This window comes from Comamonas sp. UBA7528 (genome assembly GCF_002479375.1).
Classification (GTDB): Bacteria; Pseudomonadota; Gammaproteobacteria; order Burkholderiales; family Burkholderiaceae_C; genus Comamonas.
In genome coordinates this window covers 300407-356983 of the sequence record NZ_DLMU01000005.1, presented here as the reverse complement: position 1 = coordinate 356983, position 56577 = coordinate 300407, and the positions used below count along the sequence as shown (strand labels likewise).

At 66.9% G+C, this 56577-nt stretch carries 51 protein-coding genes (2 of these 51 only partly in view); 27 read left to right on the top strand and 24 right to left on the bottom strand.

Annotation, left to right across the window (positions count from 1 at the left end):
* From B3349_RS07500 to B3349_RS07430, 15 genes are all read right to left on the bottom strand, one after another.
* Positions 1-1265, bottom strand: the 5' portion of a protein-coding gene (locus B3349_RS07500; RefSeq protein WP_291587994.1) for a TadA family conjugal transfer-associated ATPase. The gene continues 154 nt to the left of window position 1, outside the view; the window shows 1265 of its 1419 coding nt (coding positions 1-1265); it begins with the start codon at positions 1263-1265; its stop codon lies off the left edge, out of view.
* Between the two features lie 28 nt (positions 1266-1293).
* On the bottom strand, positions 1294-2454 hold the full coding sequence (locus B3349_RS07495; protein ID WP_291587739.1) for a CpaE/TadZ family protein: 1161 nt from the start codon (positions 2452-2454) through the stop codon (positions 1294-1296).
* Between the two features lie 18 nt (positions 2455-2472).
* Complete coding sequence (locus B3349_RS07490) at positions 2473-2922, bottom strand: TadE/TadG family type IV pilus assembly protein (protein WP_291587737.1); 450 nt, start codon at positions 2920-2922, stop codon at positions 2473-2475.
* Positions 2919-3362 carry a TadE/TadG family type IV pilus assembly protein gene (locus B3349_RS07485; RefSeq protein ID WP_066540121.1) on the bottom strand — a complete coding sequence of 148 codons (444 nt, stop codon included), beginning with the start codon at positions 3360-3362 and terminating at the stop codon, positions 2919-2921. The genes B3349_RS07490 and B3349_RS07485 overlap by 4 nt, the downstream gene beginning before the upstream one ends.
* Positions 3363-3366: 4 nt before the next feature.
* On the bottom strand, positions 3367-4623 hold the full coding sequence (locus B3349_RS07480) for a pilus assembly protein TadG-related protein (protein ID WP_291587736.1): 1257 nt from the start codon (positions 4621-4623) through the stop codon (positions 3367-3369).
* Positions 4624-4722: 99 nt separating this feature from the next.
* A complete protein-coding gene (locus tag B3349_RS07475; protein WP_066540125.1) occupies positions 4723-4920 on the bottom strand; it encodes a Flp family type IVb pilin in 198 nt (65 codons plus the stop codon).
* A gap of 47 nt (positions 4921-4967) precedes the next feature.
* Positions 4968-5177 carry a Flp family type IVb pilin gene (locus tag B3349_RS07470; protein ID WP_066540127.1) on the bottom strand — a complete coding sequence of 70 codons (210 nt, stop codon included), beginning with the start codon at positions 5175-5177 and terminating at the stop codon, positions 4968-4970.
* A 158-nt stretch (positions 5178-5335) separates the two neighbouring features.
* Positions 5336-5668: a hypothetical protein gene (locus tag B3349_RS07465; protein ID WP_066540129.1), complete on the bottom strand. Its 333-nt coding sequence runs from the start codon at positions 5666-5668 to the stop codon at positions 5336-5338.
* A gap of 13 nt (positions 5669-5681) precedes the next feature.
* On the bottom strand, positions 5682-7181 hold the full coding sequence (locus B3349_RS07460; RefSeq protein ID WP_414646862.1) for a type II and III secretion system protein family protein: 1500 nt from the start codon (positions 7179-7181) through the stop codon (positions 5682-5684).
* 139 nt (positions 7182-7320) lie between these two features.
* Positions 7321-8169: a Flp pilus assembly protein CpaB gene (cpaB, locus tag B3349_RS07455; RefSeq protein ID WP_291587733.1), complete on the bottom strand. Its 849-nt coding sequence runs from the start codon at positions 8167-8169 to the stop codon at positions 7321-7323.
* 29 nt (positions 8170-8198) lie between these two features.
* Positions 8199-8789 carry an A24 family peptidase gene (locus tag B3349_RS07450; protein WP_066540142.1) on the bottom strand — a complete coding sequence of 197 codons (591 nt, stop codon included), beginning with the start codon at positions 8787-8789 and terminating at the stop codon, positions 8199-8201.
* 1020 nt (positions 8790-9809) lie between these two features.
* A complete protein-coding gene (locus B3349_RS07445; protein ID WP_291587732.1) occupies positions 9810-11105 on the bottom strand; it encodes a TRAP transporter large permease in 1296 nt (431 codons plus the stop codon).
* On the bottom strand, positions 11098-11604 hold the full coding sequence (locus B3349_RS07440) for a TRAP transporter small permease (RefSeq protein ID WP_066540148.1): 507 nt from the start codon (positions 11602-11604) through the stop codon (positions 11098-11100). The genes B3349_RS07445 and B3349_RS07440 overlap by 8 nt, the downstream gene beginning before the upstream one ends.
* 97 nt (positions 11605-11701) lie before the next feature.
* A complete protein-coding gene (locus B3349_RS07435; RefSeq protein ID WP_291587730.1) occupies positions 11702-12685 on the bottom strand; it encodes a TRAP transporter substrate-binding protein in 984 nt (327 codons plus the stop codon).
* A 217-nt stretch (positions 12686-12902) separates the two neighbouring features.
* Positions 12903-13574, bottom strand: coding sequence for a GntR family transcriptional regulator (locus tag B3349_RS07430; RefSeq protein WP_066540152.1), 672 nt, complete (start codon positions 13572-13574; stop codon positions 12903-12905).
* Positions 13575-13645: 71 nt separating this feature from the next.
* On the opposite strand from B3349_RS07430, the gene B3349_RS07425 reads away from it, so the two are divergent.
* The 4 genes from B3349_RS07425 to B3349_RS07410 all read left to right on the top strand — a co-directional run bounded on the left by B3349_RS07425 (position 13646) and on the right by B3349_RS07410 (position 20375).
* Complete coding sequence (locus B3349_RS07425; protein ID WP_291587726.1) at positions 13646-14398, top strand: LamB/YcsF family protein; 753 nt, start codon at positions 13646-13648, stop codon at positions 14396-14398.
* Between the two features lie 5 nt (positions 14399-14403).
* On the top strand, positions 14404-16020 hold the full coding sequence (locus B3349_RS07420; protein ID WP_291587724.1) for a 5-oxoprolinase subunit B/C family protein: 1617 nt from the start codon (positions 14404-14406) through the stop codon (positions 16018-16020).
* 9 nt (positions 16021-16029) lie between these two features.
* Entirely contained in the window at positions 16030-17775 is a 1746-nt protein-coding gene (locus B3349_RS07415; protein ID WP_291587723.1) for an acetyl/propionyl/methylcrotonyl-CoA carboxylase subunit alpha, read from the top strand.
* Between the two features lie 110 nt (positions 17776-17885).
* Positions 17886-20375: a heavy metal translocating P-type ATPase gene (locus tag B3349_RS07410; RefSeq protein WP_291587722.1), complete on the top strand. Its 2490-nt coding sequence runs from the start codon at positions 17886-17888 to the stop codon at positions 20373-20375.
* 86 nt (positions 20376-20461) lie between these two features.
* Here the strand turns inward: B3349_RS07410 and B3349_RS07405 are convergent, their stop codons facing one another.
* The gene (locus B3349_RS07405; RefSeq protein WP_291587720.1) at positions 20462-21166 is read right to left on the bottom strand and encodes a riboflavin synthase subunit alpha; all 705 of its coding nucleotides are present in this window, start codon (positions 21164-21166) and stop codon (positions 20462-20464) included.
* A gap of 122 nt (positions 21167-21288) precedes the next feature.
* The gene (locus B3349_RS07400) at positions 21289-22158 is read right to left on the bottom strand and encodes a hypothetical protein (RefSeq protein WP_291587718.1); all 870 of its coding nucleotides are present in this window, start codon (positions 22156-22158) and stop codon (positions 21289-21291) included.
* Between the two features lie 647 nt (positions 22159-22805).
* Here B3349_RS07400 and B3349_RS07395 point away from each other — a divergent pair.
* The 8 genes from B3349_RS07395 to B3349_RS07360 all read left to right on the top strand — a co-directional run bounded on the left by B3349_RS07395 (position 22806) and on the right by B3349_RS07360 (position 31758).
* Positions 22806-23483, top strand: coding sequence for a DUF2760 domain-containing protein (locus B3349_RS07395; protein ID WP_291587716.1), 678 nt, complete (start codon positions 22806-22808; stop codon positions 23481-23483).
* A 3-nt stretch (positions 23484-23486) separates the two neighbouring features.
* The gene (locus tag B3349_RS07390) at positions 23487-25463 is read left to right on the top strand and encodes an Hsp70 family protein (protein WP_291587714.1); all 1977 of its coding nucleotides are present in this window, start codon (positions 23487-23489) and stop codon (positions 25461-25463) included.
* Between the two features lie 166 nt (positions 25464-25629).
* On the top strand, positions 25630-26814 hold the full coding sequence (locus B3349_RS07385) for an acetyltransferase domain-containing protein (protein ID WP_291587712.1): 1185 nt from the start codon (positions 25630-25632) through the stop codon (positions 26812-26814).
* A gap of 70 nt (positions 26815-26884) precedes the next feature.
* The gene (locus tag B3349_RS07380) at positions 26885-27265 is read left to right on the top strand and encodes a Fur family transcriptional regulator (protein ID WP_291587710.1); all 381 of its coding nucleotides are present in this window, start codon (positions 26885-26887) and stop codon (positions 27263-27265) included.
* Between the two features lie 11 nt (positions 27266-27276).
* Positions 27277-30174, top strand: a complete 2898-nt coding sequence (locus tag B3349_RS07375; protein ID WP_291587708.1) for an Hsp70 family protein — start codon at positions 27277-27279, stop codon at positions 30172-30174.
* 136 nt (positions 30175-30310) lie between these two features.
* A complete protein-coding gene (locus tag B3349_RS07370; protein WP_291587706.1) occupies positions 30311-30760 on the top strand; it encodes a ribosomal maturation YjgA family protein in 450 nt (149 codons plus the stop codon).
* Positions 30744-31136: a DUF4087 domain-containing protein gene (locus B3349_RS07365; RefSeq protein WP_291587704.1), complete on the top strand. Its 393-nt coding sequence runs from the start codon at positions 30744-30746 to the stop codon at positions 31134-31136. The genes B3349_RS07370 and B3349_RS07365 overlap by 17 nt, the downstream gene beginning before the upstream one ends.
* A 217-nt stretch (positions 31137-31353) precedes the next feature.
* Positions 31354-31758 (top strand): bleomycin resistance protein, encoded by a 405-nt coding sequence (locus B3349_RS07360; protein ID WP_291587702.1) that lies wholly within the window; start codon positions 31354-31356, stop codon positions 31756-31758.
* Positions 31759-31765: 7 nt separating this feature from the next.
* Here B3349_RS07360 and B3349_RS07355 read toward each other — a convergent pair whose 3' ends face one another.
* On the bottom strand, positions 31766-33130 hold the full coding sequence (locus tag B3349_RS07355; RefSeq protein ID WP_291587699.1) for an aminotransferase-like domain-containing protein: 1365 nt from the start codon (positions 33128-33130) through the stop codon (positions 31766-31768).
* Positions 33131-33254: 124 nt separating this feature from the next.
* On the opposite strand from B3349_RS07355, the gene B3349_RS07350 reads away from it, so the two are divergent.
* Positions 33255-34163, top strand: coding sequence for a DMT family transporter (locus B3349_RS07350; RefSeq protein ID WP_291587697.1), 909 nt, complete (start codon positions 33255-33257; stop codon positions 34161-34163).
* 18 nt (positions 34164-34181) lie between these two features.
* Here B3349_RS07350 and B3349_RS07345 read toward each other — a convergent pair whose 3' ends face one another.
* Positions 34182-35006, bottom strand: a complete 825-nt coding sequence (locus tag B3349_RS07345; protein WP_291587695.1) for a GntR family transcriptional regulator — start codon at positions 35004-35006, stop codon at positions 34182-34184.
* Positions 35007-35136: 130 nt separating this feature from the next.
* Here B3349_RS07345 and B3349_RS07340 point away from each other — a divergent pair, with 130 nt between their 5' ends.
* The 8 genes from B3349_RS07340 (at position 35137) to B3349_RS07305 (ending at position 44715) form a co-directional block, all read left to right on the top strand.
* Entirely contained in the window at positions 35137-36306 is a 1170-nt protein-coding gene (locus B3349_RS07340) for a CaiB/BaiF CoA transferase family protein (protein ID WP_291587693.1), read from the top strand.
* The gene (locus tag B3349_RS07335) at positions 36303-37124 is read left to right on the top strand and encodes an enoyl-CoA hydratase/isomerase family protein (RefSeq protein WP_291587692.1); all 822 of its coding nucleotides are present in this window, start codon (positions 36303-36305) and stop codon (positions 37122-37124) included. The genes B3349_RS07340 and B3349_RS07335 overlap by 4 nt, the downstream gene beginning before the upstream one ends.
* A 51-nt stretch (positions 37125-37175) precedes the next feature.
* Entirely contained in the window at positions 37176-38357 is a 1182-nt protein-coding gene (locus B3349_RS07330) for an acyl-CoA dehydrogenase family protein (RefSeq protein ID WP_291587691.1), read from the top strand.
* Between the two features lie 146 nt (positions 38358-38503).
* A complete protein-coding gene (locus B3349_RS07325) occupies positions 38504-39922 on the top strand; it encodes an MmgE/PrpD family protein (RefSeq protein ID WP_291587689.1) in 1419 nt (472 codons plus the stop codon).
* A gap of 212 nt (positions 39923-40134) precedes the next feature.
* Positions 40135-41163 (top strand): Bug family tripartite tricarboxylate transporter substrate binding protein, encoded by a 1029-nt coding sequence (locus B3349_RS07320; protein ID WP_066540197.1) that lies wholly within the window; start codon positions 40135-40137, stop codon positions 41161-41163.
* 630 nt (positions 41164-41793) lie between these two features.
* Positions 41794-42609 (top strand): HpcH/HpaI aldolase family protein, encoded by an 816-nt coding sequence (locus tag B3349_RS07315; RefSeq protein WP_291587978.1) that lies wholly within the window; start codon positions 41794-41796, stop codon positions 42607-42609.
* A gap of 218 nt (positions 42610-42827) precedes the next feature.
* Positions 42828-44270, top strand: coding sequence for an NAD-dependent succinate-semialdehyde dehydrogenase (locus tag B3349_RS07310; protein WP_291587972.1), 1443 nt, complete (start codon positions 42828-42830; stop codon positions 44268-44270).
* 184 nt (positions 44271-44454) lie between these two features.
* Positions 44455-44715: a DUF2789 family protein gene (locus tag B3349_RS07305; RefSeq protein WP_291587687.1), complete on the top strand. Its 261-nt coding sequence runs from the start codon at positions 44455-44457 to the stop codon at positions 44713-44715.
* 73 nt (positions 44716-44788) lie between these two features.
* Here B3349_RS07305 and B3349_RS07300 read toward each other — a convergent pair whose 3' ends face one another.
* A complete protein-coding gene (locus B3349_RS07300) occupies positions 44789-45898 on the bottom strand; it encodes a YeiH family protein (protein ID WP_291587685.1) in 1110 nt (369 codons plus the stop codon).
* A 173-nt stretch (positions 45899-46071) separates the two neighbouring features.
* Here B3349_RS07300 and B3349_RS07295 point away from each other — a divergent pair, with 173 nt between their 5' ends.
* From B3349_RS07295 to B3349_RS07285, 3 genes are all read left to right on the top strand, one after another.
* On the top strand, positions 46072-46986 hold the full coding sequence (locus B3349_RS07295; RefSeq protein WP_291587683.1) for a LysR family transcriptional regulator: 915 nt from the start codon (positions 46072-46074) through the stop codon (positions 46984-46986).
* 140 nt (positions 46987-47126) lie between these two features.
* Positions 47127-47345: a hypothetical protein gene (locus B3349_RS07290; protein ID WP_066540824.1), complete on the top strand. Its 219-nt coding sequence runs from the start codon at positions 47127-47129 to the stop codon at positions 47343-47345.
* 64 nt (positions 47346-47409) lie between these two features.
* Positions 47410-47871: a GNAT family N-acetyltransferase gene (locus tag B3349_RS07285; protein WP_291587680.1), complete on the top strand. Its 462-nt coding sequence runs from the start codon at positions 47410-47412 to the stop codon at positions 47869-47871.
* A 128-nt stretch (positions 47872-47999) separates the two neighbouring features.
* Here the strand turns inward: B3349_RS07285 and B3349_RS07280 are convergent, their stop codons facing one another.
* Entirely contained in the window at positions 48000-48503 is a 504-nt protein-coding gene (locus B3349_RS07280; protein WP_291587678.1) for a CreA family protein, read from the bottom strand.
* 484 nt (positions 48504-48987) lie between these two features.
* Between B3349_RS07280 and B3349_RS07275 the strand changes: the two genes are divergently transcribed.
* Together B3349_RS07275 and B3349_RS07270 are read left to right on the top strand one after the other, a co-directional pair.
* On the top strand, positions 48988-50190 hold the full coding sequence (locus B3349_RS07275) for an MFS transporter (protein WP_291587676.1): 1203 nt from the start codon (positions 48988-48990) through the stop codon (positions 50188-50190).
* Positions 50191-50294: 104 nt separating this feature from the next.
* Positions 50295-50924, top strand: a complete 630-nt coding sequence (locus B3349_RS07270) for a LysE family transporter (protein ID WP_291587673.1) — start codon at positions 50295-50297, stop codon at positions 50922-50924.
* A 153-nt stretch (positions 50925-51077) separates the two neighbouring features.
* Here B3349_RS07270 and B3349_RS07265 read toward each other — a convergent pair whose 3' ends face one another.
* On the bottom strand, positions 51078-51575 hold the full coding sequence (locus tag B3349_RS07265) for an Lrp/AsnC family transcriptional regulator (RefSeq protein ID WP_291587671.1): 498 nt from the start codon (positions 51573-51575) through the stop codon (positions 51078-51080).
* A gap of 74 nt (positions 51576-51649) precedes the next feature.
* Here B3349_RS07265 and B3349_RS07260 point away from each other — a divergent pair, with 74 nt between their 5' ends.
* Positions 51650-52546: an EamA family transporter gene (locus tag B3349_RS07260; protein ID WP_291587669.1), complete on the top strand. Its 897-nt coding sequence runs from the start codon at positions 51650-51652 to the stop codon at positions 52544-52546.
* Positions 52547-52753: 207 nt separating this feature from the next.
* Here the strand turns inward: B3349_RS07260 and cphA are convergent, their stop codons facing one another.
* A complete protein-coding gene (gene cphA, locus B3349_RS07255; protein ID WP_291587667.1) occupies positions 52754-55324 on the bottom strand; it encodes a cyanophycin synthetase in 2571 nt (856 codons plus the stop codon).
* A 78-nt stretch (positions 55325-55402) separates the two neighbouring features.
* On the bottom strand, positions 55403-56577 hold the 3' portion of the coding sequence (locus B3349_RS07250) for a cyanophycin synthetase (RefSeq protein ID WP_291587665.1). Its footprint extends 997 nt past the window's final position; 1175 of the gene's 2172 nt are visible here — the last part of the coding sequence; its start codon lies off the right edge, out of view — the gene reads right to left on this strand; the stop codon is at positions 55403-55405.

Sequence of the window (56577 nt, the reverse complement as noted above, 5' to 3'; positions counted from 1 at the left end):
ATTTCCTGCATGGTGACCACATCGCCTTCCATGCCGGTGATCTCCTGGATGCTGGTGATCTTGCGCTTGCCGTCGGTGAGGCGCAGCGCCTGCACGATCACGGTGATGGCAGAGGCGATCTGCTGGCGGGCCGCCTGGTGCGGCAGGTTCAGGCCGGCCATGCCGATCATGTTCTCCAGCCGGGACAGCGAGTCGCGCGGGGTGTTGGCGTGGATGGTTGTCAGCGATCCCTCGTGGCCCGTGTTCATGGCCTGGAGCATGTCCACGGCCTCGGCGCCGCGCACTTCGCCAATGATGATGCGGTCCGGCCGCATGCGCAGTGCATTGCGCACCAAGGAGCGCTGCGTGATTTCGCCCCGGCCTTCGATGTTGGGCGGGCGTGTTTCCATGCGCACCACATGGGGCTGCTGCAGCTGCAGTTCGGCGGCATCTTCGATGGTGACCACCCGTTCTGCTTCGGGGATGTAGCCCGAGAGGATGTTGAGCAGGGTGGTCTTGCCGGCACCGGTACCGCCCGAGATGATCATGTTCACCTTGGCCTTGGCCAGGGCTTCCAGCACCAGGGCCATATTTGGTGTCAGGCTCTTGAGGTCCTGGATCAGGTTCTCCATGCGCAGCGGGGTGTGGGCAAAGCGCCGGATGGACATCATCGGCCCATCCAGTGCGACGGGGGAGATGACCGCATTCACACGCGAACCATCGGGCAGCCGGGCGTCCACCATGGGGCTGGATTCGTCGATGCGCCGCCCGATGCGCGAGACAATCTTGTCGATGATGCGCAGCAGGTGCTTTTCATCGGTGAAGACCACCGGCGTCAGTTCCAGGCGCCCCAGGCGCTCCACATAGATCTGGTCGTGCCGGTTGACCAGGATGTCGGATACCGCCGGGTCCGCCATCAGCAGCTCCAGGGGGCCAAAGCCCAGCATCTCGTGCTGGATGTCGCGGATCAGCAGCTTGCGTTCCAGATCGTTGACCGCCGCCGAGTCTTCTGACAGCAGCCGCTCGGTCATGCCGGCGATTTCCTGGAGCAGTGTGGGCTTGGGAAGGGTTTCCAGTGCCGCCAGGTCGAAGCGCTCCACCATCTTGGCGTGGATCCGGCCCCGGAGCGCCAGGTAGGCCGCAGACTGTCCGTAGAGCGGTGGTGCAGGAGGCTGGACGGCCTCTGCCGCCGGTGCATCCGGCGTGTCTGCATTGTCGGCCACGAGCTGAAGCGACGGCTTGGGGTTCCGGGCGGCGGAGGTGGCAAGAAAGTCTCGTAGCGACATGGCGGTCTCCTGGTAGGCGGTGGGGTGTTCATGCACGGCGGAAGAGGCGGTTGAGCAGGCCGCTGTGGCCTTCATGCAGCGTGGGTGACAGCGTCTCGGCCCAGGCCGCCAGCTCCCGCACCACCGCGCAGTTGCGGCTGGAATCGGCCAGTGCGACACCGGCGTTGATGGCGGCCTGGACTTCCTGGGGGGCATCGGAGATGGTCTGCCACTGCAGCGTCTGGCCCAGGGTTCGCCGGACTTCGTTCAGGCCGATGTCGCTGCGCTTGTCCACCCGGTTCAGCACCGGGTGCAGCCGGTCTTCTGCATAGCCCAGGTCCTGGAGCATGTGCAGCAGCTTCTGCGCATTGCGTACCGCAGGCACATTGGGCAGCAGCACGGGGGCAATGGTCTGCGCCCGGTCGAGCACGCGCAGGGCCAGGGGGTCCAGCACACGGCCCATGTCCAGCAGCACGAAGTCATAGTGGGCGGTGGCCAGCGCCACGATGGCGTCCACATGTTCGGGCGTGACGCCCATGGCCTGGATGGCGTTGTCCGGTGCCGCCAGCACATGCAGGTTGGGGTTCACCTTGACGGCGCAGGCGGTGAGGAACGAGGCATCGAGACGGTGGATGTCGGTCGCGATGTCGCCCAATGTCAGGCTGGGCCTGCCTTCGTGCAGATAGGACAGCGCATCGCCGTATTGCAGATTCAGGTCGATCAGCAGCACGGAATGCCTGCGTGCCAGCGCCCACCCCAGGTTGGTGGCCAGAAAAGTGGCTCCGGCACCGCCCTTGCAAGGCAGGAGTGCCACGGTCCGTCCCTGGGCCACGTGGGGCGTGGCATCCTGCAGCTTGGCTGCAATGCGTTGCACGGCATCCAGCAAGGTCTGGGGCGCGGCGGTGGAGGGCAGGACTTCCCGCACCCCGGCACGCATGGATTGCAGCAGGAACTCGGGCGACTGCTGGGCGCACAGCAGCAGCACGGCAGTGCGTGGGTAGCGCGTGGTCACCTGCTCCACCGGTGCCAGGTCGGCCGGGTCGCAGCACATGCCGTCCACCATCATCAGGTCGGGGCGCTCGTGTTCGGCAATCGCCGGCATGCGGGTCTTGCCGCCCTCGAAGACATGCACCTGGTGAGAGTGGGTCTGCAGCACCTGCACCATCTCTTGCAGATGGGCAGGGCGGGGGGAGATGATGACGATCTTCATGGTGTGGGGACTCGCGGTTTAGTTGGTGCAAGCGGTGTTGCTGTTGGGGTCCTGCCGCATGATTTCCCGTGGGAGCGCGGTGGCAAAGCTGGGGGTCGGAATCGCAGCCTGCATGCCGGAGCCCACGAGGGGCGAAATCCACTGAAACTGCAGGCCGGTGACCGCCACGGTGACGCTCTGGCAGGTGGCTGCCGTGCAGCCGGTCGGAGTCCAGCTGGTGCTGATGCTCTGGATCTGGGGCAGCAGCGCCTGCATGCGGGCCAGCACCTGGGCCTGTTTGGTGGTGTCGTCGCAGACCGCGGCATAGCGTGCACCGGCACGCGCCGTCTCGTTGGCGGCCACCCAGGTGAAGAGCATGCGGCTGAAGTCCAGGATGCCCAGCAGGAACATCAGGAAGACCAGCAGCGCCAGGGCGAATTCGATGATGGTGGCGCCGCGCTCTGTACGGCGGTGGTGTGAGGCTCTCATGTCTGGGTCCTCATGGTGGCGGCGATGTTGCTGAGGGTCAGTCCGTCGTTGGCATCGCCGAGCTTCAGGCCGAAGACACTGGCCGTCATGAACTGGAAGCGGTAGCTGTTGACGGTGACAGTGACGGTATTGATCAGCGGATAGGTCCCTGCGGTCTGCCAGGAGCAGGTCACTGAACCGGTGGTCAGGCCGCGTGCCAGCGGCGTGGTGCCGGCGGTGGTCTTGCCATACACCACCAGGTTCTGGGCCTGGGCGCAGTTGGTGTTGGGCAACTGGACCGACAGGTAGCGCACCGCGTCACGGACAGACTTGGCGACGGTGTTGTATTCGTAGAGCGCGCGGCCGAACTCCACGACCAGCATGCTCAACAGAATCAGGAAGGGCAGGATCAGCGCGAGCTCTACCAGCTCCACGCCTTGTTGACGGTGGTGGGCGCGCATGACATCACCTCACGAGGACAGGGACCAGGGGGCCGGCCGATCCGCCAGCGAGTCCGCTGGTGGTGCAAGGGCTGCCAACCGCCCCCGCATTGCCCAGGAATTCCAGCTGCACGTCATTGACGGGGATGGTCATGGGCTGGAGCATCAGCATGCAGGCAAAGTCGATCAACCTGCGGCTGGAGTTGACGATGGGCACGGTCACGATGCGGCGGTCTGCCCCGTAGGCCTGGTGCTGGGCGGAGGTGGCAATTTTGGAGAAGCCACCGCCCTGCATGCCGCACTGCGAAGCGTTGTTGCCGCAGCGCGTGAAAGCCAGGCGCTGGGCAAGAAAGTTGGGCGTGCTGCCGGAGGTGCCGCTGTAGGCGTTGCGCCCTGCCGACCAGCTGGCCGAGGTGTAGATGAAGCCGGTGTAGTCGGGCCGGTTGACGGCGGGGTCGCTGTTGTTCTTGTAGATGCCGAAGCGGTAGTTCCAGATTTCCACCACGGAGGCCTGCACGCCGGGCGTACCCAGGGTGTCGCCAATCTTGCTGCCGCAGTGGCCGTTGAGCTCATTCGCCGTCTCTGACGCACTGTTGGAGCCATCCAGATTGGCCCAGCCGAAGGTGCTGCCGCCATTGGACTTGGACAGCAGGGTCAGCCAGTCGCCCACGGTGTAGCCATAGTTCGGGCTGGTGGCGCCGGGCGTTTTCGGCTGCAGCGCGACGGGAATGGGGCAGGCGCTCTGTGCGCTGGCGCGGGTGGCCACGGCCGTGGTGCGCACGCTGCGGGTGGATGGAAAGTCGGCGGTGTTGCCGGAGAAGGCGCCCATGGCCTGCAGCAGCCACAGGCGGATGTTGGGCTGGGTGTGGGTGCACTGGGCATAGACCGCCGCAGTCGGGGCGGTGGTGTCGATGTAGCTGCTGTTGCGGAAGGTGATGTCGGCCGCGGTCACCTTGCCTTGGCCGTTCCAGGTGGCGGATTGCAGGTTCACGCCGTTTACGTTGGCGGCGGTGCTGCCGGCGCTCACGGCGCGGGTAATGGCATCGGACTTGCCATTGAGTTCACGTGCGGCCGCCAGTGCGCAGCTGTCCAGGGCGGTCTGCAGTTCGGTCTTGACGATGAACAGGCGGCCGAAATCCAGTGCGATGCCCATGAAGCCCAGCAGCAGCAGCAGGGCCAGTGCGGCGGTGATGATGATGGCTCCCCGCTGGCGCCGGTGTCCGCGGCAGCCAGTGAGTCCGGCAGGCCGCGCCAATCTGGGGGCTAGTGTGCGGGTGCTCATGATGGAACCTCATCGGGTGGAGAAAGGGTGGTGTGTGTGTGGACGCCGGGGGCATCGGCACGGCAGCAGGCTGCCGTGCCGACCCCGTCGACATGGCCCCTAGGTGCATGTGCCCGTCAGGCAGTCCGAGACTCGGGTGATGAAGTCCGCGAACTGGCCGCCGGCCAGGCCCTGCAGTGCCAGCACCAGTGCAATGGAAACCACTGCAATGATCAGCGCGTATTCCACGACCTGTGCGCCTTCCTCATCCTTGAGGAAGTGGTGCACAGCGCCGCGCCATTGAGGTGATAAGTACATGGTTTCCTCCTGTGAGGGGTGTCAGGGCGAACGCTTGCTGCGTCAAATCATTCGCAGGTCGACGTGGTCAGGCAGGCGGAGACCCGGTCAATGAAATCGCTGAAGCCGCCACCGTCTTCAGTGAGTGCCTTGAGTGCAATCACCAGCGCAATGGAGACCACGGCGATGATCAGTGCGTACTCGACGACCTGTGCGCCTTCTTCGTCGCGGACAAAGGACAGCAGGGAATTGCCAAATTGATGAGCGATATGGGACATGGTGAACCTCAGTGTGTTGAAGGGTTGGAGACACGTGTGAAACATTGGCTCTAGGCCGTTAGCTGGCGTGCAAGGCCGGTGTGCGGTCTGGACTCCTTTCGAATTCAGGTTTCTGTGGCGTGTGGTGATGGATACAGCGGGTGTAGGAGGCTGAGGCGTCACGGCGTGCCGCCACTGCCACCGCCGCCGCCACCACCGCCACCCGCGCCGCTCAGGGAGCCGCCGATATTGATGACGTTGACGGCCTGGGGCGGGCTCTTGTAGCTTTGCTGGTAGCGCTCCAGGGTGTGCCGGGTGGCCCGGCCATCCATGCCGCTGGCGGCGTCGGCGCCGGTGCCCGGCGTCTTGCCCGCATCGGGGTTGATGGTCATCTGCATGCGGGCAGACCGGACGGCGTCTCCGAAGCGGGCGTCGTAGTGGGGGGTGGTACTGCCGCAGCCCGCCAGCAGCGCGGCGGTGGCCAGTGGAAGCAAGGTGGTGCGAATGGACATGGCGGCCTCCGGTTCAGGTGGGCGGGTTTTGGGGGGCCGGACGGCTGGCTGGGGGCTCAGCCGAGGGCAGGGTCTGCATGTCCGGTGTAGCGGCCGCCGGAACCGGTGTCGCCATTGGGGCCGGTGCAGGCGCCGGGGCTGGCGTGGGCGAGGGCGGCGGTGTGGAGCTTTCCAGCGCACCGTTCAGGTACACCTCGGCACGCGAAGGCGGCACATGGTTGTCGGTGGGGACCGAGGGCGCTTGGGCCAGTGCCTGTACCAGGCGCGGGGTGATGATGAACATCAGCTCGGTCTGGTCCGTCTGGAACTCGGTGCTGCGGGCCAGTGCCCCCAGCACGGGAATCTCGCCCAGTCCCGGAAAGCGCTTGATGGCTTCGGTGATGTTGTTCTTGATCAGCCCTGCAATGACCAGGCTCTGACCGTCGTTGAGCTGCACCGTGGTATCGGCCCGGCGCACCGACAGCGAGGGGATGATGGAGGTGACTCCATTGATGGCGGTGAAGGGGGACCCGGTCTGGGACAGGTCGGACACTTCGGACACCAGCTTCAGGTTGACGCGTGCATTGCCCAGCACCGTGGGGGTGAACTTGACGCCGATGCCGAACTCTTTTTCCTCCAGCGTCATCACCGGCACACCGTTGGTATTGGTCTGCGCCACCGGGATGAAGATCTTCCCGCCGGACAGGAAGCTGGCCTGCTGGCCGCTGATGGCCATGATGTTGGGCTCGGCCAGGATGCGCACCAGGCCATCGTCCTTCTGCCCATCGATGTTCAGCGCGCCTTTGCCCACGCGCAGGGCGCTCAGCAGGCCGCCGCCGCCGCTCAGGAAGTTCGACACGACGGAGTAGGAGTTCATGCCACCGCTGGTGATGCGCTGGCCGCTGAAGCTGGAGCCCAGCTTGTCGAGCAGGGTCTTGCTGACTTCTGCGATCTTGACTTCCAGCATCACCTGGTGGGGCGAGGTGGTGCGCAGCAGGTTGACGATCTTCTTGCTGTCGCTGTAGGCCCCTGCCAGGGTGACGATGTCGTCCAGGCGCAGCGGATTGCTGATCTCGCCGCTGAGCACCAGGGCGTTGTCGGCGCCCTGGATGCGGATGCCGCGTTCTTCGGGCATCAGTTCAGCGAGCTTGGCTTGCAGCGGTCCCGGGTCGATGGTGACCACCACATCCTTGATGAAGCAGGTGCCCTGGGCGTTCTGCAGGATGACGTTCATGGCACCGGACTTGCGCCCGCGGAAGAACAGGTCGCGGGGGCTGAGCAGCTGCACTTCGATGTCGGCAATGCCGTTCTGGGCCTGTGCCTGGCCGCCCATGGCAGTGGCGGGGGCTGCCTGGCCGGCTGGGGGTGTCTGGCCGCTTACCAGGATGCGCACCATCGGTGAGCTCAGGGGAATGACGACGGATTTGCCTAGGGTGACGGTGGCGGGTTCCTCCATGCGGATGGCAGTGCATTGCCGGGTGGACGAGGCGGCACGTGGTGCCGCAGACGCTGCGGCGGGTGCCGCCATGGCCATGGCAGGGGATGCGCCAGCGGGCTGGGCATCGGCGGCCAGCGCGGATGATGCGCTGACCAGCAGCAGGTTCACTGCTGCATAGAGATGGTGGTATTTCACGGCCGGCCTCTCTCTCTCTGGTGTGTTGGTTGTTGCCGCGTCAGAAGCAGTTGAGGGTGCTGGTGCCGCCCTGGATGACTTCGACGCAGGTGGCTGCCGATGGCAGTGGTGCGGGCCGGGCGCGGGGCGCGGCGGGCTTGGCCACAGCCACCTTGACGGGGGCGCTGGGCGGTGTGGGTTCGGCCGTGCCGAACAGCTGGTGCTTGGTGATGCCCGTGGTGCTGACGGGATCCTTGTCAATCTGGTTGCGCAGCACCAGGGACAGATTGCCTACGCTGCGTGCCAGATCCAGTTTCTCGGCCTCTTCCGGGCTGAGTTCGAGCGTGACGGCGCTGACCACCTTGGGCTTGGTCTCGTCGCGATCGGCTTCCTGCGCCACTGCCAGGACCAGCACGTTCTCCAGCACGGTTTTGCTGATCTGGCGCGCATCGTCCGATTTGCCACCTTGCTCTGTTTGGGCGTTGACCACCACGTCCACGTGGTTGCCTGGCAGGGCAAAGCCCGCCACGCCCACCACATCGTTCACCCGCACGGTCATGGCCCGCTTGCCCGGGGCGATGACGGCTGCCAGGCCGCCCCGGGTTCCCACGGGGGCCAGCTTGCCTTCCAGTACGGCCTCCCCGCGCAGCACGCCCACCTTGACGACGCGGTCCTGCAACTGCTGGATGTCATGGAAGGCGCCGTTCGGGATAGATCCCCGGGGCCAGTCCACCGTGCTGAGCATGGTGGGAAGAATCTTGCTGCCCAGAGGGATGTCGCTGACAGCGACCACCACCTTGTCGGCATCGATGCTGCCGCGCTGGGCAACCCAGTTGGCGGCGTAGACCGCAGCGGCCAGGCTGGCAAGTGCAGCGAGGACGAACAGACCCAGGGCCTTGAGGTTTTTCATGGGGACCTCCCGCTATACCGTAGTGATGGTTAAACCCAGGTGAATTGCCGGGCGACGAGAAACGATGCCGTGCCCAGCGCGATGCTGACCCCGTAGGGCAGCGTGCCCACGGATGGCGCTGAACTGGTGCGTGCATCGGGACGGATCCCCGCGGCGACGGAGATGAACAGCAGCTGTGTGGTCTGCCGTGTGTTGTGCAGCAGCTTCCTGGCGGCTCTGTGCCACAGCGCGTAGACCAGGGCAGCGATGCCGCCAGCGATGAAGACGAAGACCACGGCATGCCAGGCGCCGTCGGGACCCAGGAATGCGCCTGCCATGGCCATGAGCTTGACGTCCCCTGCACCCATGGCGCGCAGCAGGTACAGCGGCAGCATGAGCACCAGACCCAGGCACATGCCGCCCAACGCCCAGAAGAATCCGCCGCCGTGGTGGGAGGAGGAGGTCAGGCTGTACAGCAGGGCGATGGCCGCACCACCGAAGGTCAGGGCATTGGGGATGCGGCGGCTGCGCAGATCGCAGATGGCGGCGGCCAGCAAAAGCAGCAGCAGCAGCAGCGAGCGTGGCTCGGTGAGCAGTGCGCCCACCAGCTCGGCTCCGGCGCGAAGTTCTGAAAAGTCCATGACCAGCCTCCACTCTCTGTGCTTGCTGAACCGTGTCCGTCACCGTGGCCGGTGTTGATCGGATGCGATCCAAAAGTGACATTGCAAGATAGATAATCTCTATCGGAATATTTATCTTGTTTTGAGAAATATTAGGCCTGGTGGATATTTTTCACAATCGAATAGTGCGTAAGAAATCTCCGATACCCATCGACGCGGTTACATAACCGTCGCTGTAGGCTAAATCGCATCTGACCCCATATGTAATTGCGACGTATTTGTATTTTGTTTACGGTTGGCCGATTCAATAAAGTGGAAAAGACCTTGTATGTCCGGGTGTGCCTGCGCTGGTCGCCAGGCGGGTTGGAGGGGGGGGCTACCTGGCCCTACCTGGTTTGCGCCGGATGCCCAGGGTTTGCGCGCCGTGCAGGGCAAATTCATGTGCGCTTTGGCGCTCCACTTTTGCAAGCAAATCCAGTGTGCCGGCGGCCGATCATCTAGGGATTTAATGGGTATTTATTATTTAAAAAAGATAAATATAAGTGGCAATCTATAGGCAGAACTGAGAATTTTTTGAGATGTGAGTAGTAGTTTCTTGTGTAACTGGAAAAATATATATTCACAATTCGTTCAGGTGATATTGGATTTTTACCAACCAGATAAATATTCAGAATCCGTTCAGGTCAATCACATGGTCCATGGTATTTCCACCTATTTGGAGGTGGCTGCTGGAAAATGCGAGCCAGAAAAAAATCTGCTGTCCGGAACGCGAACCATCCTTGCGTATCTCCATGCTGCTTTCGGGAAGGTCCGGTGGAAGGGGCCAGGGGGGGCAGGCCGCAGTGCTTCACCGCAGATTGCGGCGTGCTTTGCCGGTGTATTCCTGCTGGGAGTGCAGGGCACAGCGGTGGCGCGGCATGCTGCAGAAGCGGCATGGGGAAAGCCGCTATGGAGGCTGGAGCCGGCACCGCAGCGTTGCACGGCCAAGAAAAAAAAGAGCGCTTCACAGGAAGCGCTCTGGGTGCGGGGCGTAGACGGGGTCTACATGTTGTTGGGCAGTGCGGTCACGATCTGCGGGAAGAACCACAGAATCACCAGGGCCAGCACCATCAGGAAGAAGTAGGGCGCGCAGACGCGGGCGATATAGGTGATCTGCTTGCCCGTCATGCCTTGCAGCACAAACAGGTTGAAGCCCACGGGCGGTGTGATCTGCGCGGTCTCCACGGTGATCACCAGGAAGATACCGAACCACAGCGGGTCGATGCCCGCAGCCTGGATGATGGGCAGTACCACGCTCATGGTCAGCACGATGGTGGAGATGCCGTCCAGGAAGCAGCCGATCACGATGTAGAAGATGCCCAGCACGATGATCAGCATGGCGGGCGACAGGTGGAGGCTGCCCACGAATTCCGCCAGCTGGCGCGGCAGGCCGATGTAGCCCATGGACAGGGTCATGAAGGCAGCGCCGGCCAGGATCAGCGCGATCATGCAGTACAGGCGCGTGGCGCCAAACAGGGCGTCCTTGAAGTTCTTCCAGGTCAGCGCGCCTTGCACGGCCGACAGCACCAGCGAACCGACCACACCAATGGCGGCGGCCTCGGTCGCCGTGGCAATGCCCGAATAGATGCTGGCGATCACCGCCGCAATCAGCAGCACGACCGGGATCAGGTGGCGCGACTCGTAGATCTTCTCCTTGAAGCTCATGGTCCCGTCGGCCTTGGGCACCTTCTCGGGATTCAGCAGCGCCCAGACCATGATCCAGCCGCTGAACATGACCGCCAGCATGATGCCCGGCAGCACGCCGGCCATGAACAGCTTGGAGATCGACATCTCGGCCGACACGCCGTAGACGATCAGGATGATCGATGGCGGAATCAGCAGGCCCAGGGTGGCCGGGCCGCCCAGCGAGCCAATTACCTGGTCCTGCGGGTAGCCGCGCTTGAGCAGCTCGGGCACATTCATCTTGCCCACGGTGGCGCAGGTCGCGGCGGAGGAACCCGACACGGCGGCAAAGATGGTGCAGCCGATCACATTGGTGTGCAGCAGGCGGCCGGGCAGGGCGTTGACCCAGGGGGCCAGGCCGCGGAACATGCTCTCGGACAGGTTGGTGCGGTAGAGGATTTCGCCCATCCACACAAACAGCGGCAGGGCGGTCAGCGTCCAGCTGCTGGCCGACCCCCAGATGGTCATGGCCATGGCATCACCGGCGGCGCGCGCGGTGAAGAACTCCATGCCGAACCAGGCCACGCCGGCCAGGGTCAGACCGACCCAGACGCCGCCCGTGAGCAGCGCCAGCAGCACCACGATCAGTGCAATGCTTGCGGTAATTTCATTCATGGTGCGCGTCCTCGTTCGCAACAGCCTTGCGCTTGCCCATCAGCTCCAGCACCAGTTCGTCGCAAAAAGCGATAAAGAAAACAATGGTGCCCAGGGCCATGAAGATCTGGGGAATCCACATCGGCGTGGCATCGATGCCCACCGAGATATCGTCAATCTCCCACGACTGGAACACCAGGCGTGTGGAATAGAACGCCAGAAAGCCGGCCAGCGTGGTGGCGATCACCAGGGCAGTCACTTCCATGGTCTTGAGCGCCTTGCCTTTGAGGGCGCCCAGCAGCAGGGTGACGCGGATGTGTTCGCCCTTCTTGAGCGTGCTGGCCAGGGCCATGAAGCCGCAGCCGGCCATGGCATAGCCCGCATAGGCATCGGTGCCCGGGGCGTTGAAGCCGATGACGCGGCTCAACACCGTGAGCAGCACCATCACCAGAATTCCGATCATTCCCAGGCCCGCCAGCCAGGCCGTAGATCCGTACAGACCATCTAAAAATTTGCGCATGCTTGTGTTCCGCAGCAGGGGTTGAACCGGTCCCATCGGACAAGGCCCTTGCGCTGCCTGGTGCAATGCAAGGGCCTTGTTTCAGGGCTGCAACCTATTACTTGGCCTTCTTGTAGGCATCCAGAATGGCCTGGCCGTCCGCACCGGCCTTTTCGGTCCACTCCTTGACCACGGTCTCGCCGACCTTGGCCAGGTCGGCCTTCAGCTGGGCCGAGCCGGTTTCGATGCTCATGCCACCGGCCTTGAGCGCGGCGATGGACTTGGCATCCACTTCCTTGGATTCCTTCCAGCCGCGGGCTTCCGCGTCGGCAGCGGCCTTCAACACGGCGTCCTGCGTGGCCTTGTCCAGTGCGGCAAAAGCCTTCTTGCTCACGGTCACGGCATTCTTGGGGATCCAGGCCTGCACGTTGTAGTAATACTTCAGGTTTTCAAACAGCTTGTTGTCGGCACCGGTGGCGCTGGAGGTGATCAGGCCGTCCACCACACCGGTGGCCAGGGCCTGCGACAGCTCGGCTTCCTGCACGGTCACAGGCTGTGCGCCAATCAGCTCGCCGATGCGGGCGGTGGTGGGCGAGTACACGCGCCACTTCATGCCCTTGAGGTCTGCCACCGAGTTGACGGGCTTCTTGGTGTAGATGCCCTGGGGCGGCCAGGCCACCGAATACAGCAGCACCTGGCCTTGCTTGTCGAGCAGCTTTTGCAGCGCAGGCTTTTGCGCCTGGTAGAGCTTGAAGGCTTCGTCGTAGCTGCTCACCAGGAAGGGCAGGCCGTCTGTGCCGAAGATCTGCGATTCGTTCTGAAAGCTCACCAGAAAGAACTCGCCCATCTGCGCATTGCCGGTTTGCACGGCGCGCTTGATCTCGGGCATCTTGAACAGCGATGCGCCGAAGTGCGGCGTGATCTTGAGCTTGCCGCCGGTGGCAGCGTCCACCTCTTTCACAAACAGCTCGTTGTTCTTGGAGTGGAAGTTGCCGGGGCCGTAAGCGGTGGCGAAATCCCACTTGGTTTGGGCAGCGGCCGCACCGGCAAAACCGATGCTGGCGACCAAGGTGGCGGTAGCGCAAAAGATGCGACGCTTCATGTTGACTCCTTGAGGAAGGGCTGAAAGATGCAGGTGGTCACGTAAGGCAAGTTACGTGCCAAAAGTAGCATTGGTTTCAACAATCCTCCATAGGGGATTTCAACGATGCTGCTGTTGCGTAGGTGTTGTAGCTTCTTATTGTTGAGAGTCTGAATTCAGATTGTTCAACCAAATTGGTGCGCATCCCTGTGGTTGTGCACCTTCCTGGGGACCGGAATCACGGCAGCTGGCGCGCATAGACGGCCAGTACCATGCGTTCGGATTGCACCAGATAGGTCTCCAATTCCTGGGCAGCCTCCTTGGTCTGCCCATCCATCAACATCTGCAGCAGGCGCGCGTTATGGTCGACGTAGGGGGCATGAAGGTATTCGGGATCGTCCAGCATGCCGAAAGCCAGCCGGAGTTCGGCGGCCAGGTGGGCAAACATGGAGGACAGGCGTGCACTGTCGCTGAGCGCCACGATGCCCGCATGGAAAGCCATATTGGCCGAGCCCACGGTGCGCCAGTCCTTCACCTGGCGGGCGGCCAGGGCGTCGTCCACGGCCTGGCGCATGCGCTTGTGCGCAGGGTGCAGCGGCCAGGCCTTCTCCAGCGACTGGCATTCGATCAGCCGCCGCACCCGGTAGATGTCAATGATGTCGGCAATGGAGGGTGTGGCCACGGAGACCCCGCGGTTGGGTTCATGCCGCAGCAGGCCTTCCTTGATCAGCGTGCGGAAGACCTCCCGCAAGGTATTGCGCGAGATGTCCAGTTGCTGGCTCAGCGCGGCTTCCGACAGGCGCTGCCCGGCGCGCAACTCGCCGTGGATCAGCTGCTGGCGGATGCGCTCGGCCACGGCATCGCTCAGGCTCGTGGATTCGTTGCTGGAGGGGTCGCGTGGGCTTGGCATGGCAGATTGGTAAGGAATTTGCTAGATATTGTTGAACAAAGCGCTGGCATGTGGCGCAAGGAGCATACAAGATGGATTTGAACAGCGATCTGGGCGAGAGCTTTGGTGCCTGGAGCATGGGCGACGATGCCGCCATGCTCGATATCGTCAGCAGTGCCAATGTGGCATGCGGCTTCCATGCGGGCGATGCCGCGGGCATTCTCGCCACCCTGAAGGCCGCCAAGGCGCGCAATGTGGTGGTGGGCGCCCATGTGGCCTACCGCGATCTGGCCGGTTTCGGCCGCCGCAACATGGATGTGGCCAGCAGCGATCTGGTGGCCGATGTGATCTACCAGATCGGCGCGCTGCAGGGCCTGGCCCAGGCGGCGGGTACCACGGTGCGGTATGTGAAGCCGCATGGCGCGCTCTACAACACCATTGCCCAGGACCGGCGCCAGGCCACCGACGTGATCAATGCCATCAAGGCGATCGATCCCTCGCTGGTGCTGATGGCGCTGGCCGGGGCGCCGCTGATAGCCTGGGCGCGCGACGCCGGCCTGACGGTGGTGGCCGAAGCCTTTGCCGACCGTGCCTACACCCCCCAGGGCGCTCTGGTGTCGCGCCGCGAAGCCGGTGCCGTGCTGCACGATGAATCCCTGATCGCCCAGCGCATGCTGACCCTGGTGCGCGAAGGCGTGATCGAGGCCGTGGATGGGTCCATGGTGCGCGTGGAGGCGGATTCGATCTGCGTGCATGGCGACAGCCCCGGCGCCGTGGCCATTGCGCGCAACATCCGCCAGCGTTTTGAGCAAGAAAGTGTGCAGATCGCCTCGTTCGTGGCATGAGCGGCATGCGTTTTCTGCCGGTTCACCGCCAGGCCCTCATGGTGGAGCTGGACGATCTGCAGCAGACCCTGGTGTTGCTCCAGTCCCTGCAGGCCGAGCCGATTGACGGTGTGCAGGAGCTGGTGCCTGCTGCGCGCACCATCCTGGTGTACTTTGCACCGCACCGGGTGACGGCGGCGCAGCTGGTGCAGGCGATTGCAGGCCGCAATCTTCAGGGCAGCGTGCAGCGCTCGGATGTGCTGGTGGAAATTCCCGTGCGCTATGACGGCGAAGACCTGGCCGATGTGGCGCAGATGCTGGGCATCAGCACGCACGAGGTGGTGCAGCGCCACACCGGCAGCGAATGGTCGGTGGCGTTCACCGGCTTTGCCCCGGGCTTTGCCTACCTGTCGGGGGGCGACCCCATTTTCAACGTGGCGCGCCGCACCTCCCCCCGCACCAAGGTGCCGGCGGGCGCGGTGGCGCTGGCCGGTACGTTCAGCGCGGTCTACCCCCAGGCCAGTCCGGGCGGCTGGCAGATCATCGGCGTGACGGATGCCGCCATGTGGGATCTGTCACGTGATCTGCCCGCGCTGCTGCAGCCCGGCTACCGCGTGCGGTTTGTCGATGCATCCACCCTCAGCGCCGGGGCAGACCCGCGTATGGCGGATGCGGCACCCGTCCAGGCTGCGGCGGCGGTGCCCACCGCGGCCATGGCCGACACCCGCCAGGCACTGCGGGTGCGCGCCACCGGGTTGCTGACCGTGTTCCAGGACCGTGGCCGCCATGGCCAGGCGGGCCAGGGGGTTTCGGCTTCCGGCGCCATGGACCAGGCGGCTTTCAAGAGCGCCAACCGCCTGGCCGGCAATGCCAGCCACCTGCCGGTGCTGGAGACCGTGGGCGGCGGCCTGGTGCTGCAGAGCGTGGGTGAGAATGTGGTCGCCGTGACCGGTGCCGACGCGCCTCTGACCATCACCACCGCCGCCGGCCGCCGCTGGAAGGCGCCGCGGTACGCAGCCATTGCGCTGGCCGATGGCGACAGCCTGAGCCTGGGGCAGCCCGCGGCCGGTGCCCGCTGTTACGTGGCGGTGCGCGGCGGCTACCGGGTGGCGCCGGTGCTGGGCAGCGCATCGACCGATACCTTGGCCCAGGTGGGCCCGCCCGCCCTGCACAGCGGCCAGCTGCTGCCTGTGGAGGCGGCCTTGCATGCCGTGGTGGGCGCTGCGGCCCTGGCGCCGGATGCGCTGCCGGCACCCGGCCAGGAGGTGGTGCTGGATGTGGAACTGGGCCCGCGCACCGACTGGTTCACGCCTGAGGCCGTGGCCCTGCTGGCCCGCCAGCGCTGGCAGGTCACGCCCCAGTCCAACCGGGTGGGCCTGCGCCTGGCCGGTGACGAGGCCTTGACGCGCGCCATTACCAGCGAGCTGCCCAGCGAAGGCACCGCCCTGGGCGCCATCCAGGTGCCTGCCAGCGGCCAGCCGGTGCTGTTCCTGGCGGACCACCCCCTGACCGGGGGCTACCCCGTGATCGGCTGTGTGGCCCCCCACCACCTGGATCTTGCGGGGCAGATCCCGGTGGGTGCATGGATTCGTTTTAACCCCGTTCGTGCATTTGCAGTGTTGAACCCTGCCGTGGCGGACTGAGGAAGCTGTATGAAAAAAGTCCTGATTGCGAACCGCGGCGAGATTGCCGTGCGCATTGCCCGTGCCTGCGCCGACTATGGTGTGAAGTCTGTGGCGGTCTATGCCAATGCCGACATCGATGCCTTGCATGCCCGCACGGCCGACGAAGCCTATGGCCTGGATGGCGACCAGCCTGCCGACAGCTATCTGCACATCGACAAGCTGATGGCCATTGCCCAGAAAGCCGGCGCCGATGCGGTGCACCCCGGCTATGGCTTTCTGTCGGAAAGCGAAGCCTTTGCGCGCGCGGTGCTGGATGCCGGGCTGATCTGGATCGGTCCCCGGCCCGAGACCATTGCCCAGCTGGGCGACAAGGTGGAAGCCCGCAAGATTGCGCTGAAGGTGGGCGCGCCGCTGGTGGCGGGGACGCCCGGCCCGGTGCAGAACGCTGACGAGGTACTGGCCTTTGCACAGCAGCATGGCCTGCCCATCATCATCAAGGCCGCATTCGGCGGCGGTGGCCGCGGCATGAAGATCGCGTGGCGCATGGACGAGGTGGCCGAGCTTTACGCATCGGCCGTGCGCGAGGCCGTGACGGCCTTTGGCCGCGGCGAGTGCTTTGTGGAGCAGTTCCTGGACAAGCCCCGCCACATCGAAGCGCAGGTGCTGGCGGACACCCATGGCCACGTGGTGGTGATGGGCACGCGCGACTGTTCGCTGCAGCGCCGCAACCAGAAGCTGGTGGAGGAGGCGCCTGCGCCCTTCATCACCGAGGAGCAGCGTGCACGCATCCACAACGCGGCCAAGGCGATCTGCGCCGAGGCGGGTTATGTCGGTGCCGGCACCGTGGAGTTCCTGCTCAGCGACAACGGCCAGCCCGGGGGCGCCATCTCCTTCCTGGAGGTCAATACCCGCCTGCAGGTGGAGCACACGGTGACCGAAGAGACCACGGGCGTGGACCTGGTGATCGAGCAGCTGCGCGTGGCCGATGGCCTGCCGCTGTCCGTCACCGAGACCCCGGTGCCGCGTGCGCACTCCATTGAATTCCGCATCAATGCCGAGGATGTGGGGCGGGGCTTTCTGCCGACCCCCGGCCCGGTGCTGAAGTTCGCACCGCCCTCCGGTCCCGGCGTGCGCCTGGACTCCGGTGTGGAGTCGGGTTCGGTCATTCCCGGCAATTTCGACTCCATGATGGCCAAGCTCATCGTGACCGGTGCCACGCGGGAACAGGCCCTGGCCCGCGCCCGCCGTGCGCTGCGGGAGTTCCAGATCGAAGGTGTGGCGTCGGTACTGCCGTTCCACAAGGCCGTGATCGGACACCCTGACTTTGTCGGGCAGGACGGTTTCAAGGTGCACACGCGCTGGATCGAGTCGGGCTTTGCCGAGCCGCTGGCCGCTGCCGTGCGTGCCGAGCCGCTGCCCGATACCAGCCTGGTGCGCACCGCCATCGAAATGGACGGCCGCCGCGTGCAGCTGGGCCTGCCTGCGGTGCTGCTGCAAGGTTTGGCCGCTGGTGCTGGGGGCGGTGGTGCCGCATCGGCAGCTTCCGCACCGGAAACGGTGGATGCCGCTGCCGTGCAGTCCCCGATTGCCGGCAATCTGCACGCCTGGAAGGTGGCGGATGGCGACGCGGTCCAGGAAGGCGACGTGATCGCCGTGATGGAAGCCATGAAGATGGAAATGCAGGTCACGGCGCACTGCAGCGGCCGCATCGCGCTGGCGGCAGCCGCAGGCACCGCCCAGACGCTGGGTGCGGTGATCGCGCACATCCGCTGAAGGAAAGGGCGGCGCGCACAGCGCGCCAGCCACGGCGGTGTGCGCGCCAGTGCTTGACATTGACATGATGTCAATCTCTACAGTCATACTCAACAACCTTGGAGAGTGTGATGAACGCTGCAAACAGACTGCCTGTCCATTTCGATTTCACCGTGGAGGGAATGACCTGCGCCTCCTGCGTGGGCCGGGTGGAGCGTGCGCTCAAGAAGGTGCCCGGTGTGCAGGACGCGGTGGTGAATCTGGCCACGGAAAAGGCCAGCCTGCACATCGATGATCCGGCACAGGCCACCACCATCCTGCCGCTGGCGGTAGCGGCCATCGAGAAGGCCGGCTATGCCGTGCCCCAGCAGACCGTGGACCTGCAGGTCGGCGGCATGACCTGCGCCTCCTGCGTGGGACGGGTCGAGCGTGCGCTGAAGAAAGTGCCCGGCGTGCAGAGTGCCAGTGTCAATCTGGCCACGGAGCGCGCTGCCGTGCAGATCCACGACGGCACCGATGTGGGGGCGCTGATTGCCGCCATTGCCAAGGCCGGCTATGAAGCCAGCGTGGTGCCGCAGGCCGGCTCCGGCAAGGCGGTGGACGACGCGGCGGCCGAGCGCCAGGCGCAGGAGCGGACGTCACTGCAACGCGCGCTGGTCTTTGCCGCGGTGTTTGCGCTGCCCGTGTTCCTGCTGGAAATGGGCGGCCACATGGTGCCGGCGTTCCACCATTGGGTGTCCCACACCATCGGTACGCAGAACAGCTGGTACCTACAGTTCGCGCTGACGGCCGTGGTGCTGTGCGGACCGGGACGCCGTTTCTTTGCAAAAGGCATTCCCGCCTTGCTGCGCGGAGCGCCGGACATGAATTCGCTGGTGGCCGTGGGTACGTCGGCCGCCTTTGCCTATTCGGTGGTGGCCACCTTTGTGCCGCAATGGCTGCCTGCCGGCACCGTGAATGTGTACTACGAGGCGGCGGCCGTCATCGTGGCGCTGATCCTGCTGGGGCGCTTCATGGAGGCGCGGGCCAAGGGCAATACCTCCGAAGCCATCCGCCGCCTGGTGCAGCTGCAGGCCAAGACCGCGCGCGTGCGCCGCGAGGGTGTGGTGCTGGAGCTGGACATCGCCCAGGTGCATGTCGGGGATGTGATCGAGGTGCGCCCTGGCGAGCGCATCCCGGTGGACGGCGACGTTGTCGAGGGGCAGAGCTTTGTCGACGAATCCATGATCAGCGGGGAACCCGTCCCGGTCGAAAAGACCGTGGGCACCGAAGTGGTGGGCGGTACGGTGAACCAGAACGGGGCCCTTGTGTTCCGGGCCACGAAGGTGGGCGCCGACACGCTGCTGGCGCAGATCATCCGCATGGTGGAGCAGGCCCAGGGCAGCAAGCTGCCGATCCAGGCGCTGGTGGACAAGATCACCATGTGGTTTGTGCCCGCGGTGATGGCGGCGGCACTGCTGACCTTTGCGGTCTGGCTGGTCTGGGGCCCGGCGCCTTCGCTGAGCTTTGCGCTGGTCAATGCCGTGGCGGTGCTCATCATTGCCTGTCCCTGCGCCATGGGGCTGGCCACGCCGACGTCCATCATGGTCGGCACCGGCCGCGCTGCGCAAATGGGGGTGCTGCTGCGCAAGGGCGAGGCGCTGCAGCAGCTCAAGGATGCCAAGGTGGTGGCGGTGGACAAGACCGGCACGCTGACCAAGGGGCGCCCGGAGCTGACCGATCTGGTGCTGGCCGACGGTCTGCAGCGCAGTCAGGTGCTGGCACAGGTGGCGGCCGTGGAAGACCGCAGCGAGCACCCGATTGCCCGTGCCATTGTGGATGCGGCCCGCGCCGAGGGGCTGCAGATTCCGGCGATCAGCGGGTTTGAATCCGTCACCGGCTTTGGCGTGCGCGCGGTGGTCGACGGCCACCGGGTCGAGATCGGTGCGGACCGCTTCATGCGCGAGCTGGGCTTGAGTGTGGAAGGCTTTGCGGCCGAGGCGCAGCGCCTGGGCAGCGAAGGCAAGACGCCGCTGTATGCAGCGATGGATGGCAAGTTGGCGGCCATGATTGCCGTGGCCGACCCCATCAAGCCCACGACCCGGCCGGCCATCGAGGCGCTGCATGCGCTGGGCCTGAAGGTGGCGATGATCACCGGCGACAACCGCCACACCGCCGAAGCGATTGCCCGGCAGCTGGGCATTGACGAAGTGGTGGCCGAGGTCCTGCCCGGTGGCAAGGTGGCGACCGTACAGCGCCTGAAGGCCGAGCACGGCACGCTGGCCTATGTGGGGGATGGCATCAACGACGCCCCTGCACTGGCCGAGGCCGATGTAGGCATTGCCATTGGCACCGGCACCGACATTGCGATCGAGGCGGCCGATGTGGTGCTGATGTCGGGCGACCTGTCGGGCGTGCCGAATGCGATTGCGCTGTCCAAGGCCACGATGAAGAACATCGGCGAAAACCTGTTCTGGGCCTTTGCCTACAACGTGGCGCTGATCCCCGTGGCGGCGGGTCTGCTGTACCCGTTCAACGGCACACTGCTGTCGCCCGTGTTTGCGGCCGGGGCCATGGCGCTGTCCAGCGTGTTTGTGCTCTCCAATGCGCTGCGGCTCAAGCGGTTCAAGGCGCCGCTGTAACACCGCAGGCAGGCGGCGCGCGGCGATGGCCGGGCGCATGAAAAAAGCGCTTCCGGGAAAGCGCTGGAGGAGAAGGTGGATCTGGGTCAGGACGACAGCTTGGGCACGTCGATGAAGTCGTCCAGGCTCAGCCCTTTTTCTTTCAGCAGCGCTTCCAGCACAGGCTTCAGGCGACCCAGGCTGGCTTCCACGGTTTCGCGCACCGTGTCCACCACCACCTGGGTGCTGCGTTCGATCTCGATGTTGACCAGATCGCCCACCTGCTTGCTGCCGAACACGGTCATGCGCAGCGTTTCGGGAATCAGCCAGACCTCGAACCAGCCTTCCTTGCGGTTCACTTCGGCCACTGTCAGGCTGGCGCCGTTGACGGCGATATAGCCTTTGGCAAACACATAGGGGCGAAAGGCTTCGGGAATGCCGAAACGGATCTTGTGGTTGGTGTCGGTGCGCACGATGTCCAGCAGCGGCGCGGTGAAGTCCACGTGGCCGGACAGCGGGTGGCCGCCGATTTCGGCGCCATCCTTGGCGGCACGCTCCACATTCACATGGGCGCCGGCCTTGTAGCTGCCCAGCGTGGTGATGGCCAGGCTTTGCTGCATCACGTCGAAGGTGGCGCTGGTGGGCGAGAGGTTTTCCGTCACGGTCAGGCAGACGCCGTCGTGCGAGACACTGGCGCCCACGGCCAGGTCCTGGCAGAAGCCTTCGGGGAATTCCATGGTGAAGGTGCGCAGACCGTCCTGGTCGCGCAGCGCGGCAATGGTTGCCACGGCCTGAATGATGCCGGTGAACACGGGTGGGTTTCCTTGGGACGCGGCCGCTGCGCTTGCGCGCGGCAGCCATGGTGCAAAACGCTTATTGTGCCCGCGGCCCTGCCGTACCGCGGGCTTGGCCCTGTTGCCAATGCGGCAGCCGCTCAGGCCGTCAGTGTGGCGCCATCCCAGTGGCCGCTGACCAGGCCCCGCGGCTTCTTCAGCGCCCGCACCCAGGCGCAGTCCGGCCAGGCCTCCATCTGCACGTTCATGCCGGCAAACACGCCGTAGCCGGGGCCGGCGGTGATCTCCCCGTCGGCCTGCAGGGTTTCGCCCGTGCGGATGCTGCAGGCGGCGCGGATGTCGCCCAGTGCCTTGATGCCCCAGCCCGCCTGGATGTGGTTGCCGCAGTCCAGGCTGTCCTGGGTGGCAATGCCATGGCCCGCATCCAGCAGGCCCTGCACGGCAATGCGGCCGCCGGCGCGCAGGCCCTTGCCGCAGTGCAGGGCACCCTGCACGTCCACTTCCTGGCCGATGTGGGCCTGGCCTTGCAGCGTCACGTCGCCGCCGCAGCGCAGTTCCCAGCCGGTGCGCAGTTCTGCGGCGCGCACGGCGCCTTGCACTTCCACGCTCCAGGCCGCCTTGATGGCATTGCCGGCCTGCAGCAGTGCGCCGCAGAAGATGGCGCCGCCGCTGTGGATGTCTTCCCCCGCTTCCAGCGTGCCGGCGCGTATGCCGCCGCCCACCTGCAGGCTGCGACCCACCAGCAGCTGGCCGCTGACGCGCACATCGCCATGGACGATCAGCGTGCCGGCGTAGACCAGGTTGTCGGCCTCCAGGTGCTCCAGCTCCAGCACGGTGTTGGTGGGGCCAAAATTCTCCAGCAGCCAGCGCGCATCGTCCACGCGGCCGGCGGCCACCTGGGTGTCCATGGCCGCCTGGTAGTCGCCACCGCCCAGGTTGTTGCGCACAAACCAGCGGTAACCCATGGCGCAGGGGTTCTTGCCACGCAAGAAAGTTTGGGTCAGTTCCATGTCCATCGTTCAACCTCGTCCATTCCGTGGGGCAACGGACGCATGGCGCGGCCTGCGGGCGTGGTGGGGCCGTGGCTGCGCGCATGCGCCGTTGCATGTGCAAGTCGTGGAGGCCGTGCGGAGGAAAGGGACTGTGTGTGCCTTATGCCTTCCGCACGGCGGCGGAAAGCATGGCCGTAACGCCACTGAGGCTGACAAAGGCGGTCGGCACGCCATGGCGGCGGGTGTGCAGGGCACGCAGCACACAGGCACGCACCTGCGGCACTGCAGCAAGGGCAGCGCGGCGCAGGCGGGCAGAAAGGGGGAGCTGCGTGCAGACCATGGGAGGAAACGGCTGCAAATTATGCCCTGCCTGCTTTTTCGGCACGGGGCGCTGCGGTATCGCTGTGCCAAGGTGGCCCGCCGATGACCGTTGGGGCGATACCAGCACCCTGACAGGTATTGCCCGCTTTGGGTAACATCACGGCCCTTGCGGGCGCGCGCGCCGCTGGGGTGGGCGTTGTTTGTAACAACCGCACCGCCCGGCGTGTGTGCGCGGCATGCCCCCGCCTTCCCTGTTTTTGCGGGTTGCAGTCTCTCCCCGGCCTCGGGTGCCGGTGGCAAATGGCTGCAGCCGGCCCCTATTGCGCGCGACTGCGCACCCTGCCATGCCATCCAGCCAGCCCCCTTCTTTCTTCAGCCGCATCGCGATCGCAATCGGCAGCTTCTTTGCCATTCTGGGCGACGGCCGCCTGGCGGCCGATGTGCGCCGCGTGCGCGCCGGCGAAGCCCTGGCCGCCGATGTGCAGCCCAAGGAAGTGCGTGTCGAAGTACCGGTCGAGAAGGTGGTGGAAGTCCGTGTGGAAGTGCCCGTGGAGAAGATCGTTGAGAAGACGGTCGAAAAGCGGGTGGAAGTGCCTGTCGAAAAGCTGGTCGAAAAACTGGTCGAGAAGACCATTGAAGTGCCGAACCAGGCTGCCGCCCTGCAGCTGCTGGGCCTGATGCAGCGGGAAGCCCGTTTTGTCGACTTCATCCAGGAAGATGTGGCGCCCTACACCGATGCGGAAATCGGCGCCGCCGCCCGCGTGGTGCACGAAGGCTGCCGCAAGGTGCTGCGCGAGCATTTCGCGATTGTCCCCGTGCGCAGCGAAGCCGAAGGCGCACGCATCACCCTGCAGGCGGGCTTTGATGCGGCCGCCGTGCGCCTGACCGGCAATGTGGTGGGACAGGCACCGTTCACCGGCACCCTGGGCCACCGTGGCTGGCAGGTCACCGAAGTGAAGCTGCCCCAACTGACCGACAGCCAGGCGGCCAAGGTGCTGGCGCAGGCCGAAGTGGAGCTGTAAACCATGAGCGTGTTTGCCTCCATTGCCGCATCCGGTGCGGCCCAGCCCGCGGTTTCGGCGTCCGGTGCCGCTGCCGCGCCCACCACTGCCACAACGACCCCCACACCCATCCCGTCTGCTGCGGCCGCGCGCTACAGCATCGGTATCGACCTGGGCACCACGCACTGCGCGTTGTCCTATGTGAACAAGGCGGCCAGCGACGGTGAAACCGTGGTGCAGGGCGTGCTGGAGATTCCCCAGCTGACGGCGCCTGCCAGCGTGGAAGCCAAGCCGCTGCTGCCGTCCTTTCTGTACCTGCCGCACGAGAGCGAACTGACCGACGCCGAGCGCCGCCTGCCCGGCGCGGCAGCCCAGGACTTCATCACCGGCGAATTCGCCCGCAGCCGTGGCGCTGCCACGCCCATCCGGCTGGTTAGCAGCGCCAAGAGCTGGCTGTGCCACCCTGGCGTGGACCGCCGCGCAGGCATTCTGCCGCCCGATGCCCCCGAGGAAGTCAGCCGCATCTCGCCGCTGACCGCGTCCATCCGTTACCTGGAACACCTGCGCTGGGCCTGGGAGCAGGCCCATCCCGAAGCACCGTTTGCCGAGCAGGACATCACCGTCACCATTCCCGCATCGTTCGACCCCGCTGCGCGCGAGCTGACGGCCGAGGCCTGCAAGGCCGCCGGCTTCGACCGGCTGACCCTGCTGGAAGAGCCCCAGGCGGCGCTGTACAGCTGGATCCAGGCCAGCGGCGGCCAGTGGCGCAAGCAGGTGCTGCATGGTGACATCATCCTGGTGGTGGACGTGGGGGGCGGTACCACCGACCTGTCCCTGATCGCGGTGCTGGAGCGCGAGGGCAATCTGGAACTGCAACGGATTGCCGTGGGCGAACACATTCTGCTGGGCGGCGACAACATGGACCTGGCCCTGGCCTACGGCGTGGCCCGCAAGCTGGCGCAGGAGGGCAAGCAGCTGGATGCCTGGCAGACCCGCGCGCTGGCCCATGGCTGCCGCAGTGCCAAGGAGCAGTTGCTGGCCGATGCGGCGCTGCAGTCCGTGCCGGTGGTGGTGCCCAGCCGGGGCAGCAAGCTCATCGGCGGCAGCATCCGCACCGAAGTCACGCGCGACGAAGTGCTGGCCATGCTGGTCGAGGGCTTCTTCCCCAAGGTGGCCGTCAGCGACAAGCCCAAAACCCGTGCCCGCGGTGCGCTCACCCAGCTGGGCCTGCCCTATGCCCAGGATGCGGCGGTCACGCGCCATCTGGCCGCTTTCCTGACCCTCCAGGTCAATGCCCTGGCCGACATCGAGGGCCTGGACGGTGACCAGGTGGACGGCTCCACCTTTCTGCACCCCACGGCCATCCTGTTCAACGGGGGCGTGCTCAAGGCCGGGCAGATCGAGCAGCGCATTGTCGAGGTCATCAACGGCTGGCTGGACGATGAAGCCTGTGCGCCCGCCCGCCTGCTGGACGGCGCCAACCTGGACCTCGCCGTGGCACGCGGCGCGGCCTACTACGGCCATATCGCCACCAGCGGCCGCGGCGTGCGCATCCGCGGCGGCACGGCCCAGTCGTATTACGTGGGGGTGGAGTCCAACATGCCCGCCATCCCCGGCATGGAGCCGCCGCTGTCCGCGCTGTGCCTGGTGCCGTTTGGCATGGAAGAGGGCTCGGAAGTGGCGCTGCCTGACGAGGAGTTCGGTCTGGTCGTGGGCGAGCCCGTGCGCCTGCGCTTCTTTGGCTCCAGCGTGCGCCGCGCCGATACCGTGGGCACCATGCTGGACTTCTGGGGGCCGGAGGAACTGGTGGAGCTGCAGGAGATCGAGTTGAACCTGCCGGCTGCAGGTCGCGTGGCCGGCGAGGTCGTGCCGGTGACCCTGCAGGCGCGCGTGACGGATATCGGCACCCTGGAGCTGAATGCCGTGCCGGTGGGCGGAACCGAGCGGTGGAAGGTGGAGTTCGACGTGCGGGCGGAAACCTCCGCCGACGCTTCCGCCTGAAGCTGCCATCCCCTGTGGAGAAGCCTGCTGGCCTATGGTCTGCGGGCTTTTTTTGTGGGTGGCTGCCGGCGCCAATGCCCTGCCTGCCAGCAGGGGCCTGGCCTTGCATGCCACGGCATATGGAATGGGTCTCTGTATGATATTGATAAATCTTTATCAATAAACCGTGAAAACCTTTTCCGCTTCTGCGCCCCTGGCGCTGCCCGGTGCCGGCCGGCTGCAATCGATTGACGCCCTGCGGGGACTGGTCATGCTGTTCATGCTGCTGGACCATGTCCGCGAGACCTTCTACCTGCATCTGCAGGTGCCGGATCCGATGGTGGTGGCCGATACGCCGCCGGGCCTGTTCTTCCCGCGCATGCTGGCCCATCTGTGCGCCCCGGTGTTTGTGTTCCTGACCGGGCTGGGCGCCTATCTGTACGCCAGCCGCCACGCCGATGCCGGCCAGGCGCGGGCGGCGGCGTCGGGCTTTCTGTGGCGGCGGGGCCTGTTCCTGGTGCTGCTGGAGGTGACGGTGGTCAACTTTGCCTGGACCTTCCAGTTTCCCCCGGCCAAGGTGTTTCTGCAGGTGATCTGGGCCATCGGCCTGTCCATGCTGGCGCTGTCGGTGCTGGTGTGGCTGCCGCGCCAGGCCTTGCTGCTGCTGGGCGCGGTGCTGGTGGCCGGGCACAACCTGCTCGACGGCCTGCATTTCCCTGCCGGGCACCTGCTGCATGCGCCCTGGGCCATTCTGCATGACCGGGGCTGGCTGGAGCTGGCAGGGGTGCAGTTGCGCACTTCCTACCCGTTGCTGCCCTGGATCGGCGTGATCGCCTTGGGTTACGGCATCGGTCCCTGGTTCGGCAAGGCCTGTGATGCCGTGCAGCGCCAGCGCCGTCTGCTGATGGCGGGCGTGGCCTGTCTGCTGGGCTTCGGGGTGCTGCGCACGCTGAACGTGTATGGCGATGCGCCCTGGCAGGCCGGTGCCAGCACGCTGCACACGGTCATGTCCTGGTTCAATGTGACCAAGTACCCGCCGTCGCTGCTGTTCCTGCTGCTGACCTTGGGGGCGGGGCTGCTGCTGCTGCATGCGTTCGAAGCGCGGACCGGCCGCCGGTGGCTGCAGCCGCTGGCCACGCTGGGCGCGGCGCCCATGTTCTTCTACGTGCTGCACCTGTATGTGCTGAAGTTCATGTACCTGGCGGCCGTGGCCGTCTGGGGGGCCAACCAGGGGCAGCTGTTCGGCCTGGACCACCTGCTGTGGCTGTGGGTGCTGGCCGCCGTGCTGGCCGTGGCGCTGTACCCTGCGGTGCGCTGGTTTGCCGCGCTCAAGCAGCGCCGGCGCGACCTGGCATGGCTCAAGTACCTGTAGGCCGACGTCGGCGGTGCCGGCGGCGGCACAATACCGCTTCCTTGAAGCAGCCCCCGCCATGACGTCTTCCATGCAACGATCCACCAAGCAGCGCACCGCCATCCAGCAGGCCATGACGCAGGCCGACCGGCCGCTGGCACCGCCGGATGTGCTGGAGCTGGCCCAGGCCACGCTGCCGGGCCTGGGCATTGCCACGGTGTACCGCGCCCTCAAGGCCATGGCGGAAGAGGGCGTGCTGCGCGAGGTGCATCTGCCCGGGCGCAGCCCCATGTACGAGGTGGCACACCATGGTCACCACCACCACTTTCAGTGCAAGCAGTGCCAGCGGGTGTTCGATGTGCACGCCTGTCCTGGCAATCTGGCGGGGCTGGCCCCCGCAGGCTTTGTGGTGGAGGGCCACGAAATCACGCTCTATGGCCGCTGCAGCGACTGCGCGGTGCTGCCATCCTGAAGGCCCGCGGCGTGACGCGGCCTTCCGCTTCTGCGGCCTTTGTCGTTGGCGTCGACCTGGGCACCAGCCACACCGTGGTGGCCGGCGTGCCCGTGCACGGCGCTGCTGCCGAGATTGCACTGCTGCCCATTCCCCAGCGCAGCACGGCGGGCGAGGTGGCGCTGCTGCCCCTGCTGCCCTCGGTGCGCTACCAGGCTGCGCCGGGTGAGCTGGGCGAGGCCTGGCAGCAGCCCTGGCCACCGCAGGGGGCATCTGCGGATGCCCCCTCCGTCATCGGCCGCTGGGCACGCGATCTGGGCGCATCGGTTCCCGGCCGCCTGGTGGCCAGTGCCAAAAGCTGGCTGTCCCACTCTGGCGTGGACCGTACGGCCCCCATCCTGCCCTGGGGGGCTGCAGAAGATGTGGCCAAGGTCTCGCCGCTGGCAGCGTCCGCGTCCTACCTGGCCCATGTGAAAGCGGCCTGGGACCAAGCCCATCCCGCCGCACCGCTGCGGGACCAGATCGTGGTGCTGACGGTGCCGGCATCGTTTGACGAAGGCGCGCGCGCGCTGACGCTGGAGGCGGCAGCGCAGGCCGGTCTGCCTGCCGTGCAGCTGCTGGAAGAGCCCAAGGCCGCGTTCCACGACTGGCTGGTGCTGCAAGGCGCGCAATGGGCGCAGCAGCTGGCGGACAGCCGCCTGGTGCTGGTGGTGGACGTGGGCGGCGGCACCACCGATCTGACCTTGATCCGCGTGGACGCCGCTGCCGGCGCAGCCTATGGCGGACTGCCCACCCTGACCCGCACCGCTGTGGGTGAGCATTTGATGCTGGGCGGCGACAACATGGATCTGGCGCTGGCCCACCAGCTGGAGCCGCAGTTTGCGGACGCCGGTCAGCGTCTGCCGGCACAGCGTTTTGCCCAGTTGGTGCAGCGCTGCCGCATGGCCAAGGAGCAATTGCTGGCCGCCGATGCCCCGGAACATGCACGCATCACCCTGCTGGGAAGCGGCAGCCGCCTGCTGGCGGCCACGCAATCCGCCACTTTGACCCGTGCACAGGTGCAGCAGTGGGTGGTGGAGGGTTTTTTGCCGCCTGCGCAGACCACCGACCAGCCCGGAAAGCGCCAGGGTGCGCTGCGCGGTTTTGGCCTGCCGTATCCGGCGGATGCAGCCATCACGCGGCATCTGGCGCATTTCCTGGCACAGCATGCCGGTGGCGCCTGGCCCGACACCGTGCTGCTGAACGGCGGCGTGTTCCATGCGCATGCGATGGTGGAGCGGCTCACGCAGCAGCTGACCGCCTGGCGCGGCAGCCCCGTGCGGGTGCTGCACAACCCCCACCCGGACTGGGCCGTGGCGCGTGGCGCCGCAGCCCACGGTTTGGCGCGTGTGCAGCAGGAGCTCGCGGCACACGGCACCCCCTCTGCGCCCCCTTCCGAACGTACTGAAGGCGTTACGGTGGCGACCACCGCCCGGGAGCCAGCGGCCGCGGTCCTGCCGGTGATCGGCGGCGGCGCAGCGCGCAGTTACTGGCTGGTGCTGCCGGACAAAAAGGGCGGAGCCCCGCAAGGCCTGTGCCTGCTGCCGCGTGGCACGGAAGAAGGCGTGCGCATGGTGCTGTCGGGCCGGCGCTTTGCGCTCAAGCTGGGCCAAGCCGTGCGCTTCAGCCTGGTGGCGCACAGCGGCAACCTGCCGGCGCAGGCCGGACAGCTGACGGCGCTGCACGGCGAGGGCTGGGTGGAGTTGCCGCCCATTGCCACCGTGCTGGCGGCGCCGGAGGGCCACAGCACCGCACAGATCGAGGTGCAGTTGCAGGCCTGCATGAGCGAGGTCGGTACGCTGGAAGTGCGCTGCGTGGCGGTGGCGGATGCCGCACGGTCCTGGCTGCTGCCTTTCCATGTGCGCGCTGGCGGCCAGGCCGTGGATGCCAGCGCTGCGCTAGCGCCGGCAGGCGGCCTGGAGAGCCCGCAGGGCGGGGACAGAACGGCGCATCACCTGCCCGAGGCCGTGGCCCAGATCGAACGCATCTTTGGCAACCAGGCCCAGGAAGTGGGGCCCAAGGAGGTGCGCCAGCTGCGCCAGTCGCTGGAAAAGCTGCTCGGCCCGCGCGAGGGCTGGGAGGTGGCGACGCTGCGCACGCTGTTCGACGCGCTGCTGGCGCGGGCCAAGCGCCGGCGCCGCACGCCCGAGCATGAACGCGTATGGCTGAATCTGTCTGGATGGTGCCTGCGCCCCGGTGTGGGCGCGCAGCTGGACGGATGGCGCATGGAGCAGGTCTGGGCCTTGTATGCCCAGGGACTGGCCCATGCCAAGGAGGCCGCCAACTGGACCGAATGGTGGGTGTTCTGGCGCCGTGTGGCTGCGGGCCTGGATGCCGCGCAGCAACTGGCGCTGCTGGAAGACGTGGCCGGCCACATGCAGAAGGCCGTGCAACAGACGGCACGCAGTGGCGGAAAAAGCAGCCATGGCAGCTATGACGACATGCTGCGCCTGTTTGCGGCCATGGAGGCCGTGCCCTGGCAGTACCGCCAGGAAATGGGCCAGTGGATGCTGCAGCGGCTCCAACGCGAGGGCGAATCCGTGCAGACCTGGTGGGCCATCGGCCGCCTGGCCGCGCGCCAGCCGCTGGCCGCCAATGCGCACCTGGTGATGCCGCCCGAGGCCGCACAGGAGTTTCTGGACGCCACCCTGGCCCAGGACTGGCGCAAGAACGACACCGCGATGTTTGCCGCGGTGCAAATGGCCCGGATGACGGGCGATCGCGCACGCGATCTGCCGGATGGGGTGCGCGCCCAGGTGCTGGAAAAAATGCGGGCCAGCGGTGCGCCTCAGCGCTGGGTGGCCATGGTGGAGCAGGTGGTGCAGATGGACGCCGAAGACCAGAAGCGCAGCCTGGGGGACAGTTTGCCGCCAGGGCTGGTGCTGTTGTGAGGGCGGTGCGTGCCGTGCTTGCCGACGGCCAGAGCCGTTCCGGACAAAAAGCATGGATGGGAACGGAGCAACTGCTGCACCATGCGGCAGCCAACGCCCAGGTGCGTAGAAAAAAGAACAGAAGGGAAGAGACGTGATGTCTGTGGTTGGATCCTTTTCGACGCCCAGGCGCAGCCGCCTTGCCCTGGTGCTGCTTGCCTTGCTGGTCATTGCCCTGGGCCTGGCCTCCCGGCGTGGCCTGGTGCCGTTTCCGGCGGCGCTGGGCAACTACCCCGGCGATGCGCTCTGGGCCTGGGTGGTATTGCTGTCTGTGGCCTGGGTGCAGCCGGCCATCCCGCGTACCCGGCTGGTGGCATGGTCGCTGGCGATCGCCTTCGGCATCGAGTTCCTGCAGCTCTATCAGGCCCCCTGGATGCAGGCGCTGCGCGCCAACAAGCTGGCGTATCTGGTGCTCGGCAATGGCTTTGATCCGCTGGATCTGGTGGCTTATGGGGTGGGCATCGCGCTGGGTGCGCTGGTGGATGGAGCCTGGCTGTGCGCTGCGGCCCGCCGCATGCCGGGGAGTGGTTATGCGGCGTGGCATTGACTGGTGCACTGCCGGGTTGCTGGCGCTGTGTGGCCTGCTCCCGGTGTACGCCGAAACGGCGGGCCCAGCCCCGGCTTCCCAGCTGCGTTGCGGCTGGTGGGAAAACCCCACGCCGGCCAATGCCTGGTTGAACGACCGTGACGGCAGCTGGACCGTGGGTTCGCAAGGCGGCCACCAGGCCGAGGGGGACTGGCCCAGCTTTACCGACGCACAATGGGTGCGCACCAATGGCTATTACGGCTACGGTTGTGCCTGTCTGCGCGTGGTGGCCGAAGCCGGCAGCCAGCGGGTGGAACGCATTCTGTCGGCCCGGGCCAGACCGCTGGCCGCCTGCCGGCAGGACCGCCATCTGCGTGAGCCGCTGCGGCCGGAGTGAGCGGCGTGGGGCTGCAGTGCGGCGCACGGCGCACTGGGCTGCACCGGTGTTGGGGGCTACCGTTTCTGCGTTCTGCCCCGCATGCAAGCCGCTACGATGGGCGCCATGATGTTCCTATCCCACCAGCCCTTGGTGACGGATCAGTCCTTCATGGCCAAAAGACCCGTTTCGGGGGCGCTGTGCGCCCACCTACCGTGATTCCTGCAGGAGTGATTGCATGAGCATGCCGACCCAGACTGTGATTCCCCAGCTGCGCATGACCGACGCCGCACGCAGCCTGCAGTTCTATGTGGACGGGCTGGGTTTTGCCGTGGACTGGGAGCACCGCTTTGAACCCGGCTACCCGTTGTTTGCCCAGCTTTCCCGGGACAGCGGTGCGGGCCGGCAGCTGATTTTTCTGACCCAGCACCGTGGCGATTGCGAGGTGGGCAGCGCCGTCTACTTTGTGGTGCCCGATGCGCGCGCCACGCTGGCAGCGTTCGAGGCGCGGGGCATCTGGCCCACCAATCCGCTGGAAGCCACGCCCTGGGGAAGCTGGGAATTTCTGCTGACCGACCCGGATGGCAACCGGCTGCGCTTTGCGTCGGACCAGGTCTCGGACGCCGTGGCGGACGGGGCCTGAGGCGGAGTCAGTAGCTGGCGTCCGCGATCGCCTGTCCCACCTGGCGCAGCGCCGGCTCCAGCACATCCAGCGGCACTGATCCCAGCGCCAGGCGCAGGGCATGCGGCACCTGGGCGGTGGTGGCGAACGGCTCGGCCGTGGAGACGGCAATCCCTTGCTGCAGCAGCGCCGCCGCAATCTGGTCGGCACGCACTTCGGGCGGCAGCGGCAGCCACAGAAAGTAGGACAGCGGGTGGCTGACCCTGGGCAGGCCCGGCAGCAGCGTGCCCAGCACGCGGGCTGCCAGTTGCTGGCGCAGCGCGGCGTCTTCGCGTTTGTGCGTTTCCAGCCGGGTGACGGTGCCGTCTTCCAGCCAGCCGCAGGCGATGGCGGCCATCACGCCCGGGGTGTTCCAGGTGGTGGCGCGGATGGCGCGCTCCAGCGCGGGCACCCAGTCCAGCGGCGCGGCGGCAAAGCCCACCCGCAGACCGGCCGCCACATTCTTGGAAAAGCCGGACACATACACCGTGCGCTCCGGCGCCAGCGCGGCCAGCGGCGGTGGGGCCGGGTCGGCCAGGTAGGCATAGGCGCCGTCTTCGATCAGCGTCAGATCGTGCACACGCGCCAGTTCCACCAGCTGCAGCCGCTGCGCAAGGGGCAGCACCCAGCCCAGCGGGTTGTGCAGCGTGGGCATGGTGTAGACCGCACGCACCTTGCGCTGGAGGCACAGCTGCTGCAGCGCGACCAGGTCGGGGCCCTGCGGTGTGGCGGGGATGGGCAGCAGTTCCAGGTGCAGCTGCTGCGCCAGCAGCTTGAAGCCGGGGTAGGTGAGTGCGTCCACGGTCACCACGTCGCCGGGCGCAAGCCGCGCCATCAGCGCCACGGTCAGGCCGTGCTGGGCGCCGTCCACCAGCACCACCTGCTCACCGCTGACCTGCAGGCCGCGTGCACGCAGGTGCTGGGCCACGGCGGAGCGGTCGCGGGGGCGGCCGCCATGGGGCTGGTAGCGCAGCAGGGCTTCCAGGTCGCCGGTCAGGGCCAGCTGGCGCAGCGCGGTGCGCAGCAGCTCGGCCTGGCTGGGCAAGGTCGGCACGTTGAAGCTCAGGTCCACACTGCCCAGCGCAGCGGGCGGAATGTCGATGCCGTGGCCCGGCGGCAGTGCGGTTTCCTTGACGAAGGTGCCACGCCCGGTTTCGCCGCTGACCAGGCCCATGGCGCTCAGCTCGGCATAGACGCGGCTGGCAGTGACCAGGGCCAGGCCTTCGCGGGCCGCCAGCGTGCGGTGCGTGGGCAGGCGCGTGCCGGCCGGCAGTTGGCCGCTGCGGATGGCGGCGGCCAGGCGGTCCACCACGGTCTGGTAGCGGGAGGTGCGGGTTGGGGAAGAGGTGGCCATGGGGTGGATCAGCGCAGCAATCGCAACCATCGCAACGGCTTTGTATGCATGACAATTTTTTGATTGTATTGGGTTGTGTGCCTAGCATGGCGGCCTTGTTCCTGTTGCACCGCGTTCCACTGCCATGACTTCCTCCGCCCAAGCCGCTTCGGCGTCCTCTCCTGTCCACCGTTCCCAAGGCTGGCTCAACGGCCTGATTGGTGTGGTGATCTTCAGCGGCTCATTGCCGGCCACACGGCTGGCGGTGCTGGATCTGCCGCCGGTGTGGCTGACGGTGGCGCGTGCCAGCATTGCCGGGGTGTTGGCACTGGCGGCGCTGCTGCTTTGCAAACAGGCGCGGCCCGTGCGCTCCCAGATGACGTCGCTGGCCGTGGTGGCGGTGGGCGTGGTGCTGGGTTTTCCGCTGCTGACGGCGCTGGCGCTGCAGCACGTGCCGGCGGCGCATTCGATTGTGCTGGTGGCGCTGCTGCCGCTGTGCACGGCGGTGTGCGGTGTGTGGCGGGGGGGCGAGCGCCTGCGGCCGGCGTTCTGGGCGCTGTCGCTGCTGGGTGCGGTCCTGGTGCTGGGCTTTGCGCTGTGGGCCGTCTGGCAGCAGGGCGCGTCAGCGTCGTTCGTGGGGGACGGGTTGATGCTGCTGGCCGTGGCGGTGTGCGGTTTGAGCTATGCGGAAGGGGCCAAGCTCTCGCGCAGCCTGGGCGGCTGGCAGGTGATCAGCTGGGCGCTGGTGCTGTCGCTGCCGGTGATGCTGCCGCTCACCGTGTGGCTGTGGCCCGGTGACCTGAGTGCCGTGCGCGCCCCGGCCTGGTGGGGACTGGCCTATGTGGCACTGTTCAGCATGTGGCTGGGCTTCGTTTTCTGGTACCGCGGGCTGGCGCAGGGCGGCATTGCGGCCGTGGGGCAGTTGCAGCTGCTGCAGCCATTGCTGGGACTGGCGTTGGCGGCCTGGCTGTTGGGCGAGGCCGTGAGTCCGGCCATGCTGGCGGTGACCGTGGCCGTGATCGCCTGCGTGGCCGGGGCCAAGCGGGTGGCGTGATCTGCCGTACAGCGCGCTTTAGCGCGCGGTGATGGAATGGGCCACCGGGGCACCGCCGTCTTCGCGGCGCCAGGTGGTTTCCATGCGAAAGCGTGCAGGGATGTACCAGTTGACCGAGGCGGCCAGCAACTGGTCCTGGATGTCGTAATAGGCCCGCACCACATGCAGGGCCGGACTGCCGGCGGGCAGGCGCAGCAGGTGCAGCGCAGGATCGGGCATCAGGTCGGCTTCGATGCGCTGGCGGATGCTGTCGGCCTCCACGCCACACAGCGTCTTCAGCAGCGTGTAGATGCTGGGGTGGTCGCCATGCAGGTGGGCAATGATTTCAGCGAATGCCGGACGCAGGTAGATCTGCGAGTACGACATGGGGCTGACCTGTCCCGTGGGGTGGCGCATGGCGGTCAGCTCCATCCACACCGATCGCTGGGGGCAGTGCAGGATGGCGGCCAGGGCGGCATCGGCCTCCCTGCGCTGGCTGGCCAGCACTTCCAGCCGCGTGCTGTCGCCATAGGTCATCGCATCCTGGAAGGTGCTTTCCGAGGTCAGCACATACGGCACCACCGGTTGGGTGGCCCGCACCACGCTGCCGGCGCCGGGCTGCTTGCTGATCAGGCCTTCCTCCACCATGCGGCGCGTGGCTTCACGCACCGTGTGGCGGCTGACGCCGTACTCGGCGCAGAGCTGGACTTCCGTGGGAAAGCTGCTGTGCACGGGGTATTGCCCGTTCTGGATGGCGGCGCACAGCTGCTGGTAGAGCTGCTGGTAGAGCGGGCCGTCGGCAGCCACAGGGCGTTTGGCCGTGCGGGTGGCGGTGTGCGGAAAGGGCGTGGCGGTTCGGGGCATGCGGGATGCAGTGTGGCAGAGAACGCAATCCTGAGGACAGGTTAAGCCATGTCAAAGCGGGTTTGTCCGGACATTGGATTAAATGTACGTACATTACATTTTCATGCATCGGATTTGAAAGTGCCCGGCCATGTCTCTCCCCCCTCTCCAGTCCTCCCCGCCACCTGCCCAGCCTTTCCAGGGGCTGGTGGTGGTGGAACTGGGTCACAGCGTGGCAGCACCGTTCACCGGACTGATCCTGGCCGAAATGGGCGCCGAGGTCATCAAGGTGGAAAAAGCCGAAGGTGACGATGCACGCCGCTGGGGCCCTCCCTTCTGGGAAGGCGAGGGCGCCTATTTCCAGGCGCTGAACCGCAACAAGCAGTCGGTGGTCTGCAACCTCCGCGATGCGCAGGAGGTGGCGGCGCTGCGCCGTCTGATCGCCGAGCGCGCGGATGTGGTCATCCAGAACCTGCGCCCCGGTCATGTACAGCAGCTGGGCCTGGATGCGGCCACGCTGCGGGCGGACAAGCCGTCGCTGATCTACTGCAACCTGGGGGCCTTCGGTACGGTGGGACCGCTCAAGGACCGCCCGGGCTATGACCCGCTGATGCAGGCCTTCGGCGGCATCATGAGCACCACCGGCGAGCCGGGCCGAGCCTCGGTGCGTGTGGCACCGTCCATCGTCGACATGGGCACCGGCATGTGGGCAGCCATCGGCATCCTGGCCGCGCTGCACCGCCGCCACCAGACGGGGGAGGGGCAGACGGTGGATGTCTCGCTGTTCGAGACCGCCGCCACCTGGGTGTCGCTGCTGGCCGGCCAGGTCATGGCCAGCGGCCAGCAGGTGCAAAAGCAGGGCTCGGGAGCGCCCGGCATTGCGCCCTACAAGGCCTATGCCACCCGGGATGGCGAAGTGGTGATCTCTGCCGGCAGCGATGCGCTGTTCCAGCGCCTGTGCGGCGTGCTGGGCCACCCGGAATGGGCCACGCAGGCCCGCTTCATCGACAACCCGCAGCGCGTGGCGCACCAGGAGGCGCTGTACCGCCTGATCGACCCGCTGGTGGCAGCCCGGCCCACTGCCCACTGGGTGGAGGCGCTGGAAGCCGCAGGTGTCCCCTGCGCCCCGGTCAACACCGTGGGCCAGATGCTGGAACACGCCCAGACCCAGGCGCTGGATCTGGTGCACCCCGTGCCCGGTACCGGCATGCGTTTTGTGGCGCTGCCGCTGAGCCTGGACGGCCAGCGCCCGCGCGTGCGCAGCGCCCCGCCGGCGCTGGGCGCCCATACCCAGCAGTTGCTTTTTCCGGAGCTGGCATGACACAGGAGCCATGGATGGATGTGGTGAACACCGCCTACGAGACGCTGGATGTGGCGCTTGTGGGCCCGCACGTGCTGCAGGTGACGCTGAACCGCCCCGATGCGGGCAATGCCCTCAACACCCAGATGGGGCGCGAACTGCTGCAGCTGTGGAGCGCGCTGACCGAGGACGCCGGCCCGGTGCGCTGCGTGGTGCTGACCGGTGCGGGAGGGCGGATTTTCTGTGCCGGTGGCGATCTGAAGGAGCGCAACGGCATGACGCAGCGCCAGTGGCAGCTGCAGCACGAGTTGTTCGAGCGCATGTACTGGACGCTGACCGACCTGCCGCTGCCGGTGGTGGCCGCCGTCAACGGCCACGCCTATGGCGGCGGCATGGAAATGGCGCTGTGCTGCGACTTTGTCTATGCCAGCGAGGTGGCGCGCTTTGCCCTGCCCGAAGTGACGCTGGGCATCATGCCGGGCGCCGGTGGCACGCAGAACCTGCCCCGCGCCGTGGGCGAACGCCGGGCGAAGGAACTGCTGCTGACCGGCAAGCCGCTGTCCGCCGCCCAGGCGCTGGAGTGGGGTGTGGCCAACAGCGTCTACCCCATGGGCGAAGTGCTGGAACGGGCGCACGAGACGGCGGCGGTGATTGCCGGCAACGCGCCGCTGTCGGTGCGACAGATCAAGAAATCGGTGCGCTATGGCGGCCAGATGGAGCTGCGCACGGCCTACCGTTTCGAGGTGGAAGCCTACAACCACCTGGTGGGCACCCAGGACCGCATGGAAGGCGTGCGTGCCTTCAACGAGAAGCGTCCCCCCGTTTTCACGGGGCAGTGACGCCCCCGTGAGTCCGTGTTTGAACAGCCAATTGACAGTGCGAGGACAGCCATGACCGAATCTGCCGTGGTCCACATCGAAGCCGGTACCGACTACGCCGACATCCGCGACAGCGTACGCCGCGTCTGCGCCGACTTTCCGGGTGCCTACTGGCGCACGCTGGAGGAAACCGGCGCTTACCCGTCGGAGTTTGTGCAGGCGCTGACCGACGCCGGTTTTCTGGGGGCGCTGATCCCCGAGGAGTACGGCGGCAGCGGCATGCCGCTGCGCGCGGCGGCCGTGATTCTGGAGGAAATCCATGCCAGCGGCTGCAATGCCGGCGCCTGCCACGCCCAGATGTACACCATGGGCACGGTGCTGCGCCACGGCTCGCAGGCGCAAAAAGACCTGTACCTGCCGCAGATTGCCGCCGGCACGCTGCGCCTGCAGGCGTTTGGCGTGACCGAGCCCACCACCGGATCGGACACCACCAAGCTCAAGACCCGCGCCGTGCGCGAGGGCGACAGCTATGTGGTCAACGGCCAGAAGGTCTGGACTTCGCGGGCGCTGTACTCCGACCTGATGCTGCTGCTGGCGCGCACCACGCCGCTGGAGGAGTGCGCCCGCAAGAGCGACGGTCTGTCGGTCTTTCTGGTGGACATGCGCGAGCTGAAGGGCAAGGGGCTGGAGATCCGCAAGCTGCCGGCCATGGTGAACCACAACACCACCGAGATCTTTTTCGACAATATGCGCATTCCTGCCAGCAGCCTGATCGGCGAGGAAGGCAAGGGGCTGAAATACATTCTGGACGGCATGAACGCCGAGCGCATTCTGGTGGGCGCCGAATGCATTGGCGATGCGCGCTGGTTCACCGACACGGCAGTGCAGTACGTCAGCGAGCGCCGGGTGTTCGACCGGCCCATCGGCCAGAACCAGGGGGTGCAGTTTCCCATTGCCAAGGCCTACGCCGAAATGCAGGCCGCCGATCTGGTGCTGCGCCGTGCCTGTGCCCGGTTTGCGGCCGATCTGCCCTGCGGTGAAGATGCCAACATGGGCAAGCTGCTGGCCTCTGAAGCGTCCTGGCATGCGGCCGAAGCCTGTCTGCAAAGCCATGGTGGCTTTGGCTTTGCCACCGAATACAACGTGGAGCGCAAATGGCGCGAAACCCGGCTCTACCAGGTGGCGCCGATCTCCTCCAACCTGATCCTGTCCTATGTGGGTGAGCACATCCTGGGCATGCCCCGGTCGTACTGAGGAATGGAGATGACGCTTTCTTGGGGCTGCGGCACAGTGTCCGTCGATCTGTTCATCGATCACGTTGCCCCGGCGTGGACGGCTCCGGCAGGGGCGGTCCTGGTTCCGGGGCGGGCTAAGGGCGCGCAGCGCCATGGAGCAACACGATGCCGATAGCTGAATTGACACCGGTGACGGCGGCGCCCACCCGCTCGAAGACCCCCTTGCCGCTGACGCAGGCGCTGGCGCGCTATGTGCGGGCGCCGCACTTTGGCGGCCAGGAGGCGGCGGCCTGCGCCTTGGCGCTGACCGGCACCCTGGACACGCTGGCCACGCTGCTGGCGGGCCAGAACGAGCCGGTGGTGCGCATCGTGCGTGCCCATCTGGCGGCCAGCGGCACCGGCCCTGCCGAGGCGCCGGCACCGTCGCTGCAGCAACTGCTGGGCACCGCCCAGGCGGCCCTGGTGAATGCCGTGGCCGGCCATGCGCTGGACTATGACGATGTGGCCATGTCGGCCCACCCCAGCACGGTGCTGGTGCCTGCGCTGTGGGCCGAGGCCCACCGCCTGGGCGCCAGCGGCGCCGAACTGCTGCGTGCCTATGTGGTGGGCTACGAGGTCTGGGCCGAGCTGTTCAGCCGCGAAAGCGGGCAGTACCACCTCAAGGGCTGGCACCCCACCGGCGTGTTCGGCGTAGTGGGTGCGGCGGCCGGCGTGGCCTACCTGAACCGGGAGACACTGACCGAAGGCCAGGTGGCCCAGGCGCTGTCGCTGGCCGCCAGTTCGGCGGCAGGGCTGGTGGCCAATTTCGGCACCATGGCCAAACCCTGGCACGCGGGCCGTGCGGCGGCCGCCGCGATCGATGCCGTGCGCCTGGCACAACTGGGCATGACGGCGGCCACCGATGTGTTCGAGCACCATGCCGGCTTCCTGGCCGCGCTGTCGCCAAGCGGTGAATGCGATCTGCAGCGCCCGGCCACCATCGGCGGTGTCCCCCGGTTGCTGAGCTGGGGGCTGTCGATCAAATGCTATCCGGTGTGCTACTCGGGCCACCGCGTGATTGACGGCGTGCTGCAGCTCAAGGCCGCCCATGGACTGAAGCCCCAGGATGTGCAGCGCGTGGATGTGACCATTGGCAATGCCCAGGCCAGCATGCTGCGCAACCACCGCCCGGTGAGCGGGCTGGAGGCCAAGTTCAGCATTGAGTTCGATGTGGCCTGCGCCCTGGTGGCCGGCGACGTGGGCCTGGCCCAGCTGACCGACGTTTTCACCCAGCGCGCCGACATGCAGGCGCTGATGGCCAAGGTGCAGGTGCATACCACTGAGCGCAGCGACCCGGTCGATCCGGCGTTTTCCGTGGCCGACAGCGTGCGCATCACCACCCGCGACGGCCGGCGGCTGGAGACCGGAGAAATCCGTTTCCCCAAGGGCCATGCCATGCACCCGCTCAGTGCCGAGGCGCTGCGCAGCAAGTTCCTGGACTGCGTGGCCTACAGCGGCCTGCCGTGCAACGGCGCCGCGCTGTATGACGCGGTGCGCAGCCTGGCCCAGATGCCCGATGTCCGCGCGCTGGCGCAGCATCTCTGAAGGAGGCTGTCGATTCCCTGATACCCCCTGCAAGGCGCGTGCCGTGCACCGGCCCCACAAGGGCCGCATGCCCCGCGCTGCAGCAGCCGCCTACCGGCGGTGGAAGACCGAAAGTGAGGCCGTCCGTGCTGGCTGCTGCCGCCGGACGCATGCGAACCCGGTGCGCCGTATACCAACGATGAACGCGGCGCGCTGTTTTGACGGAGTCCACCATGTCCGATCTGTTAGTTGCTTCTTCCTCCGTCACCTCCGCCGGCTGGCGCCGCCGCGACTGGCTGGCTGCCGGTGCCGGCCTGCTGGGGGCCGGCCTGCTGCCCGGGGCCGCGCGTGCCCAGGGCTGGCCCGACAAGCCCATCCGCATCATTGCGGCCCAGGCGCCGGGTTCGTCCAATGACGCCACGTCGCGGGCGCTGGCCGACTATCTGTCCACCAAGCTGGGCGTGCCCGTGGTGGTGGAAAACAAGCCCGGTGGCGTGGGCATGATTGCCGCCGAAACCATCGTGCGCGCGCCGGCCGACGGCTACACGCTGCTGATGACCTTGCACAGCCAGCCGGCCCAGGCACCGGCCCTGCTCAAGCGCCTGCCGGTGGATCCGGACAAGGACATCGTGCCCATTGCCGCCATCGGTGTCGGGCCGGTGCCGGGCGTGGTGCACAAGGATTTCCCGGCCAGGACCATCCAGGAGGTGATCGCCTATTCCAAGAAGAAGCCTGTCAATGTGGGCAACTACGCCGTGGGGTCGGGCTGGCAGCTTATGCTGGACCAGCTGGTCAAGGACACGGGGGCGCAGTTCAACGTGGTCAACTACAAGGGCACGGGCGCCATGCTGATGGACCTGTACGGCGGCCAGATCGACATGGGGGCAGGTTCCCTGGCAGGCATTGGTGGCGGGCTCAAGCAGGGCAGCGTGCGGCCGGTGGTGATTGCCATGGGCAATCCCTCGTCCAAGCTGCCGGGTGTGCCGACCTGGAAGCAGGCCGGCTTCAGTGGGAGCGCCTACGAGAACCTGCCCGAATGCAATATGTTGTTTGCCAAGGCCGGCACCCCCCAGGCGCTGGTCGACCGTCTGGCCCAGCTGGTGCACAGCAGCTACACCGAATCGGAGCGCATCAAGAGCGTGCGCGAGACCCTGTCCGATGAAGACCCGGCCCTGACCGGCGCTGCGCTGCGCGCCTTCATCGACCGCACCTGGCCCACCTACCGCCAGCTGACGCGGGCGGCGGGGATTGCGGCGAGCTGAGCTTGCCCTTCAAGGGGCGGGACATGGCGCACGGCAGTGCTTGGTTCTTCCGGCGGCACGGCACGCGGGTGCCCGTGCCGCCATGTGTTGGCAGGGGGCGACAGATGCGGGTTGCATTTTGTACACGGTCCGGGAGACAAGGGCTGGCGCCCCAGAGGGGCGTGCCAGATTTTTGCGGAATGGGAATGGGAGCATCTCTTTTTCTCATGCCCCGGGATGGCCCGCATTGCTGAGAATGCGCACTGTATGGACGGCTCTCTCCCAGTGCTCCCCCTTTCCGTTTTGCAGGCCGCGTTGCGTGCGGCGTTCGAGCGCTGGATGGTCCTGTGCGAGCTCACGGCCCGCAGCGACGGCATTGCACCCGAGGAACTGCAGCGCGAACTGGACTGGCTGCGCAGCCGTAGTGCGCTGCTGGTCCAGCGCAGCACGCCGCAGCAAATGCGTCAGCTCATTGCCGACCTCCAGAATGCCGAATCCTGGGTGCACGCTAGCCTGCGCCTGCGCATGCAGGCGCTGCCTGGGGGGGACGGTGCTGGCACGCAGGTGACTGCCACAGGCGGTGGAGGCCGCGCAGCTTTGCTATGTTCTGGCAAGTATCAGCACTGCGCAGTTTTCTGCCCTTCCACCGCCATGCCTCCTGTCAACCATTTCAAACGTGCTCTGCAAGCCGGTCAGGCCCAGATCGGTCTGTGGTCCACCCTGCCGTCACCCTATGTCAGCGAACTGATTGCCGGCGCGGGCTTTGACTGGCTGCTGCTGGACACCGAGCACACCCCTACCGATGTGCCGCAGATGCTGCAGCAACTGCAGGCCGTGGCGGCAGCCCGCCCGCGCGAGGGCCTGGGCTGCAGCCATGCCGTGGTGCGCCCGGCGTGGAACGACAAGGTGATGATCAAGCGCTATCTGGACATTGGCGCGCAGACCTTGCTGCTGCCTTTTGTGCAGAACGCCGACGAAGCCCGCGCGGCGGTGGAGGCGGTGCGTTACGCCCCCCAGGGCCTGCGCGGCATGGGGGGATCGATGCGCGCCTCCAACTTCGGGCGTGACGCCGACTATGTGGCCAAGGCCGCCGACGAGATCTGCCTGCTGGTGCAGGTGGAAACCGGCGAGGCGCTGGACAACCTGGAGGCCATTGCCAGCGTGGACGGCATTGATGGCGTGTTCATCGGTCCGGCCGATCTGTCCGCCAGCCTGGGCTACCCCGGCAATGCGGGCCATCCGGACGTGGAGGCAACCATCGACCGGGCATTGGCCACCATCCGCGCCTGTGGCAAGGCGCCGGGCATTCTGGCCGTGAACCCCGACCGTGCCCAGGCCTGCCTGGACAAGGGCGCGCTGTTTGTCGCCGTGGGCATGGACATGCTGCTGCTGCGCCAGAGCGCCGATGCGCTGGCCCTGCGCTTCAAGCGCCCGGGGGGGGCGGCGGTCAGTGCATCCCTGTATTGAGTGGGGTGTCCGCCACTTTCTAGAATGGTCGCGGATGGGCGCCGAGGGCGCGCATCCACTTTCTATCAAAAACGCAGCTGCTTCTGCACTTGCAGCAAGGTTTTCACAGGCGTTGGATACTGAAAACCTGTGCGCCAATGCACAACAGCATCTGTTTTCATAATGCCCCTGGAGCGACTGCTCCGGGACTCTCCCTCTCAGCCATGGATGGATTTCGCATGTCGCATGCCTACCCCGATACCCAACTCCTGATCGACGGCCAATGGGTCGACGCCGCCAGCGGCAAGAAGATCGCTGTGCACAACCCGGCCACGGGAGCGGTGATTGGCCATGTGGCCCATGCCGGCATTGCCGATCTGGACCGTGCACTGGCCGCTGCGCAAAAAGGCTTCCAGGTCTGGAAAAACACCAGTGCCCACGAGCGCCAGGCCACCATGCGCCGCGCCGCGCTGCTGCTGCAGGAACGTGCCGACGCCATCGCCGCCGTGCTGACGCAGGAGCAGGGCAAGCCCCTGGCCGAAGCTAAGGGCGAGGTGCTGGCCGGTGTGGGCATCATCGACTGGTTTGCCGACGAGGCGCTGCGCCTGTATGGCCGCATCGTGCCGGCCCGCCGCAGCGATGTGCTGCAGCAGGTCATCAAGGAGCCCGTGGGTCCGGTGGCGGCGTTCACGCCCTGGAACTTCCCGGTCAACCAGATCGTGCGCAAGATCAGCGCGGCCCTGGCCACCGGTTGTTCCTTCCTGTGCAAGGCGCCGGAAGAAACGCCTGCCGCACCCGCCGCGCTGCTGAAATGCTTTGTGGACGCCGGCGTGCCTGCGGGCGTGGTCGGTCTGGTCTATGGCGATCCGCATGAAATCTCCAGCTACCTGATTCCCCATCCGGTGATCCGCAAGGTCACCTTCACCGGCTCGACGGCCGTGGGCAAACAACTGGCTGCCATGGCAGGGGCCCACATGAAGCGCTGCACCATGGAGCTGGGCGGCCACGCCCCGGTGATCATTGCGGAAGACGCCGATGTGGAGTTGGCCGTCAAAGCCGCTGGCGCTGCCAAGTTGCGCAACGCCGGCCAGGTCTGCATTTCGCCCACGCGCTTTCTGGTGCACAGCAGCCTGCAGAAGCAATTCACGGAAAGCGTGGTGAAGTACTTTGAATCCGTCAAGGTGGGCAACGGCCTGGAGGCCGATTCCAAGATGGGCCCGCTGGCCAATCCCCGCCGCGTGACGGCCATGAAGGCACTGGTGGAAAACGCCCACGCCAAGGGTGCGGACGTGCTGCTGGGCGGCAAGGCCCTGGGCGATGCCGGCAACTTCTATGCACCCACCATCCTGGGCAATGTGCCGCTGGATGCCGATGTGTTCAATAATGAGCCCTTCGGCCCCGTGGTGGCCATGCGCAGCTTCGAGAAGCTGGAGGAGGCCATTGCCGAAGCCAACCGCCTGCCCTATGGCCTGGCGGCCTATGCCTTCACCCGCTCGCTGAAGTCCGCCCACCAGCTCAGCCAGCAGGTGGAAACCGGCATGCTGTGGATCAACCAGCCTGCGGTGGCCTCGGCGGAAATGCCTTTCGGCGGCATCAAGGATTCGGGCTACGGCTCCGAAGGCGGCACGGAAGCGCTGGAAGCCTATCTGATTCCCAAGGCTGTCTCGATTGCGATGGTGTGAGCACCGGCCCCGCTGGCGGGGCTGCTGCTGCAAAACGGCCACCTGCGGGTGGCCGTTTTGCTTTCCGCCGTGACGCCGACTGGCCCGGCAGGCTGCAACATCTGGCTTGTCCTACAGCCAGTGGCCGAGGGCGCATTGCAGGATGCAGCGCAGAGGCACCTGTGTGCCTGCGAAAGGAGCCTCCATGCCCTCCAAAGCCCCTACCTTGCAAGCGCTGTTCGTGCAGCTCGGGCTGGCTGCGGACGAGCTGGCCATCTTGCGCTTCATCCGCCAGCACCGTCCGATGCCCCCCGATGTGGACATGCTGCATGCCCGGTTCTGGACCCCTTCGCAGGCCGCGGTGCTGTGGCGGCTGCGCCGCCGGGGGGCGCACTGGGTGGAGGTGCTGGACCAGCTGGAGGCCGCATTGCGCGGCCACCACGGCCAGCAGCAGGAAAGCGCCTGACCCTGGTGTTCTTTGCTGAGCGCAGGCCGGCATGGACGGCCCGTGCGATGGGGCGGTACCGCAGCGATGGCGGTCAGAGCCACTGCGGCAGCCACAGATTCAGCAGCCAGCCAGCCCCCAGCAGCCAGCCGAACAACACCAGGGCCAGCAGCAGCGGCCGGGTGCCGGCGGCGCGCACGGCCGCGATGTGGGTGGTCAGGCCCAGGGCGGCCATGGCCAGGGTCAGCAGCAGCGTGTCCAGTTGCACACCGGCCTGCACCAGCGCAGCGGGCAGCACGCCCAGGGAATGGATGCCGGCCACCAGCACAAAGCCCAGTGCAAACCAGGGGATGGTGATGCGGCTGTTCGGGGTGGCAGCCTTGACGGAACTGCTGTCCGTGGGCTGGTGGTCGGCGCGGCGCTTGCTGCGCGCCAGCCACCATGACAGCACCAGCAGAAACGGGGCCAGCATCATCACCCGCACCATCTTGGCAATCACCGCCATGTCGGCCGCATCGCGGCCAACGGCTTCGCCGGCAGCCACCACCTGGGCCACCTCGTGCACGGTGGAGCCGACGTACAGACCGTATTGCTGTGCGCTCACCTCGAACCAGCCATGCGCAGCATTCCAGTGAAACAGCGCGGGGTAGAGAAAGGTGGCCACGGTGCCGAACACCACCACGGTGGCCACGGCCACCGCCACGTCCGAAGCCCGGCCCTTGGCCACCGGCTCGGTGGCCAGCACGGCGGCGGCACCACAGATCGCGCTGCCGGCCCCCACCAGCAGGCTGGTACGCGGGTCCAGGCCGAACACGCGCCGACCCAGCCATTGGGCCAGCACGAAGGTGCTGGAGAGCACCAGCGCGTCGATGGCGATGCCGGCCCAGCCCAGCTGGCCCATGTCCTGGAACGTCAAGCGCAGGCCATACAGCACGATACCGGCGCGCAGCAGCCGTGCCTTGGACACGCCCACGCCGCTGGTGCAGGAGGCGGCCAGGCGGGGGTAGACGGTGTTGCCCAGCACCAGGCCCAGCACGATGGCCAAGGTCAGCGCGCTCAGCCCACGTTCTGCCAGGGCAGGCAGCGTGGCGGCCCACAGGGAGGCGGCGGCGATGGCGCCACACAGCAGCAGACCGGGCAGCCATTGCTGCAGGTGCTGGCCGGCGCGGGCCCAGACGGACAAGGGAAATGTGGAAGTGGACATGGCAGACACGGCCGTCCACGGGAGTGAAAAGCGTGCCAGGACCGGCCTGGAGCGTGGGCGACGGTGTGCACTTTAGATAATTTGGTTATATTTGTATAACCGATAGTTTGTGTAAAGACTATCGATGAAACAGGTAGATTCATGCACCAGAACACGCGAAAAGGAGAGCGTCCATGCTGCATCTGACGCTGCGCCAGGTGGAAATTTTCTGTGCCGTGGCCCAGTCCGGCAGCACCGTGGCGGCGGCACAGGCGGTGTCGCTGTCCCAGTCCGCCACCAGCGCCGCGTTGCAGCAGCTGGAGCGTGCGCTGGGCAGCCAGCTGTTCGAGCGGGTCGGGCGCCAACTGGTGCTCAACGATGCCGGCCGCGCCCTGCTGCCCCAGGCGTTGGGGCTGCTGGAGCAGGCGCGCGCCATCGAGCAGGCGTTTTCCGTGCAGGGCAGTGGCCTGCCGGTGCGGCTGCGGCTGGCGGCCAGCACCACCATCGGCAGCTATGTGCTGCCGCCGGTGCTGGCGGCGTTTGCGCGCAGCCACCCGCAGGTGGCGGTGGACCTGCAGATCGCCAACACCGCCGAAGTGGCCGAAGCCGTGCTGGCGCTGGAGGTGGATCTGGCCTTGATCGAAGGGGCCAGCCACTGGCCGGGGCTGGAGGTGCAGCCCTGGCTACGCGACGAGCTGGTCATCGTCAGCGCACCCCATGACCCGTTGGCCAAGCAGGCCGCGGACCAGCCGCTGGCATCCGACGCGCTGCGCAGCGCCCGCTGGTTGCTGCGCGAGGCGGGCTCCGGCACCCGCGAGATGGTGGAGCACGCGCTGCTGCCGCACCTGCACCAGCTGCATGCGGCAGCCACCCTGGGCAGCTCCGAAGCCATTGCCCGCTGTGTGGCCCAGGGTCTGGGCATCAGCTGCCTGCCCCGTGTGCTGGTGCAGCCTTTGGTGGAGGCTGGCGAACTGGTGGTGCTGCCCACCCTGCTGCCGCAGATGCAGCGCTATTTCTCGCTGGTGCAGCGTGCGGGAAAGCGGCGTTCGCCGGCACTGCAGGCGTTTGTGGACGCCTGCCGGGCGATGGCTGCGCCATCCACGGATTGAATGCCCGGGACGGCTGCCGGGGCTGCAGCGGCTTCGTCCACGCGCCACTTCGCTTGCGGCCGGCGCTTTTGGCCCTATATTGGAATCACAAGCCCGGCGCGGGCTGCGCAGCGCCGGATGCCATCACCAGGGAGGCCACTATGAAAACCATCGACGAAATGCTGCACCTGGACCTGCTGACCCACGAACAACACCTGCAGATCAGTACCTGGATTGACGCCGCAGACACCCCCGAAGCCATTCTGCAGATGCCCGCCTCCCTGTGGCAGGCCGTGGAACGCGCCAGCCAGGCCATGGGCGTGAACGAGGATTTGCTGCGGCCGCCGGCACTGGATGCGGGCAACGCCGTCTTTGGCTGACGCGCAGCAGGCGCCGCGCCTGTGCGCAGGTGCAAGGGGCGGCGATCGGCCTACCATAGCGGACATGCCTCCGAATTCATCCGTTCCATCGTTGTTCCGCATCCGCCCGGCGGGCGCCGCCGATGTTGAAGCCATCTTTCATGTCCGGACCTCGGTCCGGGAAAATGCGCTCACCTGGGACGAACTGGCCGCGCTGGGCATCACGCCCGCTTCCATCCATGCGGCGATCACAGAGACGCCGTGTGCCTGGGTGGCCGAACGCGATGGCGAGGTGCTGGGCTTTGCCATGGCCGATCTGCCCGAGGCATGCCTGTTTGCCGTGTTCGTGCTGCCGGAGCATGAGGGGCAAGGGGTGGGGCGCCAGCTGATACAGGCCGGCGAAGCCGCGCTGTTCCGGCACCACCCGGTCATCTGGCTGGAAACGGATGCGGCCAGCAAGGCCGCTGCGGTGTACCGGCATCTGGGGTGGACACATGCCTGCGATGCGGGCGACGGGGATGTGCGCCTGCAAAAGCTGCGCCCCTGATGTGGCGGCGGAAGCCGTGCAGGGGGCGCCGCCCTGACGGATGGGACCCGCTGCTTTGGCAACGGCCTCGGGCACCCCGGGCCGCGCAGGCGTCTGCGCAGCCGGCTCCGGTGCAGGTTGCCGTGGTCTTACTTCTTCAGCGGAATCGGCGTGCCCGGTGGCACGGCCACGGCGGTGACGCTGTTCTGGGGTGAACCTTCGATCACACGGTCGGAATAGGTCATGTAGACCAGGGTGTTGCGTTTGGCATCCACCATGCGCACCACGCGCAGGCGCTTGAACAGCAGTGAGGTCCTTTCGGTGAATACCTCTTCCTGCTGGCGCAGCGGCTGGGGAATCTGGATGGGGCCGGTGGCCTGGCAGACGATGGAGGCTTCCGAGCGGTCTTCGGCCAGGCCCAGGCCGCCCTTGATGCCGCCGGTCTTGGCGCGCGAGACATAGCAGGTCACGCCGGCCACCTTGGGGTCGTCATAGGCGTCGACCACGATCTTGTGGTCCGGGCCAATCAGCTTGAACACCGTGTCCACGGCGCCGATCTCTTCGGATGCGGCGGCGTGGGTGGCCGGTGCCAGGGTGGTCAGGGCCGCCAGCAACAGGGCGGACAAAGCAGGGCGCAGGGCAAAGTGGTGCATGGCTGCCAAGCATACGCGCAGTGCGGGCGCGCGCCGGGCCGGCGATGGCACCGTGCTAGGCCCCGGTATGCGCTGGAGCGCGGGCAGGTCCGCACCGGTTGCGGGACAATTCCAGCCCTCCACCGTGGCCCCGGCGCGCTCGACGCGCCCAGACCGGCGGCCGGTGGAGCCGGCCCATGGCGGCCCGCAGCGTGCGGTGATGCCAGGCAGCGGCCGTGGTCGGAGCCCGTGTTTTTCGGGTGTCTGCGCCTGCCGTGCTGCATGCCTGCAGTCCCGGTGCACCGGGGGCGCCGCATGTCCTGCGCATGGCGGTGGCAGAACGCCCGTCCCGCGATGCAGGCCCTGGCTGCCGCTGCGTTGCGGCATCGCCCGCAGCTCCCGTGCAGTTTTCATGCACACGCTGCTTCTGAATTCAGAGTTTCCACCCCGTGGCACAGGCTGCGGGGTGGGTTTTTCTTTTTCCGGGGGAAATGGTTTGGTAGGAATGCGAGAGAAGAACGTTGCGGTGTCGCACGTGCTGGGCCGGTCTGCGCTGCTGTGGATGGCGCTGGCCTGTGGACTGTGCGCGGGCGGCAATTACTTCAACCAGCCGCTGCTGCACTCGATTGCCCAGCACTTTGGTGTAGACCAGGGGATGGCGGCACTGTCGGTCACCTTGGCGCAGTCGGCCTATGCGCTGGGCCTGCTGTTGCTGGTGCCGCTGGGTGACATGCTGGAGCGGCGCGGTCTGGCGGTGGCGTTGATGCTGCTGGCGGCGGCTGGCCAGGCCATGGCGGGCTGTGCACCGTCGGTGGGTGGCTTCATGCTGGGCACGGTGGTGGCGGGCATGTTTTCCGTCGCAGCCCAGGTGCTGGTGCCCATGGCGGCGGCGCTGGCCGCGCCCGGCCACAGCGGCCGCAATGTGGGTACGGTGATGACCGGGCTGCTGCTGGGCATTTTGCTGGCGCGCAGCGTGGCGGGCCTGGTGTCGGCATGGGCTGGCTGGCAGGCGGTGTACCAGGGGGCTGCGCTGTTGATGGTGCTGGTGGCCTGGTGGCTGTGGCGGGTGCTGCCCACCTCGCGCACGGCCCAGCCGGTGGCCTATGCCCAGGTGCTGTCCAGCATGCTGGAGCTGCTGCACACCCACCGCGCGCTGCGCCAGCGCACGCTGGCCAGCGGGCTGGCGTTTGCCTCGTGCAGCGTGCTGTTTGCCACCATGGCCCTGCAGCTGTCGGCCGCACCGCTGGCGCTGGATGACGCGCAGATCGGCCTGGTGGGGCTGGCAGGTGTGGCCGGGGCACTGGTGGCATCGCGTGCCGGACGCTGGGTGGACCGCGGCCTGGGGCGCACCACCTGCACGGTGGGCGCCATCGCATTGGTGGCGGCGTGGCCCATGCTGTGGTGGGGTGGGGAACACCTGGGCTGGTTCGCCCTGGGCCTGGTGGTGATCGATCTGGGCCTGCAATGCCTCAACATCACCAACCAGGCGACGGTGGCCCAGTTGCTGCCGGCGGCACGCTCGCGCATGAATGCCGTCTATATGACGGGGTATTTTGCGGGTGCGGCAGCGGGCTCGGCGCTGGGCACGCTGGCCTGGCACTGGGGACTGTGGCAGGGCGCCTGCCTGCTGGGGGCGGTGCTGGCGCTGGGGGCCGCGCTGGCCGTGGTGCGCTTGCGTGCACCGGCGGGGCAGATGGCCGCTGCCTGACGTTGGGTTTCTTCTGCGGTGGCCGTGGCGGAAGCCACAATCGCCGGCGTGGTCTGCGCATGCCGAACCCGGCATGCGCGGGCCGTTTTCTGCAGGACACCGCTGTGCACCACTTTGCCTCCCTGTTGCTGATTGCCGGCATTTACCTGGCCGTGCTGGCCAGCCCCGGTCCCAATTTCTTCATCCTCAGCCAGATGGCGCTGGATGGCCGCGCCCGGGCCGCGCGCTGTGTGGTGCTGGGGTTGACGACCGGGTCGATCGCCTGGGTGCTGCTGTCGATTGCGGGCGTGGCCACCTTGCTGGCCCGGCACCCGCAACTGAGCACGGCATTGCGCGTGCTGGGGGCGGCCTATCTGGTCTGGTATGGCGTCAAGCTGTTGCGCTCTGCCTGGAAAGTGCCGGTGTCCAACGCAGCACCGGCCACGGCGCTGGGGGCGCAATCTGCCTGGGCGGCGTACCGCACCGGCTTGTGGACCGGCCTGACCAACCCCAAGGGCGCGGCTTTCTGGACCAGTGCGTTTGCCGCGATCTTTCCGGATGCGGCGCCGCTGTGGTTCTATGGTGCCACGGTGCTGCTGGTGGCGCTGATGTCGCTGGGCTGGCACCTGGGCATCACGCTGGTGTTCGGCATTCCGGCCCTGCGCAGCGGCTATCTGCGTATCGAGCGGGCCATCAACGGCTTGTCCGGTGCGGCGCTGGTGCTGCTGGGTCTGCAGAGGATGGTGGCACGCTGAAGATTCCACCAGCACCAGTGCATGCTGGTGCGAGCCTGATGCGCAGGGTCTCTGCGGTGCTCCGCCTGCCCCGAGGTGGCGGTTCAGCAGTTTCCAGTCCTGCCCGTTCGGATGGGAGAAGGCCAGCGCAACGCCTCGGTTGGTGTTGGCGCCCTATACCTGCAGTGGGCCATCGGGCAGCGGCACCTGCAGGCCCACTTTCAGGCAGTTCAGCGCCACCGAGGTGCGAAAGCGCCGCACATTCTCGTCCCCGCCGAACAGCCGGGTGGTGATGGCTTCGAAATCCGCCATGGTGGCGGCGGTGATGACCAGCAGATAGTCCGCTTCCCCGGTGATGGCGTAGCACTGCTGCACGGCGGCCTCGTCCTGGACGCGCTGGCGCAGCCCGGCGGTGCGCAGTGGGTGCTCGTCGTGCACATGCACTTCCACCAGCAGGGTCAGCGGGCGGCCCAGGCGGGAAGCATCCAGCACGGCGGCTTCCGCGCGGATCACGCCGCTGTCCCGCAGCCTGCGGATGCGGCGCTGCACCGCAGCGGCCGACAGGTGCACGGCCTGCGCAATGTCACGCTGCGCCACGGTGTTGTCGCGCTGCAGCAGGGCCAGGATGGCCAGGTCGAAATCGTCCAGGGACAGCGTGGAAGTGTGGGGCATGGAATGAGTGAAAGTTGCGTGAAGCCAGTCTATTCAGAGGCAAAAAACCAAGGGTGGCGCAATATATTTTCGCCATGTCGAACATACGCAATGCACGCTGGCTGCCGTGGCTGGCCATCTTCGGTTCCGTGGTGTTTCTGGGTCTGGGTACTTCCTGGGCCAAGCACACGCTGTTTCCTGCCGTCGGCGCCCAGGGGACGACGGCGGTGCGGGTGGGCTTTTCGGCCCTGATCCTGTGGCTGCTGTGCCGGCCCTGGCGCTGGCAGCTGTCGCTGGCGGACCGGCGGGCCGTGTTGCTTTACGGGGCTGCGCTGGGGGTCATGAACCTGTCTTTCTACATGGCGCTGCGCACGCTGCCGTTCGGCGTGGCGGTGGCCATCGAGTTTTCCGGGCCGCTGGCGGTGGCGGTGTGGGCGTCGCGCCGGGCGCTGGACATGGTATGGGTGCTGCTGGCTGTGGCGGGGCTGGCACTGCTGCTGCCGCTGGGCCATGCGGTCAGCGGCCTGGACCCGGCGGGCGTGCTGTGGGCGGCGTTGGCGGCGGTGTGCTGGGCCAGCTATATCCTGTTCGGCAAGCGCATCGGGCATCTGCCGGTGGGGCATTCGGTGTCGCTGGGGCTGGCCATGGCGGCGCTGGTGGTGATTCCGGTGGGCGTGGCCCACGCGGGCAGTGCGCTGCTGGCGCCTTCGGTGTTGCTGGTGGGGCTGGGGGTGGCTGCGGTGTCGAGTGCGGTGCCGCTGTCGCTGGAGATGCTGGCCCTGCAGCGCCTGCCTCCCCAGGCCTTCGGCATCATGATCAGCATGGAGCCTGCGGTCGCTGCCGTGCTGGCCTTGCTGCTGCTGGACGAACAGTTGAGTGCCGTGCAGTGGTTGGCGATCGGCCTGATCGTGCTGGCGTCCATGGGCAGCGCGCTGGCGGTGCGCCGGTCGGAGCCGGCTCCCAGGGCGGCACAGCTGCCGACCGAGGCCTGAACCCCACCGAGCGCTGCAGCCTTGGTGGTCCGTATGACGGCGCACACGGCCAAGGTGGCATAGACGGCATAGCTGCCTGGTGGCCCAGTGGCCATTTGGGCGCACTTCCTGTCTGCATCTCCCGCGGTGCATCCGAACGCAAAAAAGCCCCGGTGACGGGGCTTTTGCATGGGCGGTGCAGAGCAGGCTCTGCGTGCAGGCCGGAGGTCAGACTTCGGCGATGCGTTTTTGCAGGTGGGCCAGCGCCTCTTCCACCTGGTCGACCAGCACCAGGCACAGATCGCCGGGTTGCAGACGGGCCAGCGCATGGTCGATGGCGATGAATTCGCCGTGGATGTCGGTCACATAGCTGGTGCGGCTGGCGCCTTCCAGGCCCTTGCGCAGCAGGGCGATGACTTCGCCGTCCTCGCGGCCGCGCTGGCAGGCGTCCTGGTACAGGACCACATCGTCAAACGCATGGCCCAGGATCTGGGTCTGCTCGGTGATGTCCTGGTCGCGGCGGTCGCCGGCACCCGAGATCACCACGCTGCGCTTGTTGCCGGGCATGCCTTCGACTGCCTTGGTCAGCGCGCGGATGGCATCCGGGTTGTGGCCGTAGTCGGCAATGATGGTGGCGCCCTTGTAGTCCATCACATTGAAGCGGCCGGGAGCGTTGTCGCTGTCGTTCACAAAGCCGGCCAGGCCGCGCTTGATAGTGTCCCAGGGCAGACCGGCACCCCAGGCGGCACCGATGGCGGCCATGGCGTTGTCGACCTGGAAGCCGATGGTGCCGTTGCGGGTGACGGGAATGTCGCGCAGCGGCACGGATTCGCGCCACGAGCCTTCGGCGGCGACGATGGAGTCTCCATCCACATAGACCACGCGGTTGCCCTGGGCACGGTGGGTGGCCATCACGGGGTGGTGGCGATCGGCACCGAAGAAGATCACCTTGCCGGTGCAGAACGGCGCCATGGCCGAGACGTGCGGGTCGATGGCGTTGAGTACGCCGTAGCCGTTGGGGGCCACGTTCTGCACGATGACGCGCTTGAGCACCATCAGCTCATCGACGGTGGTGATGAAGTTCAGACCCAGGTGGTCGCCTTCGCCCACGTTGGTGACCACGGCCACTTGGCAGCGGTCAAAGCCCAGGCCTTCGCGCAGAATGCCGCCACGGGCGCATTCCATCACGGCGGCGTCCACCTCGGGGTGGCCTAGCACGTTGCGGGCGCTCTTGGGGCCGGAGCAGTCGCCGCTGTCGATCTGGCGGCCGTTGACGTACACGCCGTCGGTGCTGGTCATGCCCACGCGCAGGCCTTGCGAGGTGAACAGCTGGCCTATCAGTCGGGCGGTGGTGGTCTTGCCATTGGTGCCGGTCACTGCCACCAAGGGGATGCGGCCGTCGTCGCTGCCGTTGAACAGCAGATCAACCATGGGCACGCCCACGTTGCGGGGCTTGCCATAGGACGGGGCCAGGTGCATGCGCAGGCCGGGGGCTGCGTTCACTTCGACGATGCCGCCGTTCTGCTCTTCCAGCGGGTGCAGCACGGATTCGCAGATCACGTCCACGCCGCAGATGTGCAGGCCGATGGTCTGGGCGGCTTCGATCGCGCGGGCAGCCACTTCGGGGTGCACGTCGTCGGTCACATCGGTGGCGCTGCCGCCGGTGGACAGGTTGGCATTGTTGCGCAGCACCACGCGCTGGCCCTGGGCGGGCACGGATTCGGGGGTCAGGCCTTCGCCGGCAATGCGGGCAATGGCAATGTCGTCCAGGCGGATCTTGGTCAGCGCCGTGCCGTGGCCGGTGCCGCGGCGGGGGTCCTGGTTGACGATGTCCACCAGTTCGCGGATGGTGTGTTCGCCGTCACCCAGCACCTGGGGCGGTTCGCGGCGGGCGGCGGCGACCAGTTGGCCTCCCACCACCAGCAGGCGGAAGTCGTGACCGGGCAGGAAACGCTCGACCATCACGTCGTCACCGTACTGCTGCGAGGTGGCGTAGGCGGCTTCCAGCTGGGCGCGGGTGGTGATGTTCACCGTCACGCCCTTGCCCTGGTTGCCGTCCTGGGGCTTGACCACCACGGGCAGGCCCACTTCCTGGGCCACGGCCCAGGCGTCGTCCACGTCGGTGACGGGGCGGCCCAGCGGCACGGGCACGCCAGCGGCGTGCAGCAGGCGCTTGGTCAGGTCCTTGTCCTGTGCAATGGATTCGGCCACGGCGCTGGTCTGGTCCACTTCCGCGGCCTGGATGCGGCGGGCCTTGGAGCCCCAGCCCAGCTGGACCATGGAGCCAGCCGTCATGCGGCGGAAAGGGATGCCACGGGCCACGGCGGCGTCCACGATGGAGCCGGTCGAGGGACCGATGCGTTCATCTTCGTCCAGCTCGCGCAGGGCCGCGATAACGGGCGCCGCATCGAACGGGGTGTCGTTCAGCGCGGCCTGGATCAGGGCTTCGGCCTGTTCCAGGGCTTGCTTGCCCACGGCTTCTTCGGTGTATTCGACCACCACCTGGAAGGTGCCAGCTTCCAGCGTGGCATGGGTGCGGCTGAACGTGACCGGGCAGCCGGCCTGGGCCTGCAGCGACAGTGTGGCCAGTTCCAGCACATCGGCCAAGGACACCGGCTTGTCTGCGCCTTGCGGCAGCAAGGTGCCGATGGAGGGGAAGCGGGCGCGCAGGCGGTCTTCAAAGCCGGCCAGTTGGGCGATGTTGCACTCGGCCGGGGTGCAGAGCACGACGGCCTCTACAGCGGTGTTGCGGCTCCACAGATTGGGGCCACGCAGGGCACGGGTACGAGAGATTTCCATGGTGTGTGTCTCTTTTGAGGCTGCTGCAGCCCGGGATGCGGGTGCAGCGGCAATGCAAGGGTGCGCGGGCGCTCGGTCTCAGGCAGGCTGGTATTCGAAGGTCTTGATACCGGCCGCGATCAGGTCGGGCGCAATGTCCATGGCCCAGGCTGTGGCAATGGCCGCCAGCAGGGCCGAGCTGTCCACCGCATGGCCCGTGGGCAGGTGCAGCGCGTCGAGCGTGCCCAGCGCACGTTCCAGACCGCCGGTGGCCAGAATCACCTGCTGGTTGCGCAGCAGCACGGCACGGCCTTCGTTGGCGCCGCAGTGTGCGGCCACGACGGCGTTGTCGGCCTGGGCGCTGTAGAGCACCACTTCGCCGTCACACAGCTCGGCCAGGTCGGCCACTTCGGGCAGGTCGGCATTCAGCACGCCAGCGCCATCGCTGAGCACCACATCAATCTGGGTGCGCAGCACGCGGCGCATCTGGGAGGCTTCGCGCACATCGTGGTCGGCCAGGGTCTCGAAGCCGTCCATGTCGGTGACCACGCCCACCAGGCAGCGGTCGTAGGCCAGGCCCTCTTCCAGGATGGAGCGCGAGGTGGTCTGGATCACCGCGGCCTGGGCCAGTCGGTTGGTCAGCAGACGGTGGGCGCCGGCCCAGTTGGCGGTATTGGTCTTCTGCGTCTGGCGGTTGTTCAGGAACATGCCTTCGCTGCTGGCCACGCCCGTGAGCTTGCCGGACAGCTGCAGCAGCCAGCCGACCAGGCGTGCGATGAAGGCGTTGTGGCGCGTGCCGACAATGCCCACCAGTGGGATGCGGCCGGCGTTGGCGCCGTCTTCACGCGGGAACAGATGGTCGGCAATGGCCATCCCCACCGGGCGGGGAGCGCCGCTGGTGGGCTTGAGGTGCATCAGCAGGCCGGGGCCGGCGTTGACTTCCAGAATAGCACCCTGGCCTTGCATGGGCTGGGAGACGTCCTTGAGAATCATGTCCATGCCGGCGATGTCCAAGCCCACGATCTTGGCGGCCAGCGTGGCGTAGTAGGCCACATCGGGGTGCACATCATCGGTGCAGTCGATGGCCATGTTGCCATTGCGCTGCAGCAGCACGGCCTGGCCCTGGGGGATCACGGAGTCGGGCGTGACATGTTGGCGGTTGAGCTCCAGCTTGACGGCGCCTGCGTCCAGATTGATCCAGTCCAGCGGGTATTCCTGTTCGGGGCCGCGGCGGGGATCCTGGTTCAGCACCGCCACCAGCTCGCGCAGCGTGG

Excerpts from the sequence above, each read along its gene's own strand:
- B3349_RS07495 (WP_291587739.1), bottom strand. The coding sequence starts at position 2,454 with ATGAAGATCGTCATCATCTCCCCCCGCCCTGCCCATCTGCAAGAGATG.
- B3349_RS07490 (WP_291587737.1), bottom strand. The coding sequence starts at position 2,922 with ATGAGAGCCTCACACCACCGCCGTACAGAGCGCGGCGCCACCATCATC.
- B3349_RS07485 (WP_066540121.1), bottom strand. The coding sequence starts at position 3,362 with ATGCGCGCCCACCACCGTCAACAAGGCGTGGAGCTGGTAGAGCTCGCG.
- B3349_RS07480 (WP_291587736.1), bottom strand. The coding sequence starts at position 4,623 with ATGAGCACCCGCACACTAGCCCCCAGATTGGCGCGGCCTGCCGGACTC.
- B3349_RS07475 (WP_066540125.1), bottom strand. The coding sequence starts at position 4,920 with ATGTACTTATCACCTCAATGGCGCGGCGCTGTGCACCACTTCCTCAAG.
- B3349_RS07470 (WP_066540127.1), bottom strand. The coding sequence starts at position 5,177 with ATGTCCCATATCGCTCATCAATTTGGCAATTCCCTGCTGTCCTTTGTC.
- B3349_RS07465 (WP_066540129.1), bottom strand. The coding sequence starts at position 5,668 with ATGTCCATTCGCACCACCTTGCTTCCACTGGCCACCGCCGCGCTGCTG.
- B3349_RS07460 (WP_414646862.1), bottom strand. The coding sequence starts at position 7,181 with ATGGCCATGGCGGCACCCGCCGCAGCGTCTGCGGCACCACGTGCCGCC.
- cpaB (WP_291587733.1), bottom strand. The coding sequence starts at position 8,169 with ATGAAAAACCTCAAGGCCCTGGGTCTGTTCGTCCTCGCTGCACTTGCC.
- B3349_RS07450 (WP_066540142.1), bottom strand. The coding sequence starts at position 8,789 with ATGGACTTTTCAGAACTTCGCGCCGGAGCCGAGCTGGTGGGCGCACTG.
- B3349_RS07445 (WP_291587732.1), bottom strand. The coding sequence starts at position 11,105 with ATGAATGAAATTACCGCAAGCATTGCACTGATCGTGGTGCTGCTGGCG.
- B3349_RS07440 (WP_066540148.1), bottom strand. The coding sequence starts at position 11,604 with ATGCGCAAATTTTTAGATGGTCTGTACGGATCTACGGCCTGGCTGGCG.
- B3349_RS07435 (WP_291587730.1), bottom strand. The coding sequence starts at position 12,685 with ATGAAGCGTCGCATCTTTTGCGCTACCGCCACCTTGGTCGCCAGCATC.
- B3349_RS07430 (WP_066540152.1), bottom strand. The coding sequence starts at position 13,574 with ATGCCAAGCCCACGCGACCCCTCCAGCAACGAATCCACGAGCCTGAGC.
- B3349_RS07425 (WP_291587726.1), top strand. The coding sequence starts at position 13,646 with ATGGATTTGAACAGCGATCTGGGCGAGAGCTTTGGTGCCTGGAGCATG.
- B3349_RS07420 (WP_291587724.1), top strand. The coding sequence starts at position 14,404 with ATGCGTTTTCTGCCGGTTCACCGCCAGGCCCTCATGGTGGAGCTGGAC.
- B3349_RS07415 (WP_291587723.1), top strand. The coding sequence starts at position 16,030 with ATGAAAAAAGTCCTGATTGCGAACCGCGGCGAGATTGCCGTGCGCATT.
- B3349_RS07410 (WP_291587722.1), top strand. The coding sequence starts at position 17,886 with ATGAACGCTGCAAACAGACTGCCTGTCCATTTCGATTTCACCGTGGAG.
- B3349_RS07400 (WP_291587718.1), bottom strand. The coding sequence starts at position 22,158 with ATGGAACTGACCCAAACTTTCTTGCGTGGCAAGAACCCCTGCGCCATG.
- B3349_RS07395 (WP_291587716.1), top strand. The coding sequence starts at position 22,806 with ATGCCATCCAGCCAGCCCCCTTCTTTCTTCAGCCGCATCGCGATCGCA.
- B3349_RS07390 (WP_291587714.1), top strand. The coding sequence starts at position 23,487 with ATGAGCGTGTTTGCCTCCATTGCCGCATCCGGTGCGGCCCAGCCCGCG.
- B3349_RS07380 (WP_291587710.1), top strand. The coding sequence starts at position 26,885 with ATGCAACGATCCACCAAGCAGCGCACCGCCATCCAGCAGGCCATGACG.
- B3349_RS07370 (WP_291587706.1), top strand. The coding sequence starts at position 30,311 with ATGTCTGTGGTTGGATCCTTTTCGACGCCCAGGCGCAGCCGCCTTGCC.
- B3349_RS07365 (WP_291587704.1), top strand. The coding sequence starts at position 30,744 with ATGCGGCGTGGCATTGACTGGTGCACTGCCGGGTTGCTGGCGCTGTGT.
- B3349_RS07360 (WP_291587702.1), top strand. The coding sequence starts at position 31,354 with ATGAGCATGCCGACCCAGACTGTGATTCCCCAGCTGCGCATGACCGAC.
- B3349_RS07355 (WP_291587699.1), bottom strand. The coding sequence starts at position 33,130 with ATGGCCACCTCTTCCCCAACCCGCACCTCCCGCTACCAGACCGTGGTG.
- B3349_RS07350 (WP_291587697.1), top strand. The coding sequence starts at position 33,255 with ATGACTTCCTCCGCCCAAGCCGCTTCGGCGTCCTCTCCTGTCCACCGT.
- B3349_RS07345 (WP_291587695.1), bottom strand. The coding sequence starts at position 35,006 with ATGCCCCGAACCGCCACGCCCTTTCCGCACACCGCCACCCGCACGGCC.
- B3349_RS07340 (WP_291587693.1), top strand. The coding sequence starts at position 35,137 with ATGTCTCTCCCCCCTCTCCAGTCCTCCCCGCCACCTGCCCAGCCTTTC.
- B3349_RS07335 (WP_291587692.1), top strand. The coding sequence starts at position 36,303 with ATGACACAGGAGCCATGGATGGATGTGGTGAACACCGCCTACGAGACG.
- B3349_RS07330 (WP_291587691.1), top strand. The coding sequence starts at position 37,176 with ATGACCGAATCTGCCGTGGTCCACATCGAAGCCGGTACCGACTACGCC.
- B3349_RS07325 (WP_291587689.1), top strand. The coding sequence starts at position 38,504 with ATGCCGATAGCTGAATTGACACCGGTGACGGCGGCGCCCACCCGCTCG.
- B3349_RS07320 (WP_066540197.1), top strand. The coding sequence starts at position 40,135 with ATGTCCGATCTGTTAGTTGCTTCTTCCTCCGTCACCTCCGCCGGCTGG.
- B3349_RS07315 (WP_291587978.1), top strand. The coding sequence starts at position 41,794 with ATGCCTCCTGTCAACCATTTCAAACGTGCTCTGCAAGCCGGTCAGGCC.
- B3349_RS07310 (WP_291587972.1), top strand. The coding sequence starts at position 42,828 with ATGTCGCATGCCTACCCCGATACCCAACTCCTGATCGACGGCCAATGG.
- B3349_RS07305 (WP_291587687.1), top strand. The coding sequence starts at position 44,455 with ATGCCCTCCAAAGCCCCTACCTTGCAAGCGCTGTTCGTGCAGCTCGGG.
- B3349_RS07300 (WP_291587685.1), bottom strand. The coding sequence starts at position 45,898 with ATGTCCACTTCCACATTTCCCTTGTCCGTCTGGGCCCGCGCCGGCCAG.
- B3349_RS07295 (WP_291587683.1), top strand. The coding sequence starts at position 46,072 with ATGCTGCATCTGACGCTGCGCCAGGTGGAAATTTTCTGTGCCGTGGCC.
- B3349_RS07290 (WP_066540824.1), top strand. The coding sequence starts at position 47,127 with ATGAAAACCATCGACGAAATGCTGCACCTGGACCTGCTGACCCACGAA.
- B3349_RS07285 (WP_291587680.1), top strand. The coding sequence starts at position 47,410 with ATGCCTCCGAATTCATCCGTTCCATCGTTGTTCCGCATCCGCCCGGCG.
- B3349_RS07280 (WP_291587678.1), bottom strand. The coding sequence starts at position 48,503 with ATGCACCACTTTGCCCTGCGCCCTGCTTTGTCCGCCCTGTTGCTGGCG.
- B3349_RS07275 (WP_291587676.1), top strand. The coding sequence starts at position 48,988 with ATGCGAGAGAAGAACGTTGCGGTGTCGCACGTGCTGGGCCGGTCTGCG.
- B3349_RS07265 (WP_291587671.1), bottom strand. The coding sequence starts at position 51,575 with ATGCCCCACACTTCCACGCTGTCCCTGGACGATTTCGACCTGGCCATC.
- B3349_RS07260 (WP_291587669.1), top strand. The coding sequence starts at position 51,650 with ATGTCGAACATACGCAATGCACGCTGGCTGCCGTGGCTGGCCATCTTC.
- cphA (WP_291587667.1), bottom strand. The coding sequence starts at position 55,324 with ATGGAAATCTCTCGTACCCGTGCCCTGCGTGGCCCCAATCTGTGGAGC.